Source organism: Kribbella catacumbae DSM 19601, assembly GCF_000372465.1.
Classification (GTDB): Bacteria; Actinomycetota; Actinomycetes; order Propionibacteriales; family Kribbellaceae; genus Kribbella; species Kribbella catacumbae.
The window spans coordinates 229,908-281,999 of the sequence record NZ_AQUZ01000006.1 but is presented as its reverse complement, the minus strand read 5'-3'; the positions used below and the strand labels follow the sequence as shown (position 1 = coordinate 281,999).

The following is a 52,092-nucleotide window of genomic DNA, read 5'->3' as shown; positions in this document are numbered from 1 at the left end:
TTGTCTCAACACCACCATGTGTGGTCAACAAGAGACCCTGCTGCTGAAAACATGTACGCGTCCACTATACGGTTCCCGAAATACGGTCAACCCCAGCCCGAACCCCCCCCAGGGGTTTCGGTGACTCGCACGGTGGTTGGTTGATATTTCTATAGAGTTACGGTGACCATAGCGTCGGGGAAACACCCAGTCTCCATTCCGAACCTGGAAGTTAAGCCCGACAGCGCCGATGGTACTGCGACCGGGAGGTCGTGGGAGAGTAGGACGTCGCCGGACATTCACACTGTTAAGGGCCACCCACACCGGGTGGCCCTTAATGTTTGTGCCTGTACTTTTGTCTGAGCGCGTCATCACCTCGTACGACCGATAGGAGTCACCGTGGCTACGCCACCTCGCAACCCCCGCTCTGGTCCGGGCGATCGCTCCGGCCGTGGTTCGTCCGGCGGATCGGGTCGTGCCGGCGGCGGACGTTCCGGTAACACTGGAGGTCCTCGCTCCGGCGGTTCGGACTCCGGTCCCCGCGGCGGCAGCTCCTCCGGCGGCCCTCGTGGCTCGTCCGGTGCTCCCCGTGGCGGCTCTACTGGTGGACCCCGTGGCGGTTCTACTGGTGGACCCCGGGGCGGTAGCTCGTCGGGTGGTCCCCGTGGCGGTTCTACGGGCGGTCCTCGCGGGGGTAGTTCCTCGGGTGGTTCACGTGGTGGCTCCGCGGGCGGTTCGTGGAGTGCTTCTGGCGACGGGCGTGGTGGGGCTCCGCGTACGGGTGGCTCTACTGGTGGTCCGCGCAGTGGTGGGACGGGCGGTCCGGGAAAGTCGAGTTTTTCGCGAGACGACCGTTCGGCTCCTCGTCGTGATGACCGGTCTGGTCCGCGTCGGGACGACAAGCCGGCTCCGAAGCGGAACACGCGATGGGACGACAAGGGCGAGCCTGGCCGCGATCCGTTCCGCGGCCAGCTGCCGAACCGTGGCGACGACCGTGGTTCACGCCGCGACGACCGCTCCGGCCTAGGTTCCGACGGCCGCTCCGCTCCTCGCGGTGGCGACCGCGGTGCCCCGCGCCGGGACGACCGTGGTGGTTACAACCGAGAGGACCGCAGTACCCCGCAGCGCGACGACCGCGGTGGGTACAGCCGTGACGAGCGCAGTGCGCCGCGTCGCGATGATCGGGGTGGCTACGACCGCAGTACCCCGCAGCGCGACGACCGCGGTGGGTACAGCCGCGATGAGCGCAGCGCGCCGCGTCGCGACGACCGTGGCGGGTACGGGCGCGATGAGCGCAGTGCTCCGCAGCGTGATGAGCGCAGCGCCCCGCGTCGCGACGACCGTGGTGGGTATGGGCGCGATGACCGTAGTGCTCCGCAGCGTGATGAGCGTGGTGGGTACAGCCGGGATGAGCGCAGTGCGCCGCGTCGCGATGACCGGGGTGGGTCCGACCGGAGTGCTCCGCGGCGGGATGATCGGCCTGCGCCTCGGCGGGAGGAGCGGTCTGGACCTCCTCGGGATGGGCGGCCTACCGGGTTCAAGGGTGGCGAGCGGACTGGGCCGCGTAGTGATGAGCGGACCGGGTCTGTGCCTCGGCGCGATGAGCGGACCGGGTACCAGGGTTCGGCTCCCCGGCGGGATGACCGGTCTGGGCCGCGTCGGGATGACCGGTCTGGGCCGCGGCGCGAGGAGCGCGGTGGCCGGCGGAACGAGCGTGAGCGTGGCGAGCGTGGTGGGCGTGGGACCGGGCGTCAGGACGAGGAGAGGGTCGGTCCGCGCAAGGATGACCCGGTCATTCCGCCCGGGATCACCGGTGCGGAGCTCGATCGTGGGGCGAAGGCCGAGCTTCGGTCGTTGCCGCGTACCCTCGCCGACCTGGTCGCGCAGCACCTGGTGGCGTCCGGGCAGCTCCTGGAAGACGACCCGGAGCTCGCCTACCTGCACGCCAAGACTGCGCGGCGGCTCGCGGCGCGACTGGGCGGAGTACGGGAGGCTGTGGCTGTCACGGCGTACCTGTCGGAGCACTATGACGAGGCCTTGACCGAGTTCCGCGCGGTACGGCGGATGACCGGGAACCATGAGGTGCTGCCGGCGATGGCCGACTGCGAGCGTGCGCTCGGCCGGCCGGAGAAGGCGCTGGCGCTGTCGCGGGAGAAGCAGGTCATCGGGCTTGAAGAGGGTTCGCAGATCGAGATGCTGATCGTGGCGGCCGGGGCCCGGCGGGACATGGGGCAGACGGCGGCGGCGATCCAGACGCTCGAGATACCGGAGCTGACCAAGCGGACTCGCGCGGAGTGGTTGCCGCGTCTGCGGTACGCGTACGCCGATGCGCTGGCTGAGGCGGGACGGACCGAGGAAGCACTGGTCTGGTTCCACCGCGCAGCCGGCGCCGACGCGGACGGTTCCACCGGAGCCGCTGAGCGCGCCGCCGAACTCGAGGGCCTCCAGTTCACCGACCTGGGCCACGACGAGAACGACGCCGAAATCATCCTCGAAGAGGCAACCGACGACCTCGAGATCACCGACGAGGCTGACGTCGACACCGAAGCCGACGATGAGGCCGACACTGACGACGATGAGGTTGACGCCGACGCCGACGAGGTCGACTCCGACGACGAGGCCGATGCTGGCGACGATGAAGCTGAGCACAGCGGAGCTGAGGATGCGGTCGACGTCGAGGACGAGGTCGAGTCGGCGGATGAATCGGCCGGCGACGCTGAGGACGACGACGCTGCTGAGGGTGACGAGCAGGTCGATGGGAAGCTGAAGGACTGAAGTAGCTGGAACGGCCCGGGTGGGTGGTGGAGGAATCCGCTGCCTGCCCGGGCCGTTTGCGTTGCCCGGGTGCGGTGCTGGGGGAGCGACGAGAAAGCGGCGTGACGCCGGGCGGTCAGCTGAGCATGCGGAAGAGGAGGCCTACACGCGGTTTGGGGCCGAAGGAGGTTGCTTTCTGGGGGAGTATGACGCCGCGGAGGGCTGAGCGGAGTACCTGGTCCATCCGGGGTGCTACGAGCTCTACTGCGGCCTGCTGAGGGCCTGCGAGGGCTACTGCGTCGGTAAGTGCGTGGTGAAAGGTGATCTCGTCTGCGGGCACTCCCCAAGCCGGCAGCAGCTCCTCGTGCAGTAGGGCGACTGTCGGCGTCACCTGACCCTCTGTGGACTGCAGTGTCACCCAGGAGGTGCCGTCAGTGATGGCGATGCGGTCCGGCACGCCTTCCACCCGTCCGGGGAGCACCTGCCAGCCGGGCGGCGTACGGGATGACACCACGTCGAGTGTGAGCCCGGGGACGACGCGGTGGATTGGGTCGAGGGTCAGCGGGTGCCGCTCGTTGTCGACCAGCATCGCCAGGCCGACTTCCGTGCCTTCGCGGTCGGGTTCACGCCGGTTGCGTTCCAGGTACGCCGCGTAGCGGTGGTGACCGTCGGCGATCAGCGCCTCGTGGGTGGCCAGTTCATCGGCGATCTTGGCGAGGGTCTCCGGGTCGTCGATCCGCCAGATCTGGTGATGGGCGCCGTTCTCGGTGTCGGCGACGAGCCAGGGTTCACCCGATCGGGCGTCATCCACCGCGTCGCTGGCCGCACCGCCACCGCCGTACGCGAGCAGGATCGGCTCCAGATCGGCGTCCGTCGCCTCCATCAGCTCGAACCGGTCGTCGACCCAGTGCGGCATCACATTCTCGTGCGGCAGCACCACCCGCCGGGCCGGATCGAGCGCGAGCGACCCGACCAGACCACACAGCACCGCGCCCTGGAACTGCTGCTCGTAGACGTAGAGAGCAGGGCTGCGGTCCTGGATCACCACCCCGTCACGCTGCCAGTCGGCCAGCCTGCGCGCGGGCTCGTCATACCGGCCGGGACCCAGGTCGGGATCGCGTGGAAGGATGAGCCTCACCATGTTGTGGAGATCAGAGTCAGTCAGCCGCCGGACGATGGCGGGTTCCAGTACGTCGTACGGCGGCGAGGTCACCGCACCGAGTGCGCTCACCTTGCCCGCGACGAACCGCCAGGCCCGCAGCGGGTCGAGCCGCAACGCGCTTGCGGACGTTTCTGACATGGGCGGCATCGTACGGGGGGAAGCATGACCAAGGCACAGGAATCGCCCGCCCCGCTGTCGGCGTGTGACGAACCGCTCGCCAGCCGGTACGACGTGGCGCTGCTCGACCTGGACGGGGTCGTGTACGTCGGCCCAGATCCCGTACCGGACGCGCCGGACAATCTGCGCAAGGCCGCCAAAGAGGGCATGCGGATCGGCTACATCACCAACAACGCGAGCCGTCCGGCCTCTGTGGTCGCCGAGCACCTGGCGTCGTTCGGGCTGGATGTGATCGGCGAGGACGTCGTCACCTCCGCGCAGGCCGCGGCCAAGCTGATCGCCAAGGAGTTCCCCAAGGGATCGCCGGTGCTCGTGGTCGGCGGTGAAGGGCTGATCGCGGCGCTGGAGGAGTACGAGCTGCGGCCGGTCCGGAGCAGCGACGCGCACCCGGTGGCCGTCGTACAGGGTTTCCACCCGGACGTGAACTGGGTGATGCTCGCGGACGGTGCTCATGCGATCAACGAAGGCGCCAAGTGGTACGCGACGAATCTCGACCTGACCATCCCGACGGCGGGTGGCAAGGCGCCCGGGAACGGCACGCTGGTACAGGCGATCCGGGCGGCCGTCGAGGTGGATCCGGTCGTGGCCGGCAAGCCCGAGCCGCCGCTGCTGGAGACGAGCATCGAGCGGCTGGAGGCCAAGCGGCCGTTGATGATCGGGGATCGGCTGGACTCCGACATCGCCGGCGCGCAGGCGGTCGGGATCGCGAGCCTGTGGGTCGCAACCGGCGTGCACGACGCCCATGACCTCGCGGCGGCGCCGAAGAACGAGCGGCCGACGTACATCGGCGCTGGGCTGGGCGCCCTGCGGGAGAAGCACCCGGGCGTGACGGTCGAGGGCGGCAAGCACAGGTGCGAGGGTTGGGCGGCGACGGTGGTTGACGGCGCTGTGGCGGTGACAGGCGAAGGCGAGCCGTACGACGGGTTGCGGGCGATCCTGTCGGCGACCTGGGCAGCGGTGGACGCTCCGGCCAAGCCGGTCGCGAAGACTGCGGCCAAGACCTCCCGCGGGCGGCGGCCGCTGCCGAAGCGTGCTCCGGAGCCGGGGTCGATCAGGATCGACGAGGCGCTGCACCGGGTGGGCTTGAGCAAATAGCCAGCTGGCGGAAGGCATGGGTGGGCTGGTATTGCGGGGGCAGCGCGATACCGTGGCTGGCAACGAAGCCCAGACCGGGACGCCGGTGCCGGGACAGAGTTAACACGGAGGCAGTCATGGTGATGGATGCATTGCGCGGCTACGTACAGCTGGCGAACGGCCTGACCGAGGTGACGAAGCAGCGTGCTCAGCAGGCCGCGAAGGCCCTGCTGCAGCAGACCGGCGCTGACGCGCTGACGTCCGGTGTGACCACCAAGGTGAGTGACCTCGCCGAGGAGATCGTTGCCACCAGCAAGAGCAACCGCCAGCTGCTGCAGGCGATCGTGGCGAACGAGGTCGAGGGCGCGGTGGCGCGGCTGGGGTTCGTGCGGTCCGAAGAGGTCGCGGCGCTGAGCCGGCGGGTCGATGGGCTCGAGCGCGAGCTGGCCGATGCGAATGATGCTCTGGTCGCTGCTACCTCGGCGGCACCTGCTGCCGCGGCGGTGAAGACTCCGCCGATCAAGAAGACTGCCGCGACCAAGACGGCCGCGACGAAGACTGCCGCGAAGAAGACGGCGGCCAAGAAGAGCGCGGCCAAGAAGACCGCTGTGAAGAAGACGGCGGCGAAGAAGACGGCCAAGAAGGCCCCGGCGAAGAAGGCGTGACGTGACCGATCACCCCGGCGAGCAGTTCCCCCCGGCGGTCGACCCCGACGTCGAGCCGGGCTTCGAGCCCCAGCCCGACGAGAAGTCTGAGCCCGACTACGACAGCGAGCCCGGGCCGGATTCGCAGTACGAGTCTGAGCAGCCGAGTGCCTGGGTCAACCCCACTCTGCAGGGGCGGCCGCACACGGATCCCTTGCTGGCGGGCTTCACCGTGTACGGCGACCCCACGCCGGAAGAGCCCGAGGACACGGAGCAGGCTTTCGAGGCTTCCCTGGAAGAGCCTCCGGCGGAAGAAGCCACACGGCATTCCTTCGTAGACGACGGCCTGGACGACTGGTCAGACGACACCGAAACCGAACCCACACCTGAGCCGCCCGCCGACGAGGCACCGTCGCCGGCGTCTGCTGCGGCTACCGATGAAGCGCCTGCTGCGCAGGCGCAGGCGGACGATGCGCCTCCGGCGCAGGCGGACGATGTGCCTCCGGCGCGGGCACAGGAGAGCGCGTTTCCTCGGCCGGCTGTGCCGACCCCTGGGCAGGCGTTCGCCAGGCCTGCGGCGCCGTCGTCTTCCCCGGCGTTCGCCAGGTCCGCGGCGCCCGCGCCCGGGCAGGCGTTTCCGCGGCCCGCTGCGCCCGCGGCCCCTACATCGCCAGCCCCTACACCCGCAGCTCCCGCGCCAGCGCACTCAGCGCCAGCGGCATCCGCGTCTGCCCCCTCCGCGTCTGCGGCCGTAGTACGGGCTGAGGATGGCGGAGAGGATGGGGTGCATCCGTTGGTGGAGGAGACGATGGAGCGGCTGGATGGGTTGCGGGAGCGGCCTGTGGGGGAGCATGCGGAGGTTTATGCGGATCTGCATGAGCGGCTGCAGAGTGCTTTGGTGGAGGCGGACGCCGACCATGGCGACCGGGGTTGAGTGACCGCGGGGGACCATGGCTAAAGGGGTGAAGCGGTCCCGGCTGGATGCTGAGCTGGTACGGCGTGGGCTGGCGCGATCGCGGGAGCAGGCCAGTGAGCTGGTGCTCGCGGGCAAGGTGAAGGTTTCCGGCACGGTCGCGACCAAACCGGCGACGGGCGTCGGTGCCGATGCGGCGATCCTGGTCGACACCTCGGAGACCGACGATCCGGGGTACGCGTCGCGGGGCGCGCACAAGCTGGTCGGCGCACTGGAGGCATTCACCGAAATCCAGGTGAAGGATCGCCGATGCCTGGACGCGGGGGCGTCCACCGGCGGATTCACCGACGTACTGCTCAGGAACGGCGCGGCAAGCGTGATCGCGGTCGACGTCGGCTACGGGCAGCTCGTCTGGGCGTTGCAGACCGACGAGCGCGTCACCGTGATGGATCGCACCAACGTCCGCACGCTGACCCTCGAGGCCATCGGCGGCGACCCGGTCGACCTGGTCGTCAGCGACCTCAGCTTCATCTCGCTCACGCTGGTGATGCCCGCCTTGCTCGCCGTGGTGAAGCCGGACGGCGACCTGGTGCTGATGGTGAAACCACAGTTCGAGGTCGGCAAGGAACGGCTGGGCAAAGGCGGTGTCGTCCGCGACCCGGTACTGCGCGCCGACGCCGTCCGTGGCGTGGCCCGGAAAGCGGCCGACCTGGGCTGGGGCGTGGCCGGAGTCGCGGCCAGTCCGCTGCCGGGTCCATCAGGAAATGTCGAATACTTCCTGTGGATACGCCGTACAGCGCCTCCGCTCGATGAGACGATGCTCCGGACCGCTATCGAGAGCGGCCCGCAATGACCCGTATGACTCGGAAGGCAGGTCCCCGTGGTTGAGCAGCCGGTGTCCGAACCGCGGCGCGTGCTGCTGGTGACGCATACCGGCCGCGAGCTGGCCGTCGAGGTGGCCCGTGAGGCCCACCGGCTGCTGGCCGACGCCGGCCTGGTGATCCGCCTGCTCACCGACGAGGCCGAGGCGATGAAACTCGACCCGGTCGAGATCGCCGACGACCCGGACAAGGCCGCGCTCGACGTCGAGCTGATCATCGTGCTCGGTGGCGACGGCTCGATCCTGCGCGGTGCCGAGCTGGCCCGCCCGCACGGTACGCCGGTCCTGGGCGTGAACCTCGGCCATGTCGGGTTCCTCGCCGAGGCCGAGCGCGACGACCTGCACCGGATCGTCGATGTGGTGGTCAAGCGCAGCTACACGGTCGAGGAGCGGATGACGCTCGCGGTCGACGTCTGGTACGACGACGAGCTGATCTTCGACACCTGGGCGCTGAACGAGGCCAGCGTGGAGAAGGCGGCCCGCGAGAAGATGCTCGAGGTGATGGTCGAGGTCGACGGCCGGCCGCTGTCGCGCTGGGGGTGTGACGGTGTCGTGGTCGCGACGCCGACCGGCAGTACGGCGTACTCGTTCTCCGCCGGTGGGCCGATCGTCTGGCCCGAGGTCGAGGCGATCCTGATGGTGCCGCTCAGCGCGCATGCGTTGTTCTCGCGGCCGATCGTGGTGGCGCCGACGTCGCAGTTGTCGATCGAGCTGATCGCCGCGTGGCACGGGCGCGGAGTGCTGTGGTGCGACGGCCGGCGGATGGTCGAAGTACCGCCTGGTGCCCGGATCCAGGTCCGGCGTGGCAAGACTCCGGTCCGGCTGGCGAGGGCGCACGAGGTGTCCTTCACCGACCGGCTGGTGGCGAAGTTCGACCTGCCGGTCCTCGGCTGGCGGGGCGCAGCAGCGCGCAAGCGAAGCGCACAAGAGGAGAAATAGTGCTCTCGGAGATCCGCATCACCGGACTGGGCGTGATCGAGGACGCCACGCTGGAGCTCGATCCGGGCTTCACCGCGGTCACCGGCGAGACCGGGGCCGGCAAGACGATGGTCGTGACCGGGGTGAACATGCTGCTTGGCGGCCGGGCCGACAGCGGCCTGGTCCGGCACGGGGTACGGCGTGCGCGGGTCGAGGGGCGCGCGAGCGCGGTACCGAGGTCGATCGTGCAGCAGGCCGAGGATCGTGGCGGCGAGCTGGATGACGACGAGTTGCTGATCGCGCGTGAACTGTCGTCCGAGGGGCGTTCGCGGGCCTTCCTGGGTGGCGCTTCGGTGCCGGTTTCGGTGCTGGCCGAGGTGTCCGGCGATCTGGTCGCGATCCACGGCCAGGCTGACCAATGGCGATTGCTGCAGCCGGCCAGGCAACGCGAGACGCTCGACACCTTTGCTGGGAAGCCGGTTCTCGTTCCGCTGGGCGAGTACTCGACGGCGTTCCGGCGGCATCGTGAGATCGAGGCCGAGCTGACCGAGCTGACCACGCGCGAGCGCGACCGCTTGGCCGAGGCGGATCTGCTGCGCTTCGGTCTGGAGGAGGTCGCCAAAGCCGAACCGCTGCCCGGCGAAGATGTCGAGCTCGCGGCCGAGGAGGAGCGACTCGCCTACGCAGACGGCCTCCGTACTGCGGCAACGACCGCCGGCGAAGCGCTCGCCTCGGAAGACCTGGACTCCACCCGGCCGGCCGACGTACTCGGTCTGCTCGCCCTCGCGAAGCAGGCGCTGGACGGGGAGCGCGAGCACGACGTGAAGCTGGCCGAGCTGGCCGACCGCGCGAGCGAACTCGGCTATCTCGCCGCGGACCTGGCCGGCGAGCTCTCGTCGTACGCCGCGGATGTGGATACGGATCCCGCGCGGCTCGCCGTGGTGAGTGATCGGCGTTCCCTGCTGACGAACCTGGTCCGCAAGCACGGCGCCGAGCAGGGCACGGTCGACGAGGTGCTGGAGTGGGCGAAGCGGGCCGCGGCGCGGCTGGCCGAGCTGGAGGGCAGCGATGAGCGCGTCGAGCAGCTCACCGCGGAGCTGACCGAGCTCCGGGCCCAGCTGAAGGATCTCGGCGACCAGGTCAGTACTGCGCGCCGCGAGGCGGCGGCCCGGCTGGGTGTGGCGGTGTCCGAGGAGCTGAGTGGGCTGGCGATGCCGCACGCGAAGTTGACCGTGGAGATCCACGAGACGGCGGCGGGACCTTTCGGAGCGGACGAGATCGAGTTCTGCTTCGCGGCGAACCCGGGCAGTCCGGCTCGGCCGCTGCAGAAGGCGGCCTCGGGTGGTGAGCTGTCGCGGGTGATGCTCGCGCTCGAGGTGATCCTGTCGGACACGCATCCGGTGCCGACGCTGGTCTTCGACGAGATCGACGCCGGTATCGGCGGGCGGGCCGCGGTCGAGGTCGGCAAGCGGCTGGCCCGGCTGGCGGAGAAGGCGCAGGTGATCGTGGTGACGCACCTGCCGCAGGTGGCCGCGTTCGCGGATCGTCACGCTGTGGTGTTGAAGAGCGACGACGGCTCGGTCACTACCAGTGGCCTGGTAGCGCTGGACGACGATGCCCGGCTGAAGGAACTCAGCCGGATGATGGCCGGCCTGGAGAACTCCGACGCCGCCCAGGCGCACGCCGAAGAGCTCCTTGCCCTGGCCGCGGAACGTCACAAGAAGCCGAAGAAGAAGTCTGGTTCAAAAGGATGATTTAACGCACTGTCACCGGGGTAGATAGGCATGGAGGGCTGCCCGGGCGGTGTAAAAGGCGGGCGGAGGGCTCTTGACATGGCAGGATGAGTAACGCGATGAAACTGCCCAGCCTGCGGAGAGCACGCCCACCTGAACTGCCCGGGATCGCCGGGGTGGTCCGGCTCGATCGCCGTACCAAGAATCTCACCAAACGTCTGAAGCCGGGCGAGATCGCGGTCATCGACCATGTCGATCTGGACCGGGTCAGCGCCGAGGCACTGGTCGACTGCCGGGTCGCCGCGGTCGTCAACGTGGCCGACTCGATCAGCGGCCGGTACCCGAACCTCGGCCCGGAGATCCTCGTCGAGGCGGGCATCCCGCTGGTCGACGGGATCGGCCGCGAGGTCTTCTCGATCCTGCACGAGGGCGAGCGGGTCCGGCTGCACGACGGCATCCTGTACCGCGGTGAGGAAGTCGTCGCGAAGGGTGTCTGCCAGGACAGCCAGTCCGTCGCCGAGCTGATGGACGACGCCCGCGCGGGCCTGTCGACCCAGCTCGAGGCGTTCACCGCGAACACCTTGGAGTACCTGCGCCGCGAGCGCGACCTGCTGCTCGACGGCGTCGGCGTACCGGCAGTGCACACGTCGATGGACGGCAAGCACGTCCTGATCGTGGTCCGCGGGTACGACTACCGCGAAGACCTGGTCGCCCTGCGGCCGTACATCCGGGAGTACCGGCCGGTCCTGATCGGCGTCGACGGCGGCGCGGACGCGCTGGTGGAGAACGGCTACGTGCCCGACCTGATCGTCGGCGACATGGACTCGGTCAAGGACGAGACGCTGAAGTGCGGCGCCGAGGTCGTCGTGCACGCCTACCGGGACGGCCGCGCGCCGGGATCGGAGCGGCTGGAGCGGCTCGGGGTGGACTCGATCGAGTTCCCGGCCACCGGCACCAGCGAGGACGTCGCGATGCTGCTGGCCGATTCCAAGGGTGCGTCGCTGATCGTCGCGGTCGGCACCCACAACTCGCTGGTGGAGTTCCTCGACAAGGGGCGCTCCGGGATGGCGAGCACCTTCATCACCCGACTGCGGGTCGGTGCGAAGCTGGTGGACGCCAAGGGCGTCGGCCGGCTCTACCGAAGCCGCGTGTCGACCATGCAGGTGGCCTCGTTGATCGTGGCCGGCCTGTTCGCGCTCGGGGTGGCGATGGTGGCCATCGGCGCCGACGACGTGCTCTGGTCGATCCTGCGGGCGCGCTGGAACGACTTTGTCTATTGGATCCGGGAGCTGTTCACGTGATCGACTTTCGCTACCACATCGTCTCCATCGTGGCGATCTTCTTCGCCCTCGGCGCCGGTGTGGTGCTGGGTGCCGGGCCGCTGAAGGGCACGGGCAGCGACCTGGTCCAGGCGCAGGCCAACAAAGACCGGGCAACGGTCGAGGACCAGCGCCAGCAGTTGCTGCAGGCCAAGGCGCTGGACAAGTACCGCGACGACTACGTCGCCAAGGTGACCGCGGGCCTGACCGACGGCAAGCTGGCGAACAAGCGGATCGCGCTGGTGACGATGCCGAACGCCACCGGCGACATGACGGATCTGATCCAGGAAGCGATCGAGCAGGCCGGCGGCCAGGTCACCACCCGGGTCTCGCTGGACAGCAAGCTGTTCGACCCGGGACAGCGTCAACTGGTCGAGCCGCTGGTCAACGACCTCGTCACCAGCGACATCCAGTTCCCGGCCGAGAGCAACACCTACCAGCGTGCCGGGATGATCCTGGCCCGGGGCATCGCGGCCAAGGAAGAGGCCAAGCCGGTCGACTCGGAGTCGACCAAGATCATCAACGGGCTGGCCAGCGCGAAGCTGGTCTCGCTGAAGACGCCCAAGGACCGGGCCAGCCTGATCGTCGTAGTCGCCGCCAAGCCGCCGACGCCAGTGCCGGACAACTCGTCGTACAACGATGCGGTGGACTTCAGCGAGGGTCTTGATGAGGCCAGCGCTGGTGTGGTGGTCGCTGGGATGCCCGCGTCGGCGGAGAACGGCGGGCTTTTGAAGTCGCTGCGCGGCGATGCCGACGCGACCAAGGCGCTGTCCTCGGTCGACGTCGCCGACATTCCGAGCGGCCGGGCGACGGTCGTGTTCGCGCTGGTCGAGCAGGCAAGTGGCAAGGCGGGCCAGTACGGCGGGGTCGATGCGAAGAACGGCGTCGCGCCGTCGGCTGACATGGTGAAGGGCAACAACTGAGATGGGTCTGTTGGGTGCGGTGATCGCCGCTGCCGCTACGGCCGGGCTCGAGCGCGCGGCCGCGAAGCTGCCGAAGGAGAGCCGCGCGCCGCTCGAGCGGACCAACCACCGGGGCGAGACGGTCACGTTGCTGGAAGGTCCGGTCGCCGTGCTCGGTGCGCTGGCAGGGGTTGCGGCGAGTCGTTCGGATGGTCGGGTCAAGGCCGCTGCGTTGCTTGCGGGGTCGGTGTCGGGTGCTGTCGGTGCGTATGACGATCTTGCCGGGGCGACCGAAACCAAAGGATTTCGGGGTCATCTGACTGCACTGCGCCGTGGTGAGGTGACGAGTGGGGCCGTGAAGATTCTCGGCGTTGGAGCTGCTGGTCTGGCTGCCGCAACTTTGCTGCCTCGGCGGTCGAAGGGGTTGGGTGCGGCTGTCGAGATCGTTGCCGATGGCGCCTTGATTGCTGGTACTGCGAATCTTGCTAATTTGCTGGATCTTCGCCCGGGGCGCGCGCTGAAGGGCATCACTGCGGTTAGCGGGCCGGTTGCGGTGGTCGCTGGAGGTCCTGCGGCGGCTGTGGTCGGTGCTGCCGCGGCTGCTGCGCCGTCTGACTTGGGTGAGCGCTCGATGCTGGGTGACTGCGGAGCCAACGGTCTCGGCGCGATCACCGGTACTGCGCTGGCTTCGGCCCTGCCGCGACCGTTGAAGGTGCTAGCTCTTGGCGCTGTTGTCGCGCTCAACCTGGCGAGCGAGAAGGTCAGCTTCACCAAAGTGATCGCGAACACCCCGGTACTGGACAAGCTCGACCAGTGGGGCCGACGACCCCGGTGAGGGGCCGTTGCATATCGCGGGTGACGCCGTGAGTACGGGCGGGCGTATCGCTCGGGCAGCGTTGCTCGTTGCAGGTGTGACGGTGCTTGCGCGGGTGGTTGGGTTTGGGCGGTGGCTGGTCTTTTCCAAGACGGTTGGTGCTGGGTGTCTTGCCGACGCGTATGCGACCGCGAATCAACTGCCGAACGTCGTGTTCGAGATCGTCGTCGGCGGTGCGCTCGCTGGTGCGGTGATCCCGGTTCTGGCGGGGCCGGTTGCTCGTGGCGATCGGGCCGCGCAAGGTCGGATCATCGGCGCCTTGCTGACTTGGTCGTTGGTACTGCTGACGCCGTTCGCCTTGCTGGCTTGGGTTTTCGCCTCGCAATACACCTCAGCGATACTGGATGCAGGACCAGAGTGCGCCGGCTCCGGCAGCACGGCGACCCGGATGCTGTTGATCTTCGTGCCCCAGGTCTTCGGCTACGCGATCGCTGTGGTCGCCACGGCCGTCCTGCAGTCCCACAAGCGCTTCGCTGCAGGTGCAGTAGCTCCGCTGATCTCCAGCCTCGTGGTGGTAGCGACCTACTTCCTCTTCGCCGCTGCGGCTCCCACCGCTGACCAGGCATCGCAGGGAGCCGCCGACTTGCTTGCCTGGGGCACCACTGCAGGTGTGCTGGCATTAGCGCTCACTGTGCTCGTCCCGATGCTGCTGCTACGCCTGCCGATCAGGCCGACGCTGCGACTCGATCCAGGTGTCGGTCCGGTTCTACGCAAGCTCGCGCTGGCCGGCCTCGCCGTACTGGTTGCCCAGCAGTTGGCCTTTGTCGTGACGACTTACCTGGCGAACCACAGAGGTGCTGCAGGGAGTATCGCGGTCTACACGTGGGCCAATGCGGTCTACCTGCTGCCATACGCAGTACTGGCTGTCCCGATCACTACTGCAGTCTTTCCTCGGCTGGCGGCTGCATTTGAGTCCGGCGAGTCAACTGCCTTCGACTTGTACGCCGCTACCTCAACGCGAGCCGTCATGCTCGCCGGGGGAGCCGGTGCCGCGTTGCTAGTCGGTACTGCGGTCCCGGTCGCCCGGATCTTCGCCTACAACGACGGGCGCGTGCAGGAGGCGCAGGCCTCGTCGCTGGGCGCAGGGCTCGTCGCCTTCGCTCCAGCGATCATCGGCTTTGCCGTGTTGATGCATCTAGGCCGAGTTCTCTACGCGCGGCATGCCGGTCGGCAGGTTGCACTAGTGACGGGTGGCGCCTGGCTGGCCGTCGCTGTGGTCGGCGTACTGCTGACGCTGCGGTGGGACGGGGTAGACGCGGTTGGGGCTCTGGCGGCCGCAATGTCGGTCGGCATGCTGGCAGGTGCAGTGGTCCTCCTCGTAGTGCTCCGCAAGGTCGCCGGCGGCGGTGCCGTCACCGGCTTGCCACGTGCGACCGTCGCTGCTTTGGTGGGAGCTGTGCTGGCGGGGGCAGCCGGCTGGGTAGTGGCGTTGTCTGCCGCGGATGGTGGCTGGGGGAGTGCCCTGCTGTTCTCGATACTGTCCGGCCTGGCCGTCGTGATCGTGTACGCCGTGGTCGCTGTCGCCCTGGACCGTCCGGACGCCCGAGCGCTGTTGCGCCGTGGCGTGCCAACCGTTGTTGAGGAGACGTCATGAGGATCGGCTTGCTGCTGGCGGAGTCCCGGGGCGGAATCGGGCAGCACGTCGCTTCACTGGTGCCGCGCTACATCGAGGCCGGCCATGAGGTCGTCCTCTGCGGTCCTCCCGGTACTACGGACCACTTCGACTTCGGCGAGGCCACTGTGGTCGCGCAGACCGTTGGGCTGCGCGGGTGCGACGTGATCCACGCCCACGGCTACCGGGCCGGTACTGCGGCTCTGCGCGACCGGGCACGGCTCCGGCCGCTCGTGGTGACGTGGCACAACGCAGTACTGACTACTGGGCCGCGTGGGCTCGTCATGCGGCTTGGGCAGCGACTGGTTGCTCGTGGAGCCGACCTGACCCTAGGGGCGTCTAGCGACCTCGTAGAGCTCGCCAAGTCCCTGGGCGCCCGGAAGGCCGAGTTGGCGCCCGTAGCTGCTCCCGCTCTGCCAGAGACCCGTACGCCGGCCGCCGTGGTCCGGGAGTCGTTGGGGCTGGGGGACGAGCCGCTGGTCCTCTCGGTGGGCAGGTTGGCGCCACAGAAGGACTACCCGACGCTACTGTCCGTGGCGGCTGCGGTTGCGGCTAAGCAGCCGGAGGCGGTGTTTGCCGTCGTGGGGGACGGGCCGCTCAGGGACAACCTGCAGGCGCGGATCGACGCCGAGGGCCTCCCGGTGCGGCTGCTGGGGCACCGGAGCGACGTCGCCGACCTGCTTGGCGCGGCTGACGTGTTCCTGCTGACCTCGCACTGGGAGGCGCGGGCGCTAGTGCTGCAGGAGGCGGTCCAGGCCGGAGTGCCGGTCGTGGCGACGGCGGTTGGCGGCGTACCGGAGTTGGTGGGCGACAGCGCAGTACTGGCTGCTCCGGGGGATGCGGAGGGGCTGGCGGCCGGAGTACGGGAAGTTTTTTCTGATCCCGCGAAGGCGGCCGCTATGCGGACAGCAGGCTTGGAATTGGCCGCAGGATGGCCGGATGAAGACGAAGTCGCAAAGAATCTGCTCGACATCTACGCGGGTCTCGTCGCGACCACTGGTTGACAAGAGGTAGGCTAAAAGCCCGTGGACAGAGCTTCGTTCGGGCAGCAGACCAAGCACGTATTCGTCACCGGTGGCGTGGCATCCAGTCTCGGCAAGGGGCTGACAGCGTCAAGCCTCGGCAGTCTGCTGACGGCACGGGGCATCCGGGTCACCATGCAGAAGCTGGATCCGTATCTCAATGTGGATCCCGGCACCATGAACCCGTTCCAGCACGGCGAGGTGTTCGTCACCAACGACGGCGCCGAGACCGACCTGGACATCGGGCACTACGAGCGGTTCCTCGACCGGGATCTCTCCCAGGTCGCCAACGTCACCACCGGCCAGGTCTACTCGTCGGTGATCGCGAAGGAACGCCGCGGCGAGTACCTGGGCGACACCGTCCAGGTGATCCCGCACATCACCAACGAGATCAAGGACCGGATGCTGGCGATGGCCGGCCCGGACGTGGACGTCGTCCTGCACGAGATCGGCGGCACGGTCGGCGACATCGAGTCGCTGCCGTTCCTCGAGGCCGCGCGCCAGGTCCGGCACGACGTCGGCCGCGACAACGTGTTCTTCCTGCACATCTCGCTGGTGCCCTACATGGGTCCCAGCGGTGAGCTGAAGACCAAGCCGACCCAGCACTCGGTCGCGGCGTTGCGCTCGATCGGTATCCAGCCCGACGCGATCGTGTGCCGCGCGGACCGGCCAATCCCGGACGGCGTGAAGCGCAAGATCTCGCTGATGTGCGACGTCGACGTCGAGGCCGTGGTGGCCGCGCCGGACGCGCCGAGCATCTACGACATCCCCAAGGTGCTGCACAGCGAAGGGCTGGACGCGTTCGTCGTACGGCGGCTGAACCTGCCGTTCCGCGATGTCGACTGGACCCGCTGGGACGAGCTGCTGCGGGTCGTGCACCAGCCGGCCGACCAGGTCACGGTCGCGTTGGTCGGCAAGTACATCGACCTGCCGGACGCGTACCTCTCGGTCGCCGAGGCGCTGCGGGCCGGCGGTTTCGACAACGACGCCAAGGTCAACCTGCGCTGGATCGCCTCCGACGGGTGCGCCACTCCCGAGGCGGCCGCGCGGCTGCTCGGGGACGTGGACGCGGTCTGCATCCCGGGCGGCTTCGGCGTCCGCGGGATCGAGGGCAAGATCGGCGCGATCCGGTATGCCCGCGAGACTGGCATCCCGATCCTCGGGCTGTGCCTCGGCCTGCAGTGCATGGTGATCGAGGTCGCCCGCGACCTGGCCGGCCTGGTCGACGCGAACTCCAGCGAGTTCGACGCGGACGCGGAGCAGCCGGTCGTCGCGACGATGGAGGAGCAGAAGCACATCGTCGACGGCACCGGCGATCTGGGCGGCACGATGCGGCTCGGCCTCTACCCGGCGAACCTGGCCGAGGGCTCGATCGTCCGCAGCCTGTACGACGCGCCGTCGGTGCAGGAGCGCCACCGGCACCGGTACGAGGTCAACAACGCCTACCGCGACAAGCTGGAGGCGGCCGGCCTGGTGTTCAGCGGCACGTCGCCGGACAACGAACTGGTCGAGTTCATCGAGCTGGACCGCTCGCTGCACCCGTACTTCGTCGCCACCCAGGCGCACCCGGAGCTCCGCTCGCGGCCGACCAAGCCGCATCCGCTGTTCGCTGGGTTGATCGCTGCTGCGTTGGTGCGGCAGCGGGAGTCGCGGCTGCCGGTTGAGGACGTCGCCAAGCCGGCTGGTTCTGGTGCTGCTGCAGTTGCTGGCAAGTCTGGTGGCTCTGCTTCTGCTGGTGCCGGTGCTGCCGGTGGTGGTGCTGCAAAGCCTGGTGCTGCCAAGGCGAAGGGGGCTGAGTCCAAGGGCGCTGGCTCCAACGCTGCTGGCGCTGCTGGCGCCGCTGGAACTGCTGGGGCTGAGACTGCGAAGGCGCGATGACCGACCACCCGGTACTCCGCTTCGGCGCCGGGCTGGCAGACTCGCGCGAGGCCTGGGAGATCTCCTCGTCGGAGGTCGTCCACTCGACCGGCCGGGTGATCTCCGTACGGCGTGACCACGTGGTCCCGCCGAATGGTGGCGAGTCCTTCGTGCGGGACGTGGTGGTGCACCCCGGCGCTGTCGGGGTGGTGGCGCTGGACCCGGACAACCGGATGCTGCTGGTCCGGCAGTACCGGCATCCGGTCGGCTACCGCCTGCTAGAGCCGCCTGCTGGGCTGCTTGACGTCGCGGGTGAGGAGTACCGGCTCGGGGCTGAGCGTGAGCTTTGGGAAGAGGCTGCCACCAAAGCTGCCGACTGGCGGGTGCTGGTGGACGCCTTCACGTCGCCGGGTCTCACCAACGAGGCGGTGCGCATCTTCCTGGCGCGGGACCTGTCCGAGGCGACCGAGACCTACAACCGCCTCCACGAGGAAGCCGACATGGAGACCGTCTGGGCTCCGCTGGTCGACGTCGTGGGCGCAGTACTGGCCGGAGACCTCCACAACCCGATCTTGGTGATGGGCGCGCTAGCCGCCTGGTCAGCCCTCAACGGCCCAGGCTTCGACAACCTCCGCCCGGCCGACTCCCCTTGGCCGGCCAAGGACTAAGGGCAGCCACATCCAACTTGGGCGCAGCATCGGCTATATCGTCGACCGAGCCCACCAGTGGTGGGCTTGAACACCTTCTGGTGTCCTTGAACAGGGTGCACCTTGTTCAAGGTCACCGTTGGGGGTCGGAGCCCACCACCGGTGGGTTCGGCTGGCGGCAGAGAGGCCGACGGCGACGACCCCCCTTGGGGCACGATGCCGGGAGGGGGTCGCCACCTACAGCGCCTCGACCCGCGCGGTCGTTGCGCCGAATTCTGCGAGCACCAGGGCACTCCGGACGCCCGCGCATACCCGTCTTCGGTCAGCAACCGCTTCCCTCGGCGTGTCGGCCGTCAGGGCGAGGCCGTGCGTGCGCAGCGGTCCGCGCCTTCGCCACGGCGGCTGCGCGTCGTGCACCCGAGCTGATTCCATGTGTCCCGACCGACAGGACATAGTGCCTGTTTTGCGGTCGATCGCCGGCTCTCTGAGCGTGGCGCCCGGCCGAACGACCGACTATGTCCTGTCGGTCGGGACAGTAATTGGGGTCAGGCGGGTGTTGGGGTGCGGAAGGAGCGGCGGTAGGTGTCGGGTGGGACGCCTACTACTCGCTTGAACTGGCGGCGGAGGGTTGTTGCTGTGCCCATGCCGGTTGCGGTGGCTACTGTCTCGATGCTGTCGCCGGTGGACTCGAGTAGCTCTTGGGCGCGGCGTACGCGCTGGACTAGCAGCCACTGGAGTGGGGTCTGCCCTGTCACTGCGCGGAACTGGCGGCCGAGGTTGCGGGCGCTCATGCTGGCCTGCCTGGCCAGATCGGTGACTGTCAGCGGCTGGTCTAGGCGTTCTTGGGCCCAGCTGAGCAGGCCGGCCAGTAGGTGATCGCCGGACACATGCAGCGGTGTGGCGACGAACTGCGCCTGGCCGCCGGGCCGGTGGGGTGGCATGACGAGGCGGCGGGCGACTGTGTTGGCGATGGTCGCGCCGTGGTCGAGGTGGATCAGGTGGATGCAGAGATCGACGGCCGCCGCCTTCCCTGCCGCGGTGAGCACACTGCCGTTGTCCGTGTAGAGCACGTCCGGGTCGACGAGCGCCTCGGGGTGGCGGGTACTGAGCGCCGCCGTGTGAGCCCAGTGCGTTGTAGCGCGTCGCCCGTCGAGCAGGCCTGCGGCGCCAAGCGCGAAGGCACCGGTGCACAGCGACGCGATCCGGGCACCCGCGTCGTGGGCCGCGCGGATGGCTTCGACGAGCTCCACCGGCGGCGGTACGTCGACGTCTGCGCAGGCCGGTACGAGCACGGTGTCGGCGGTGACCAGGCGCTCCAACCCGTGCTTGGGCTCAAGCGTGAAAGGGCCGATCTGCGTGGGTCCGGGTCCGCAGAGCAGTACGTCGTACCAGTCGTCCTCGGCGACTCCGTTCGGCGGCGTGCTGAAGATCTCGTACGCCACTGCCAGCTCGAAGTGCAACAGGTGACCGGCAGTCGCCAGTGCGACGGTGTGCATGTCCGAAAGTGTACGCATGACGTCGTTCCGGACTCTCACGGAAAGCATTCGTTGTCGGCGAAACTAAGTGCATGGAAACAGCGAAAGCAGTGGTGGTCTACGGAGCGACCGGGCATACGGGACGCTTCATCGTCGCGGAACTGATCGAGCGCGGCTTCGTCCCGATCCTCTCCGGGCGTGACGCCTTTCGGCTCGAAGTACTGGCCAAGGAGTGGGACGGCGTGGAGGTGCGGCCGGCCACGGTCGACGATCCGGCGTCCCTGGACCGAGCCCTCGAAGGCGCCGCGGCGGTCATCAACGGTGCCGGGCCCTTCGCCGTAACGGCCGGGCCTGTCGTCGAGGCCGCCATGCGTGCGGGGATCCCGTACGTCGATGTCGCGGCGGAGCTCGAGGCGAATGCCACCATGTTCGCCGACTACGCAGAGGCCGCTCGGACGGCGGGCGTTGCCGTAGTACCGGCGATGGCTTTCTACGGCGGGCTGGGCGACCTGCTCGTGACAGCGGCCATGGGCGACTGGACCAGCGCTGACGAGGCGCACATCGCGTACGGGCTGACTAGCTGGCACCCCACGCCAGGCACCCGTACTGCGGGCCGCGTGTCCCACGAGCGTCGCGCCGGCCGCCGGGTGCGGTTCAGGGACGGCGAGCTGCAGTACCACGACGACAAGCCGGTGCAGCAGGACTGGGACTTCCCGGAGCCGCTGGGCCGACGGGCAGTGATCGCGGAGTTCACCATGGCCGACGTCATCACCGTCCCCAGCCACCTGCCGGTACCCGAGGTCCGCACCTACATGACCGTCGAAGCCGCCAAGGACCTGGCCAGCGAGGACACCCCTGAGCCGGTGGCAGTCGACAACCAGGGCCGCTCAGACCAGACCTTCGCAGTGGACGTCGTAGTCCGCGCCGGAGACGTAGAGCGTCGCATCACAGCCCACGGTCAGGACATCTACGCCATCACCGCACCCCTGGTAGTAGAGGCAGTCGCCCGAATCCTGACCGGCCGTACGCACGCCACCGGCGTCGCCTCAGCCGGCAAGATCTTCGACGCCGAGGACTTCCTCCGCTCCTTGTCCCCAGCGCTGACGATCACTTCCTAAAGCCGAAGTGGCCGCGGGGGATCCCGCGGCCATCCGGACTGACTAGCTAGTGCCCCAGGGAGCGGGCGATGAGGATGTCGGTCTTGCGGTTGGGGGCGCCGTCTACTGGGGCCGGGTCTTCGGGGGTGGGCTTGACGCCGGCTGCGGCGATCTTGTCGAGGGCCTTGAGGCCTAGGCGGTCCACAGAGCCGAAGACGGTGTAGTTCGGGCGGAGGCGGGAGTCGGCGAAGACCAGGAAGAACTGGCTGCCGTTGGTGTTCGGGCCGGCGTTCGCCATCGCCAGGATGCCGCGGGCGTAGACCTTGCGGGTACCGGTGGTGTCGCCCGGCCAGTTGGGCAGGTCGGTGGGGAGCTCGTCCTTGTACGAGTAGCCGGGGCCGCGCTCACCAGTACCGCTCGGGTCGCCGCACTGGAGCACCTTGAGGGTGGGGTAGAGCGTCAGCCGGTGGCAGGTGGTGAAGTCGTAGAAGCGGCTCTTGGCCAGGTGCAGGAAGCTCTGCACCGTGCAGGGCGCCTTCGCGCGGTCCAGGGACAGCAGCATCGGGCCCTGGTTGGTCGCCAGGACGACCCTGACGACGCCCTTGTCCGGAGTAGGCGTCGGGTCCGGCGGCAGCGACACCGGCCTGGGCGACGGGTCGTCGGGCGTCGCGGTGTAACCGCACGGGCCGCTAGTCGTCACCGTATTGGTGGCCGGGTCGGCGGCGGGCTGGGCGAGCGCCGTACCGGTGGTGGACAGCAGACCTGTGACGGTCAGCGCCGCGCAGGCGATGACGCTTCTGGCTTTCATAGATGGTTCTCCTCAGGGCGTTCGGGATCAGCCGGTGGCCAGCGTGAAGATCCGCAGGTCGCGGTTCTTCGGCAGCGTCACGCTAACCGGTGTCTTGCCGGTCGGGAAGGTGAACGGCGCGGTGGCGAAGATGTGGGTGGCGACGTTGTCCCTGCCGCCGCCTGCTTCGTTCCGGTACGGCGTACTGGCGACGACCAGGTTGCCGAAGTGGACGGTGTCGCCGCCGCCCCCGAGAGTCCAGTCGCTGAAGGAGAGGTCCACGAGCTGGGTGGAGCCGTCGGGGTAGTTCAGCGTCGCCTTGGACTCCTGGTTGCCGTTGACGGCACTGCCGACGAAGGACAGCTTCGTCGCACCGGCGGGAAGACCAAGGTTGAGCAGTTGGCCGTCTGTCGGCACGTTGTCGGGATCACCAGCCGGTACTGCGGGCCACGTGAACGTCAGGCCCTCCTTGGTGACAGTGCCGCCTGGGGTGAGTCCCGCTGCAGCCAGAGCCTGTCGGGAGTAGCTGACGCCACCACCGTCGTAGTCGGCTTCGTTGTGATCGCCGGTGTCATCCGATGCCGCTACACCTTCGCGGAGTACGGAGAAGGAGTTCGGCTCGCCCACAACGACGGTGAAACCCAGCCGGGGCAAGGCTGTGCCGTCCGCGGCTTGTAGCGCCACAGTGACCGAGTAGCGGCCGTCCGGAGTACCAGGGGCTGCTGTGATGGTCACTGGTGCAATGCCTACTCCACTGGCTGGGTCCACGGTGAATGTGCCACTTGTTGGTGACGCGGTGAGGCCAGCTGGCGTTGTCACGGAGTACTGGACGGTGGTCGCGTTCCCGCTGAGCCTGTGGGCCTTGATGGCGACAGGGGAGCTAGTGGTGCCAGGAGCGACTACTACCCGACTGGTGTCGGTAGAGGTCTGGAACGGCAGCTCACCTGTCCGCCACGACGGCGGTGCATCGGCAGGGGCGGCTCCCCAGGCAGTGTTGGCTGCAGTGCCGAGCTCGTAGTCGAGAGTGCCGCCGTGCTTGACGAAGGACTCGGGCAGCCACGGCTTGGTCGACGTACGGCCGTCCACCTTCAAGCTCTGGATGTACTGCGCCGGCGCGGCGGGCGCATTGATCTGGATCGTGCGGCCGCGGTCGCGGTGGATGACAGCGCGCGGGAACAGCGGTGCGGCCACTTGGAGGTCCGCCCGGCTCGGCACCTCGGGGTAGAGGCCGAGAGCTGTCCAGACGTACCAGGACGACATGGCGCCCAGGTCGTCGTTGCCGGGGATGCCGCCGGTGGTGGTGTTCCACAGCTGAGTCGTTGCCTGGCGCAACGTTTCCTGCGCCTTGTAGGGCTGACCTGTGTAGTTGTAGATCCAGGGCGTATTGATGGACGGCTCGTTGTCCATCTCGGCGTGCAGGGCGCCCGCTCCGGTCAGCGCCCAGTTGCCGTCCTGGTCCTTGAAGAACCCGTCCAGCCTGCTGCTCGCCTTGGCGACCCCGCCCATCGCGTCGAAGAGCCCGGCGCGGTTGTGCGGGATCATCCACGTGTACTGCGCGCTGCTGCCCTCCGCGAACCCGTCACCCGTCGACGGCTCGAACCCCGGCCAGGCGCCGTTCTCGTCACGGTTCTGGATGTAGCCGCCGTTCTCCGGGTTGAACACGTTCTGCCAGTACTGCGACCGCTTGAGGAACTTGTCGTACGTCTTCTTGTCGTTGGTCTTCAACGCCAGCTGGGCGATGGCGAAGTCCGCAGTGGTGTCCTCGAGTGTCTCGACGGCTCCACCCCAGGCATTCGACTTGGTCGGGATGTAGTGCAGTGCCAGGTACTTGTCGAGGGACGGGCGCTGGCCGATCGACATGACAGGCTTGCCCGCGGAGCTGAGGTCCTTGGCCGTCGGTACCGTCGCCGCCTTCACCAGTGACTTCAAGGCGTCGCGGGCATCGAAGTTGGTGCCGCCGAACGCGTAGATCCCAGCAAGCGCCGGTGCGGACGGATCGCCGGTCATGACCGCAGTACTGCCGGAGGCGTGGGTCCAGCGGTCCCAGATGCCGCCGTTCTGGTCAGCGTGGTTGAGCAACGACTGCGCGATGTCCCCGGCCTTGCGAGGCTCCAGTAACGCCAGTAGCTGTACCTGCGACCGGTACACGTCCCAGCCGGAGAAGGTCGCGTGCTGCGCCTCCTGCGTCCCCCGCACGCGGTGTCGCTTCTGGTCGAAGCCCCAGTACTCGCCGTTGACGTCGCTGAAGACATTCGGGTGCAGCAACGCGTGGTACAGGGCTGTGTAGAAGGTGGTGCGCGACTCCGGCGACCCGCCGGTGACCTCGATCCTGTCGAGCTGCTTGCGCCAGGCCTGCTTGGCAGCGGCCGCCGTGTTCTCCAGTGACGTGCCGCGCGGGTTCTCGGCATTCAGGTTGGCCTGGGCGTTCTCCTTGCTCACGTAGGAGATGCCGATGCGCATGGTGACGTTCTTGGCGTCGAAGCCGACGTACCCGCCGGATCCCTTGTTGGGCGGCATCCAGCCGTCAGTGCCGTACGTCGTACCGCCCTGGGTGCTGGTGCTGCCAGGGGTGACGGTGGTGTCCTTCCACGTCCCCGTACGCGCGAACGGCTGGTCGAACTCGGCTACGAAGTGCAGCGTGTAGTAGCTGCGCTGGCCGACGGAGGCCAGGTAGCCGCAGAAGTTGCCGCTGGTCACGGAGCCGCTGATGGTCCGCGTGACCGGGTCGATGGCCACCTGGGCGTCGCTGCTGCCCACCTCGGAGTTGGAGGTGCGGAAGAGCAGGGAGGCCGGCTTGTCCGCCGGGAAGGCGAATCGAGCCGAGCCGGTCCTCGGAGTGGCCGCGAGCTCGGTAGTCACGCCAGAGTCGAGTCCCACCTTGTAGTAGCCCGGCCTGGCGATCTCGTTGGCGTGGGAGAAGGTACTGGCGTAGGTGGCGTCCTTGGCATCTGCCTGTGGAGAGGTGGTGACCTCACCGGCGTACGGGAAGATGGGGATGTCGCCGGAGCCGCCGGCACAGCCAGTGCCCGACATGTGGGTCAGGCTGAAGCCGCGGATCCTCGTAGCGGAGTACAGGTAGCCGCCAGGCGCTGCTGTGCGGTAGGCGTTGCCTCTGCTCGTCTCCGGGCTGAAGGAGAACATCCCGAAGGGTGTCACCGCGCCGGGGAAGACGTTGCCCAGGTTGGACGTCCCGATGAGCGGGTCGACGTGCTCTGTCGGGTCCGGCGAACTAGTGGTGATCCGCGACGTCCCGATCGCTTCAGTGGCGCGCAGACCGGGTGTCGCCGTAGTCGGCTGGGCCTTCCCACTAAGACTCGGTGGCGCCGGACTGGGCCCGGCGAGTGCTGAGGTTGTCAGCGACACGGCTACGATCAAAGACCCAGCCAGTACTACGGCCGCGCGGCGGCGCAGGGCGGACTTCTTCAAGGGGTTCCCACCTTCGACGTCGAAGATCACGGGCGGCGTGACATCGTTGTCAGCAATAAATAGCCGACCCCGCCGAGCACCGTCAAGAGATCGCGCACGTTCCGCAACTCTTCGACCCCGGAGCGCTACCCATCCGCTGATTGCAGGAACGTGCAAGATCGCTTCCGCTGCCGACCGGAAGTGGAGAGGATTCATCCCGCTGGCCACGCCTGACCCAGATCAGCTCCGATGACCACCCGAAGGGACCCGCCGTGAAACCGCTCCCGGCTCTTGCTTCCGTCCTTCTGCTTGCTGCAACTTCCATCGGCCTCGCGCCAGGTCTCGCCGGCGCCGCCGCGGACCCCAACTGCTCGGGCTACGGCCTGGACCACGTGGTGTCCGCCAACTACATCAGAAATCGGACCAACGGCACCGAGGTGGGCTCGGTGCAACTCTGCTATCGGACGGAGAACTTCGACACCCATTACTGGACCGCAGTCACCCTCTACTACACGGTTGGCACCGGGGAGAAGGCGGATGGCTTCCTGCGGATGTTCAAGGACAAACTGGGGAACACTGAGGAGCCTGGGCCGGCGAGATGTGGAGACGTGGCCGGTGGCGGTACGGGCTACATCACCAGTGCCCGGAGGACCTGTGCGTCGGGACCCAGGCGACTGTTGGCCGATTACTACTATCGCGCAGACGCATACGTCTACAACACGAACGGCATCATCGTTGCCGCCGGTGCCACGGCCATCAAGTAGCCCGCACCGCTCAGAGGTCGTAGGCCGGCTCGTGGTGGGGCTGGTAGAGGCCGAGGTTGCCGCCGCCGGGCAGGCGGATCGTGGTGAGGATGCCCCAGCCCTGCTCTTGCGGTGGGTCGGGGAACTCGACGCCGCGTGACTCCAGGTCGGCGACGGTCTGCGCGAGGTCGTCGCACATCAGGAACAGTTCGTGCTGCGCGCGCTCAGCCGGCGGCTGCGGGTTCGACTCGCGGTCGCCGACCGGCGTTGGGGCCGGGGCCGGGTGGACGGCGACCTCGGCCGGCGGGAGCTTGAAGATCAGCCAGCCGTGCCCGGCGTCGACGTGCGGATAGCCGAGCACGTCGCGCAGGAAAGCGCGGTCGGCCTCGGCGTCCTGGCTGTAGATGATGACGTGCGCTCCGTTGATCATTCGTCGACTGTAACGGTGGAGTGGTTGGTCGGCGATAAAACCGGGTACACTGTACCCAGTTTGATTCTCGAGAGGGGCTGGATGCTAGACAAAAAGTGGTTGGTAGCAGGCGCGACGGCGGCCGGGCTGGTGCTGGGATTGGTGCCCGGGACGGCTGTGGCTTCTGGACCGCGGTGCAAGACGGTCGAGATTCCGGTGGCGATGAGTGCGGGCAAGCCGCGAGACGCGAAGATCGCGGGCACGTTGTGCCGGCCGCTCGGGCGGGATCGCGGCGTGCTGCAGGTGCTGATCCCCGGTGGCGGCTACGACCGGAACTACTGGAGCTGGCGAGGCGACCCGCGCGGTCCGTCATACGTCGAGGCGATGAATCGCGCCGGCTATGCGACCTTCGCGCTCGATCGCATCGGGACCGGGAAGAGTTCGGCGCCGCCGAGCAGCGCCTTCGCGCCCGACAGCCAGACGTACACGATTCACCAGGGCCTGCGGGCGCTGGGTCACCAGCGGATCGTGCTGGTCGGCAACTCGCTCGGCTCGACGATCGCCCGGATGATCGCCGTGCACTACCCGGCCGACGTGGACGGCCTGATCCTCACCGGCGAGTCGAGCACGCCCAACTGGGCGGCTTTCGAGCAGCTCGGCGCCGACTACATCACGGCCGGCCAGCATCCGTTGCTGGCCAGTCGCAACCTCGACGACGGCTACGGCGTACTGCGGCCCGGCGTACGGCGTAGCTGGTTCTACTGGGGGCCGACAGCGGCTAGTCACGTCGTGGCTCGCGATGAGGCGAACCCCGAGCCCGATGTCTTCCCCAGCGATCCCGAGTTCGGCTCGGTGCTCCTCAACCGCAAGATCAAGGTCCCGGTCCTGGTCGTAGTCGGCCAACACGACCGCCTGATCTGCGGCCCAGGCGCCTCCGACTGCTCCAGCTCAACCGCCCTACTAGCCGGCGAACGCCCGTACTACGCCCCGACGGCCGACCTGCAGGCCCTAGCCGTCCCCAACACCGGCCACGTCCTCAACCTCCACCAAACCGCGCCAACCTTCTACCCCCACCTAGCCCACTGGACCAATAGCCACATCCGCCGCTGAGCCCGCCGCCCTCCTGTCGTTCCTAACTGAGCGTATCCGCTGGCGTCCTCGGCAGGCTTCCGTTATCCACAGGGCACCGATCCACGTGGGGACCGTGGGCCGAGTAGTTCTTGTCCGCGGCGACGGCAGGGTGTCCGAGATCGCCGCAGCCGGCGCGGCTCGGCTCGCAGGGGACGCGCGGCGGCGCGGGCTGTGTGGGGTTGCCCGCGTCGCTGAGGGGTTCGCTACTCGGTGAGGGCTTCGCCCACTGGTCTACCAGGGGGCGAAGCCCCGCAGACGGGGCTAAGCCCACCGATTGTTCGCGCAGCAGGTGGCATCGGGTCAGGCTGGGATCGGATGCGGTCAGCTGCCCGATGGCCGGGTCGCGAGGCGCTCTCTTGGGCGGTCCAGGTCGGGCAGGGGTCGCCGGGTCGGTGCGCGGGCCGTACTGGACCTCGACCTGCTCGCCGCCGGGCTCACCTCCGCGCGGAGGCTCGGGGAGCACCGGCTCGGGGAGCACTGGCTCGGCCAGCGGGACCACTTGTAGCTCGCCCTCGAAGGGGAAGAACGGTCCACCCAGCAGGGGATCGGCCGGCATGCGTTCGCCGTACGGGAGTCTGTGGTGGTAGTCGGGCGGTCGGCGTCGGTCATGTCGCGAAGGCTACGGTTCAGGGCATGGCGATCGACGGAGTGCCGGAGCTGGCTGAAGTGTTGGGGTTGGAGCGGCATCCGGAGGGTGGTTGGTACCGGGAGACCTGGCGGTCGGAGGTGTTCTTCCAGCCTGACGGGTACGACGGGGAGCGGGCCAGCGCGACGGCGATCTACTTCCTGCTTGCGCCGGGGGAGGAGTCGCGCTGGCATCGGGTGCGGTCGGCCGAGATCTGGCTGTGGCACTCGGGTGGGCCGTTGACGCTCGACCTCGGCGGCACCGGCGACGACCCGGCCGAGCCCGAACCCATCACGCTCGGGCCGGATGTGAAAGCAGGCCAGCACCCGCAGGCCGTAGTACCGGCGGGTGCTTGGCAGGCTGCGCGTCCAGCGGGAGATCAGCCGGTGCTGGTCTCCTGCATCGTCTCGCCCGGTTTCGACTTCGCGGACTTCACCCTGCGCTAGATCGACCGCGCTAGATCAACACCGTGGCAAGCGCCTCGTAGCCGGGCAGGAGGTCAGGTCCCTCCTTGCCGAGCTGCTGTACGACGACCTGGTCGGCGCCGGCTTCCAGGTGGGCATTCAACCCCTCGGCGATCTCGACCGCCGACCCGTGCAGCACCAGCGCGTCGACCAGCTCGTCACTGCCACCGTTCGCCAGGTCCTCGTCGCTGAACCCGATGCGCTTCAGGTTGCTCGTGTAGTTGCTGAGCCCCAGGTATACCGCGATGTAGTCGCGCCCGACCGCCCGTGCGATCTCGGGATCGGTCTCGAGCACCACCTTCTGCTCCGGCACGAGCAGTACGCCGGCGCCGAGCGTCTCGCGCGCCTGCCGGGTGTGCTCGGGAGTGGTCAGGTACGGCAACGCGCCCGCCGTCCGCTTCGCCGACAGCTTCAGTACTCGCGGGCCGAGCGCCGCCAGCATCCGGCGATCCGCTGGGACCTTGCCGTCGTCCAGGGCGTCCAGATACTCGACGATTGTCTCGTACGGCGTCTTGTAGTCGCCTGACTGCTCCCGGTGGCCGACTCCGACGCCGAGCATGAACCGCCCCGAATGCTCGAACTCGAGCCGGTGGTAGGACTCCGCGACCACCTGCGCGTCGGCCTTCCACATGTTGACGATGCTGGTGCCGACCACCGCGGTACTGGTCGAGGCGAGCAGCACCTCGACGTCGCGCAGTTCTTCGCCGGGGGAGCTGCCCAGCCAGAGCGTGCCGTAGCCCGCCTGCTCGACCCCCGCGGCCAGCTCGGGTCCCCATTTGTCGGCCTGATGCCAGACCCCGAACCGTCCCAGTTCGACCGCCACGTCGTGCTCCTCTCGTCGAATACTCCAACTACGGCAACAGCGGGCGGAGTCACCATCATTCCAGCCTGAACCGCCGCACCTGGCAACGATGACAGGTGCAAGCATCCCCGACGCCGGGCCAGCACTCAATGTTCTCTGCGCGGGCAAGCAGTCGATCGGCGGCTGGAGTGCGCAAATTCACGCGGCCTGGTACGACAGCCGGCGTCCGTGATGTTCAGCGTGCGGTCATCGCGTTGGGCGGACCGCCGCCACTCACAAACCTCACCTGATCGCACCCGGCCAGGCGTGCACAGGCGTGCGCCCCGGTGAAAGAGGGAGGTTTGTGAGTGGCGGAGGTCCGGGCCTGCCGCCCAACATCATGAACTCCGGCGGTAGCACTAGAAATGGATCGCGATCTCCGGGATGCGGCGTCGCAGATCGGCGGAGCGGGTCAGGCTGTTCTGCGGTTCGCCGACCTTGAGGAGGTTGAGCATGCCGGGATCGCCCGCGTCCTGACCGGCCTTGATCACACGGGCCGACCGGAGTGCCAGCAGCGGAGCGCCTTCGAGGATCTGCAGTGGCGTCACCCCGCCGCCGTACGCGTCGGCCATCAACCTCACCCGCCGGGCCTGGTACTGCGGGTCGCCGGGCAGCGCGAGTGGCGCGGTGTTCCAAGCGGCGAACGCGATGTCGTCCAGGGGCGTCCCCGGGCCGGCCATGTCCCAGTCGATCACGCCGCTGAAGCCGTCGTCGGTGCCGATCCAGTTGTAGTAGCCGAAGTCGTGCATGCAGATGATCTCGTCCGGTGCGAGCACCCCCTGGCTGGCCCGCCAGACCAGGTGACCGGCGGGACGGTACTCGGCGACGACCTGGTGAAAACTGCGCAACCAGCGCATCGCGTCAATGAGCACCTCATCGGGTACCTGAGGGCCGTACGCAGCACCGGAAAGGTAGTCGAGAACCTCACGACCCTGCTCGTCGAAACCGTGCACTCGCGGTACGCCGGGCAGGCCCGCGTCGGCGAGGTGGGCTAGGACTGCGTGCACCGCCGGCGTCCAGGGCCCGGTCGCCCGCCGGACGGTGTCGCCGACCCGGACCGCACCACCGACATTGCCACCCGGCAAAGCAATCTCGTTCATCGGTCAACCTTTCTACGACGAAAAGTTCCACGGGTTTGTGAGGACCTGCAGGTGGGCGGGATTCGGTGCCCGAACGGGCGAAAGAAAAGATTGCGTGAAGAGTGGTGAAAAGATTGCGTCAAGAATGCGCCGAGCGCGCCGGGCCTGCCTGCGCGGAGCCAACCTCACGGGGCGCCACGGCGTCTGACAGACAGTGTAACCGGACCGCAGGGCAGCCGCCCCGCGCGTCGGGGGAGGACAAGACCAACCCGTCGGCTGGTATGAACCCGGCGGGCTTACACTCGGCAGCGACCTGGCGTTCCCAACCCCTCGAAACGCCCGGGCCGCGGACCACAACGACGTGAGCCGCCGGCGACCCGGAAAGCGATACCCCGAGTCGTCACCTGGATACGGAAGAAGGGCAAGTTGTGAAGGTCGGAGTTCCGAAGGAAGTCAAGAACCACGAGTACCGGGTAGCGATCACCCCGGCCGGTGTGCACGAATTGGTGCGTAATGGTCACGAGGTTCTGATCGAGCAAGGGGCCGGTGCCGGTTCGCTGCTCCCCGATGAAGAGTTCGTCGCGGCGGGCGCCCGCATTCTCCCCACCGCCGACGAGGTTTGGGCCGAGGCCGAGCTGGTGCTGAAGGTCAAGGAGCCGGTGGAGGAGGAGTACCACCGGATGCGCAGAGACCAGGTGCTGTTCACCTACCTGCACCTGGCCGCGAGCCGCGACTGTACGGCGGCGCTGCTCGACTCCGGTATCACCGCCATCGCCTACGAGACGGTTCAGCTGCCGGACGGTTCGCTGCCGCTGCTGGCCCCGATGAGTGAGGTCGCGGGCCGGCTGGCGCCGCAGGCCGGCTCCTACCACCTGATGGCCAACGGCGGCGGCCGCGGCGTGCTGATGGGCGGCGTCTCCGGTGTGCACTCGGCCCGGGTGGTCGTGATCGGCGCCGGCGTCGCCGGGATGAACGCGGCGGCGATCGCGCTCGGCATGCAGGCCGAGGTGCAGTTGTTCGACAGCAACATCGCCCGGCTGCGGGATGCCGACCGGACCTACCAGGGACACCTGCGTACGGTCGCGTCGAACGCCTTCGAGATCGAGCGTGCGGTGCTCGAGGCCGATCTGGTGATCGGCGCGGTGCTGGTCACCGGGGCGAAGGCGCCGAAGCTGATCAGCAACGAACTGGTGTCGCGGATGAGGCCGGGCAGCGTGCTCGTCGACATCGCGATCGACCAGGGCGGCTGCTTCGAGGACTCGCGGCCGACCACCCACGCCGACCCGGTCTACCGGGTGCACAACTCACTGTTCTACTGCGTCGCGAACATGCCGGGCGCCGTACCGAACACCTCGACGTACGCGCTCACCAACGTGACCCTGCCGTACGCCGTCGAGCTGGCGAACCTGGGCTGGCGGGAGGCGATGAAGCAGGACCACCCTCTCGCGCTCGGCCTCAACACCCACGACGGGCACGTCACCTACGGGCCGGTTGCGGACGCGCACGACCTGGCCCAGCTGAAGCTCGACGAGGTGCTGGTCTGAGCCGCGACATCACGCGGGCGGTCAGCTCCTACCTCGACCACCTGACGGTCGAGCGCGGGCTGGCCGCCAACACCTTGGCGTCGTACCGTCGCGACCTGCGCCGGTACGACGCCTACCTGGCGAGCGCTGGCATCGACAACCTCGCCAGGATCTCGGAGGCGGTTGTCGGCGACTTCCTGATGCGCTTGCGTGAGGGGGACGCCGACCACCAGCCGCTGACCGCCTCTAGTGCTGGGCGGACTGTGGTGGCGGTCCGTGGGTTCCACAAGTTCCTCCTGCGCGAAGGGCTGACCTCTGTCGACCCAGCGGCTGCAGTGAAGCCACCTGCTCCGCCGCAGCGGTTGCCGAAGGCTCTGTCGGTGGATGAGGTGACACGGATCCTCGCTGCCGCAGCAGGGGCGGAGGCGGAGCCCGCAGTACTGGCGACTCGGGATGCTGCGCTGCTGGAGTTCCTCTACGGGACGGGTGCGCGCATCTCGGAGGCTGTCGGGCTGGACGTGGATGAGGTCGACTTGGAGACCGGCACGGTTCTCCTACGCGGCAAGGGCAGCAAGGAACGCGTTGTACCGGTCGGCTCCTACGCCCGCGACGCGCTGTCGGCGTACCAGGTCCGTGGCCGGCCGGACCTCGTACAGCGCGGCCGAGGGACTCCTGCACTGTTCCTCAACGCCCGCGGCGGCCGCCTCTCCCGACAGAGCGCCTGGACCGTACTACGTCGCGCAGCGGAGCGGGCGGGTATCGCCAAGGACATCTCGCCACACACCTTGCGCCACTCGTTCGCCACGCACCTACTGGACGGTGGCGCCGACGTCCGCGTAGTGCAGGAGCTCCTCGGCCACGCCTCAGTCACCACCACCCAGGTCTACACACTGGTGACAGTCGACAAGCTCCGCGAGGTCTACGCGACCTCCCACCCCCGAGCGCTGTCTTCCTCCTGACTGAACGGAACTGGATGTACTTCGAGGATCGCGGGCAAGGTGAGGCCGTTCTGCTGCTGCACGGGTGGGGTGGCAGCATCACGGACCTCGACCGTCTTCGTCAGGCGCTGGGCGAGGGGTTTCGGGTTGTGGCTGCCGACTTGCCTGGCTGTGGGCGGTCGGAGCCGCGGACGTACACGGCCGACTTCTACAACGAGGACGCCGCTGCGTTCCTCGGACTGCTTGATCGGCTTGGGATCGGCGCTGCTCATCTGGTCGGCTTCAGCGACGGCGGCGAGGTCGCGCTGCTGATGGCTGCTCTCGCCCCTGGCCGTGCGCTGTCGGTAGTGGCGTGGGGAGCCGCCGGGCAGATTGTGGAGCCGGCAGAGGGGTTCGGACCGCTGGAGCGTTTGCTGGACGAGCCAAGTGAGCAGCTCTTGCCATTGGCGGCGTATTTGGCCGAGGCGTACGGCCCGGAGCGGGCGCGAGCGATGGCGGCTGGCTGGGGTGGTGCTCTGCGAGACCTAGTCGCCGCTGGTGGCGACATCAGCTTGTCGCGGGCCGCTGCGATCACTTGTCCCGTACTGCTGGTTGTCGGCTCGGATGATCCGTACTGCCCGGCCGCTGCGGTTCAGGAGCTGGCCGAGGCGATCCCGCGGAGCCGGTTCCTGGAACTGGAGAACGTCGGGCATGACGTTCACCTGGCCGCGCCCTCGGTGCTTACCGGCGTTGTGCTCGACTGGCTCGACGGGCACTGACCGCGAGGAGGACCCGGCGGACGCAGTACGGGAGCAGTGTGCGATCATTTCGTCACGGTCGGTCACTCTGGCGAGGTGATCGGGCGTGTCCGGAAGGCCGAGCGACCCCTGTGCGGAGTGGCTGGTTGAGAGTGCTTGAATGCACGCTTACAGTCGCTGGGATCGCCCGTATCGGTTGAAAGGTTTGACGAGTCATGAACGAGTCGACATTCCCGGGCACCCAGCACCTGTCGTCGTCGACGGAACCGATGTCGCCGACTCCTGACCCGGCGCCCGCCACGCCCTCCGTGACACCAGCACAGCCGCCGGCCGTCACACCTGAACCGACAGCAGCACCAGCACCTACTCAAGCCGTGACACCAGCGGCGACCCCGGTTCCGCCCCGGACCGTCACCCCACCCAGTAACTATGCGGAGATGCCCCGGCCGACGGCCAAGCTCACCGCGGAGGACATGCACCCTGTGAATGAGCCGAACGGGGCGAAGGGCAAGATCGGGCCGACCGGACGGCCACTGCCTGACCTGCCGGACGTACTGCCGCCGACCAGGCGCGGTCCCGCGCAGGTGATCGCGATGTGCAACCAGAAGGGTGGCGTCGGCAAGACCACGACGACCATCAACCTGGGCGCCGCGATCGCCGAGACCGGGCGCAAGGTGCTACTGATCGACTTCGACCCGCAGGGTTCGGCCTCGATCGGTCTCGGCGTGCAGCCGCACGACCTGGAGATCTCCGTCTACAACCTGCTGATGCAGCGCGACATCACCCCGGACGAGGTGATCAGGCCGACCAGGGTGGAGAACCTCGACCTGCTGCCGGCCAACATCGACCTGTCCGCGGCCGAGGTGCAGCTGGTCCAGGAGGTCGCCCGCGAGTACACGCTGTCTCGCGTACTGGAACCGATCATCCCGCTGTACGACGTGATCCTGATCGACTGCGCGCCGTCGCTGGGCCTGCTCACCGTGAACGCGCTGACCGCGTCGAACGGCATCGTCGTACCGCTGGAGTGCGAGTTCTTCGCGCTCCGCGGGCTGGCCATGCTGACCGACACGATCGGCAAGGTGCAGGACCGGCTGAACCCGAAGCTGGAGATCGTCGGCATCCTCGGCACCATGTTCGACGGGCGCACCACGCACGCCCGGGAGGTACTCGACCGGGTCGTCCAGGCCTTCGACGAGCGGGTCTTCCACACCGTCATCCGGCGTACCGTCAAGTTCCCCGAGACCACGGTCGTCGGCGAACCGATCACGACGTACGCGCCGTCCTCATCTGCGGCTACCCAGTACCGCGACCTTGCCAAGGAGGTGCTCGCGCGTTGTCCCGCCGGGTGAGCCTGCCAGGTGCCAGCGAGCTGTTCGGGGGTGCGGCACCGAAGCAGACCAGACCCGAGAAGCGCACCACCACTGACGGATCGTCGATCGACGACCGCCCCGGTTCGGCCGCACGGGCCCGTACGGCCGTGGTCGAGGACCGCAAGTCCAGTGGACGGATCCGGCACGACACGAAGATCACCGTGTACGTGACGGAGGAAGAGCTGCTCGGACTCGAACAGACTCGGCTCGCTCTGCGCGCCGAGCACGGCCTGATGGCCGATCGCGGCCGGATCGTCCGGGAGGCGATCGACGTCCTGCTGGCCGACTTCGTCGACCACGGACCGGACTCCGTACTGGTGCAGCGCCTCCGGGCCTCGGAGTGAGCCGGCGATGAGTGACGCCCTGGCTCCCGAGGCCTCCTCCGCGAATCCCGCGGCGGAGACCTCGGAGCCACCGATCGACCTGCCGGGGGTGCCTGACCCGGAGTCGCCGGTGGTGGCCGAGAGCAAGGGCTTCAACGTTCACCTGGTCAACTTCGAGGGTCCGTTCGACCTGCTGCTGCAGCTGATCAGCAAGCACAAGCTGGACATCACCGAGATCGCGTTGTCGCAGGTCACCGACGAGTTCATCGCGCACATCAAGGCGCTGGGTTCGGACTGGGACCTGGACCAGACGTCGGAGTTCCTGCTGATCGCGGCGACGCTGCTGGACCTCAAGGCGGCCCGGTTGCTGCCGCAGGGTGACGTCGAGGACACCGAGGATCTGGCGCTGCTGGAGGCGCGGGATCTGCTGTTCGCGCGGTTGCTGCAGTACCGCGCGTTCAAGCAGATCGCGGCGTTGATGCAGTTGCGGATGGCCGAGGAGGCCAAACGCTTCCCGCGGGCGGTGGGGATGGAGTCGCGGTTCGCGGATCTGCTGCCCGAGGTGTTGCTCGGGGTTGATCCGGCGGGGTTGGCGGCCTTGGCTGCCCGGGCGCTGGCGCCGAAGGCGATCGTCATACCGGAGGGTGTTTCGCTGGCGCATCTGCATGCGCCGGCTGTGACGGTGCGCGAGCAGGCCGCGGTGATCATCGATCGGTTGCGGCGGCAGCGGAGTACGACTTTCCGTGCGTTGGTGGCGGACTCGCCGGACACGGTGACGACGGTGTGCCGGTTCCTGGCGTTGCTGGAGTTGTTCCGGGAGGCGGCGGTCACGTTCGACCAGGTGACGCCGCTGGGGGAGCTGACCATCCGGTGGACCGGCACCGACGAGGGTGAGATCGCGGTAGGCGACGAGTTCGACGAAGTACCGACGCCAGCGGCCGAGGACGGGGAGGCACCAGTCGTCCCCGACGAAGCCGACTTCCTAGAACCCGGCGAAGAACTAACCGCCCCCAACGACACCCCCGACCCCGACGCCCCGGCCTCCGAGCCCGACACGGAACTGACCGAGCCCGACGCGGAACTGACCGAGCCCGACGCATCGGCCTCAGAGCCTGCCGCCTCCACCTCGGAGCCCGAAGCCTCCGCACCCGAGGCCCACGCCTCCGAGCCGCACGCCTCCGAGCCCGAAGCCTCGGCCTCCGCTCCCGGGTCCGGTGCCTCCGCCTCCGAGCCCGGCGCGCCCGAGCCCGACGCCCCCGAGCCCGATGAGCCCGAACCCGGGCCGGACCAGCACGAGACGGTGGACCAGTGACCGACAACCAACCCCCAACCGACCCCACCACCGACGGGCCCACCCCCTCCACCGAGAGTCCCCCCACTGCCCCACCAGAGGGCGAACCCCACAACGAGGGGTCAACCCCACACCCAACCGGCACCGACGTCGACATCCCAGCCGAACCCACACCCACGGCGGACGCCGCGCCCGCTACAGACGCCGGGCCCGCCGCAGAGGACGTACCCGGCGAGGACGCGGCCGGCGAGGCAGCTCCGACCGCGGATGCGCCGGCTGAGGCGGCTGGACCCGCTGTTGATGGGGTTAGCCCCTTGGATGAGGGTTCGCCTGCTGTTCTGCCAGGGGGCGAACCCCGCGATGAGGGGTCAACCCCGCAGTCGGCGACCGCCGCTGACGACGTACCGGCTGACTTGCCCGCGGAGGACTTGCCCGCGGAGGACGCGCCCGGCGAGGACGCGGTGGCCGCGGATGCTCCGGTTGAGGCGGCTGGACCCGGTGTTGATGGGGTTAGCCCCTTGGACGAGGGTTCACCTGCTGTTCTGCCAGGGGGCGAACCCCGCGAAGAGGGGTCAACCCCGCAGTCGGCGACCGCCGCTGACGACGTACCGGCTGAGGACTTGCCCGCGGAGGACGCGCCCGGCGAGGACGCGGTGGCCGCGGATGCTCCGGTTGAGGCGGCTGGACCCGCTGTTGACGGGGTTAGCCCCTTGGATGAGGGTTCACCTGCTGTTCTGCCAGGGGGCGAACCCCGCCAAGAGGGGTCAACCCCGCAGTCGGCAAGGGGTGCTGACGACGTACCGGGTGAGGGTGCGGCCGCCGTCGAGGTACCGGGTGAGGGTGCGCCCGCCGTCGAGGTACCGGGTGAGGGTGCGGCGTCCGGTGATGAGGCATCCGGTGACGTGGCTGTGGGGGAGGTGGAGGAGCAGGAGGAGTTGCCTGAGGTTCTTATTGATGACGTCACTATGCGGCGGGCGCTTGAGGCGATTCTGATGGTTTCTGATGAGCCGTTGCCTGCGCTGGCGTTGGCGCGGACGGTTGGGCGGGCGATCGCGGATGTGACGGCGGCGCTGAACGGGCTGGCGGGGGAGTACACCGAGCAGGGGCGTGGGTTTGATCTGCGTGAGGTCGGCGGTGGTTGGCGTTACTACACGCGGGAGGACGCGGCGCAGTACGTCGAACGCTTCGTTCTCGACGGTCAGCAGTCGCGTCTGACTCAGGCGGCGCTGGAGACGCTCGCGGTGGTCGCCTACAAGCAGCCGGTCAGCCGCGCTCGCGTCTCCGCCATCCGTGGTGTGAACGTCGACGGCGTCATGCGGACACTGATCAGCCGAGGTCTGGTAGAGGAAGCTGGCGCCGACACTGAGTCGCAGTCAACCCTGTACCGCACCACGTCGTTCTTCCTCGAGCGCATGGGCATGCAGTCCCTCGACGACCTCCCCGAGCTGGCCCCTTACCTCCCCGAAATGGACGACATGGAGGAAGAACTGGCCGCCCAGGCAGCAGCCGCCGAGCCCACCCCCTCCACCGAAGACACCGAACCCCAGGTAAACGACCTAGCCCCACCCACACCCCCCACCGAGGCCGACACAGACCCTGAAGACACCGAAGGCGACACCGCAGACGTGGCAGCCGCAGCGGATGCGGGTGGCGACGCTGACCTGCTGGGCGCTGACGACGCAGCTGGTGAGGGTGACGCAGAGGCCGCGGACGAGGTCGGGGCGACTGACACCGCGGAAGCCGAGGGCGGCGAGAGCGATGCCGTCGATGGCGACGACGGCGAAGGTGACAGTGTGGGGCACTTCGGCGAGTACGGCGTACCGGTCGTGGATGCTGGCTTGGACGAATCCGCAGAAGCGGACGGCGGGGATCGGGATGTGCGGGTTGAAGGTGGATCTGGTGGTTGAGGACGAGAGCGGGATCCGGCTGCAGAAGGCGTTGGCTCAGGCCGGCGTGGCCAGTCGGCGGGCGGCTGAGGAGTTGATTGGGCAGGGGCGGGTCGAGGTCGACGGGCAGGTGGTGACCGAGTTCGGTACCCGGGTCGATCCGGCTGTCTCGGTGATCCGGGTCGATGGCGAGCGGATTCCGCCGGTGACCGCGCACGTCTACATCGTGCTCAACAAGCCTCGTGGCGTAGTGACGACGATGGCCGACCCACAAGGCCGGCCCTGTATCGCCGACTACGTGCACGATCGTCCCGAGCGGTTGTTCCACATCGGGCGGCTCGACACCGACACCGAAGGGCTGTTGCTACTCACCAACCACGGTGAGTTCGCGCACCGCCTCGCGCACCCCTCGTACGAGGTTTCCAAGACCTACGTCGCCGAGGTCGACGGCAACGTGAAGCCAGCGGTACTGCGCCGCCTGCTCGACGGCGTCAACCTCGAGGACGGCCAGGCGCAAGCCGACACGGTCCGCGAGATCTCCAGCATCAAGGGCCGCACCCTCGTCCAGATCACCCTGCACGAGGGCCGCAACCGGATCGTCCGCCGCATGTTCGACGCCATCGGCCACCCGGTCAAACGCCTCACCCGTACTGCGATCGGCCCGGTCCGCCGCGGCAACCTGCACACCGGTGAACTCCGCGAGCTCGACAGCAAGGAACTAGGCCAACTCCTCGACCTCGTCGACCTCTGATTTCACGGGACTTGCCGGACCGCCATCACACACCAACATCCCCCACAGCTCGACAGCTGAGCGTGCGGCCGCCCCGAACCGGCCGCTGACGGGGACTTGGCATGTGATGGCGGTCCGGGTTCACTCGCCGAACAGATGGCCGGCCTCCGGGGTGTCGAGGAAGACGCGAAAGTAGGAGGACTCGGCGAGGCTGGCTGGGACCTTGCCGAGGCCCTTGATGACCGTGGTTGCGCCGGTGGCGTGGCTGACGGCGTACAGGTAGCCGGTCTTGGTGTCCTTGTCGATGCCGAGCAGCAGCGTGCTCTGCGAGCCGCACTTCTCCGCGATGAGCGTCTCGAAGCCCTGCCAGGTGGAGGTGCGCACCTTCTTCACTACCGGTGCCCCGGACCCAGTGGGGATCCGGACTGTGTACAGCGCACCGCCGTAGGTGTTGGCCAGGAAGGTGTCGTAGCTGCGGGTCTGGCTGATCAGTGCCATGGTCTTGACGGCGGCGAAGCCCTGGTAGGTCGTGTAGTAGCGCCAGCCGCCCTTGGTGACCGTCCAGCGAGCGATCACCTCGCTGGCCACCGTATAGGTGTTCGTCCGGCTGAAGCCCGAGAGCGAGTACGTACTGCGCTCGAAGAACCGGTGGTACTGGCTCCAGCCGCCACCGACCAGGGTCTGCGTCACCGTACCGGGCACGGGCTCGGTGCCGCTGCCGTCAGTCGTGTACCCCGAGTAGTACATCCGCGGCCCGATGGCGACCAGGCCCTGTCGCTGCTCACCTGCCGGTACGACGGCCTCGTAGCCGACCGAGCTGGGCAGGCGGGCGGTGCCGTCGGGGTAGAGGTCCTTCGGGCCGACCACGGCGCTGTCGACCGTGGGAGGCGTGGTGGCGGTGATCCGCTGGATGCTGTGGTCGCCGCCGGCCGTCACAGCGCCGAGGCGCAGGCTGCAGACAGCCGCCGGTGTCGCGGTGCCGGTGGCATGGGCCGGTGCCGCGACCAGTGAGGCCGCCAGCAACGCGCCAGACAGCAGTCCGGTCGTGGACCGGACCGCATTCCGCTTTCCCGTCATCTCATCCCTCTCGTCGTTCGCTCAGGACTAACACCTTGCTCGATGCACCGCGGTCGCTGATTGTTGCCACGCAACGAAGCGATGACGGCGCGCCTGAGACTCGGCCCGATTGTCGGAGCGGGGTCGTAGGGTGGGGTCTGTGAACCGGCGAATCTTCGGTCTGGAGAACGAGTACGGAGTCACCTGCACTTTTCGCGGTCAGCGCCGACTGACCCCCGATGAGGTGGCCCGGTACTTGTTTCGGCGCGTCGTGTCCTGGGGGCGGAGCAGCAACGTCTTCCTCCGCAACGGGGCGCGGCTCTACCTCGACGTGGGCTCCCACCCGGAGTACGCGACCGGTGAGTGCGATTCGGTCACCGACCTGATCGCACACGACAAAGCGGGCGAGCGGATCCTCGAAGGGCTGCTCGTCGACGCGCAGAAGCGGCTGCACGACGAGGGCATCTTCGGCGACGTCTACCTGTTCAAGAACAACACCGACTCGGCCGGCAACAGCTACGGCTGCCACGAGAACTACCTGGTCAGCCGGCACGGCGACTTCGCCAAGCTGGCCGACGTACTGATCCCGTTCCTGGTCACCCGGCAGCTGATCTGCGGCGCCGGCAAGGTGCTGCAGACGCCCCGCGGCGCTGTGTACTCCGTGTCGCAGCGCGCCGAGCACATCTGGGAAGGCGTCTCCAGCGCGACCACCCGGTCCCGGCCGATCATCAACACCCGCGACGAGCCGCACGCGGACGCCGAGCGGTTCCGCCGGCTGCACGTGATCGTCGGCGACTCGAACATGTCCGAGACCACGATGCTGCTGAAGGTCGCCAGCACCGACCTGGTACTGCGGATGATCGAGGCCGGCATCGTGATGCGCGACCTCACCCTGGACAACCCGATCCGGGCGATCCGCGAGATCAGCCACGACATGACCGGGCGCCGCGAGGTCCGGCTGGCCAACGGCCGCGAAGCGAGCGCCCTGGACATTCAGGGTGAGTACCTGACCAAGGCTCGCGACTTCGTCGACCGCCGCGAGCTCGGTACTCCGGCCGTGGAGCGCGCGCTCAACCTGTGGGAGCGGTGCCTGAAGGCGATCGAGTCCGGCGACCTGTCCGGGATCGAGCGCGAGATCGACTGGGTGATCAAGTACCGGCTGATCGAGCGCTACCGCCAGCAGAACAACCTCGGCCTGGCCAGCCCGCGGGTCGCTCAGCTCGACCTGGCCTACCACGACATCCACCGCCCGCGCGGGCTGTACTACCTGCTCGAGCGCAAGGGCGCCGTCACTCGGGTGGTCGACGACCTACGGGTGTTCGAGGCAAAGTCGGTGCCGCCGCAGACGACGCGGGCGCGGCTGCGGGGCGAGTTCATCAAGCGGGCGCAGGAGCGGCGGCGCGACTTCACCGTCGACTGGGTGCACCTGAAGCTGAACGACCAGGCCCAGCGCACCGTGCTGTGCAAGGACCCGTTCAAGTCCCACGACGAGCGAGTGGAAAAGCTGATCGCGAGTATGTGAGCCGGCCACGCGTTCGCCGTACTGCGAACGCGTGGTTTGCCGCGAGCCCACTGGGCGGGCGGCTGCGACGCTGCGTGACGTGACCGAACGGTGACTGAGGTGGACCGCGTCGCCTTTGGCCGCGCAGGCTAGGGTGGGCGCGTTCATCTGGCCGTATATCCAGGCGGGCCCGCCGAAGGCAGGGCCGAGCCGTGAGATTTCGAGGTGCTCGTTCGTGCGCAAGCTGTTGAGTCTGGTCGCGGTGCTGGCGCTGGGGTCGTCCCTGGCCGCCTGCGGCTCCGATGATTCCAAAGCCGGGGGCGACTTCGGCAAGACCGGGATCAAGGTGACCGAGGAGTTCGGCAAGAAGCCGACCGTCACCCACCGCGAAGGCGAGCCGGACAAGGCTCTGGTGACCGAGGTCCTGAAGGAGGGCGACGGTCCCGAGGTGAAGAAGGGCGACTATCTCACCGCCAACTACCTCGGCCAGATCTGGCGCGACGGCAAGGTGTTCGACAACTCCTACGACCGCGGCGCGCCGTCCTCGTTCCCGATCGGCATCGGCGGCGTCATCGCCGGCTGGGACGAGGCGCTGGTCGGCAAGAAGGTCGGCAGCCGCGTCGTCATGTCGATCCCGGCGGACAAGGGCTACGGACCGGCCGGCGGGAACCAGCAGGCGGGCATCACCAAGGAAGACACGCTGATCTTCGTCGTCGACCTGTTCGGCGCCGGCTCCAACACCACCAAGCTGGAGGCCGACCCGGTCGCGGCACCCGCGACCAAGTTCAAGGTGACCGGGGAGCTGAGCGCCGAGCCGAAGGTGACCGTGCCGGCCGGCACGAAGCCGCCGGCCAAGCCGGGCAAGCCCGTCGTCATCGCTACCGGCAAGGGTAAGCCGATCGAGAAGGGCAGCCAGCTGGTCGGCCGCTACGTCGTCTATGACTACGCCGGCAAGAAGCAGGCCAGCACCTGGGACCCGCAGCCGGCCTCGCAGCAGGCTCCGGCCCAGCCCGGCTCCCCGACCGACAAGCTTCAGGTCGGCCCGGGCCCGACCGGCCAGGCCGGCGCGCTGGACGGCTTCGCCGGAATCCCGGTCGGTAGCCGTGTCCTGGTCGAGCTGCCGCCGGCCAAGGACGAGAAGGGCAAGGTGACCAACGCGTTCGCGGTCATCGACGTCCTCAACGCCTTCCCGGCCGGAAAGCCGCAGGGCCAGTAAGCTCAGCACCGAAAGCAAGGCCGTTGCCCAGGGCAACGGCCTTGCTTTTTGTCCGGCCGGTCAGTGCGACCGCCGGGCGCGGAACCAGCGGTTGGCGTCCGGCTGGTACATCAGCACCACACCGGTGACGACCGCCATCACGTGCACACTGCGGATCACCGCGAAGGCGAAGAAGCCCGGGCTCAGCTCGATCGCGCCGAAGTCCGCGCCGTCGAGCAGCCACTGGATCGGCCCGATCACGAGCGTCGCCATCCCGACGACGCCGAGCAGCCCGGCGAGCAGGTGCCGCGACCAGTTGCGGCCGAGCCGGAAGTACTTGTCGATCACGACGAACAGCCCGCCGTACACGATGGCGCGGAAGCCGACCTGCGCGACGATCGCCGCCGGCGGCATCGACCCGTCGCTGATCGCGTCGATCACGCCGAGGACCGACTCGGCCACTCCGGCGCCGACCGCGAGCAACCACGCGGCGATCGCTGCCCGGATCGCCACCGGCGGCTCGCTGCCGACGACATCGTGGATGGTGAGGGTGCGCTCCGTGGTTGCCATGCTTCCACTGTCGCCGCCCGGCCTCGCCGAATCAGGAGTACTGAGACCCCGAACCGGGTGGTGGTACGTCCACCAGCCCAGCGATCAGCCGCGCTCCTGTCCGGTCGTACGGCGGGTCGCCGGGACGGCAGCGCGCGCTGCCACCTGAGCGATCTCGGGCTGTACGGCCGGCGCATCGGTCGTGAGCACGGTCTGGTGGCGTTCGACGTGGGCGTAGAAGTCCTGCTGGGACGCGACGTAGGCCATCACGTCGATGTCCTGCGGAAGCTTCACCGGTGCATCGAAGACACGGGTGTGGGCCGCGACCAGGAGAGCCCGGATGCTCGCGTCGCCGCCGCGCTGGAACTCCGGGCCCTGGTAGATGAAGTACTCCGCCTCGACGAAGGCCTGGCGGGCTGCTGGGTCCTCCAGCAGGTCGGTTCGGCCGCTGGCGCGCTGAGCCTCGAGCTCGGCGAGGCTGGTGAAGGCGGCTTGCTGCAGGGCCTTGCGGTCGGCCTCGGTGCCCGTCTGCGTGCAGTAGAAGTCCTTGACATTCTCGGGAAGGTTGCGGGCGGCCGCCGCCGCGCGGCCGCGCTGGATCTGGTTGCCGTTGACGGTGGTGCCGTCGGGCAGCCGAACCTTGTTCTGCAGTACCTCCGCATCCGGCGCCTCGGCGTCGAACCGTGCTGCGGCGATGTCGGAAAGCCGGGCGGCGAGGCGGCTGGCCGGTGTCTCGGTTCCGCCGAACAGCGTCCCTTGGCTGTTCATCCTCAGGTCGCCATCCCGATGGGTGCCCTTGCCGAAGGGGTCGGTGACGAATCCACGGCCGATGGAGGCCCGGTAGCTCTCTGGGGTCGCGCCCGGTCGTTGGCCGCTGGATCGCTCAGACAGGTCGTACCGCCACTGCGCCAGTTCGCGGTAGGTCTGCTCGAAGGCATTCACCCGTTCGGCCTGCGAGGTCGCCGCTTCCAGCAGCCCGTTCAGCCGGTCCAGTGCCTGGTTGGTGCCGCCGGCGTGGAGCTGCGCGAACCCGGCCTGCTGGTCCCGGACCGCCGGATTGCTCGACACCTGGATGAAATGCGGGGTGGGGAAGCTCGCCGCCGTGATCCTCACCGATTGCTCTTTCCGAAGGGCACATCCACCAGCCCGGCCGCATGACGGCCGGCCGCGGCGGCAGCCTCGAAGTACGCGCGATCCGCGTCGAGATCCCGCCCCATGGTCGACAGCTTGACCGGCGCGGCCCCCAGTGCGTCGTACAGGCCGTCAGTGGACACCCGTACGACGCGGTGCCGGCCCTTGAGCGGCTCAGCGGCGTCCCGGACGGCGTCACCGAAGTCGCCGGCCAGATCCGGTACTACGACGTCTGCCGGCTGCAGCGCGACTCGCCCGTACGCCGTGAGGCTGTGGTGCGAGATGCCCCGGTGTCGTGGTCGCGGGTCGGCCTCTGAGATCCGGAGCGACGCCACAGCCTGTCCGCCAAGCGTGCCGACCGCGTTGACGGCTTCACCCGACTGGACGCCGGAGAAGCCCCAGCGGGTACCAGTACCGAGGTTGCCCGGCCCCTGCGTCAGTACTACGAGTTCGGCCGCCAGTACGTGCACTGCCGTTAGCAACCCGGTGTGGACCGTCACGGCCTCACGGTCGCCGCCGTACGCCTGTCCGACGGTCACTGTCCCGCCAAGCCAGCCGGCGTCGCGCAGCGCCGAGACAGTACGCGAGAACGCCAGCGGTAGCGCTCCGCCGTCCGTCATCACGTAGATGACCCGAGTACCTGGCCGAGCCTCGTACACCCCAGCCAGTACTGCGGGCAGCGCGGAATGCAGGTCAGCCACGACGACCGGCGTACCGAATAGGTCGTCGGCGTCACGCAGTACTGCGTGGTCTGGCGAGTCCTGCTCGTCGGCACCGAGCACCATGGACTGCAGGGGTGTGTAGCGGGCCTTGACCAAGTGCCCGCTCTCCGGCGGGTCCTCCGGAAGCCTGTCGGGGATGGCGACGACCAGTGCGTAGCCGCCTGTGCCCAGACCCCGGTCTAGCGCGCCCACATTGAGCAGCACCCGGTCACCCACCACAGGCGAGCCCACAAGGTCGGGGTAGGCCAGGGACCGCACAGCGCGATCCCCGACAGCTACCACCAGCTCCTGAGCGCCAGCCCAGCTCCGCCCGAGCTCACTCACTATTCCTTCACGCCACCGCATCACACGGCGACTGTAACCAAGCTTCAGGAGCCGCAGTCGAACACCTGCAGATCCTGGTGATCGGCGGAGATCTTTTTCATGGAAGCTGAGCAATTAGAACACCTGTTCGGCGCGGAGGACGGCACTGGCACCGATCACCCCGTAAGGTGGTCGGGTGTCGGCGCGGAAGAGTGAGCGACTGCTCAATTTGGTGATCTGCCTGCTGGTCGCGCGCACGTACGTGACCAAGGAGCGGATCCGCGAGGTGGTCGAGGGGTACGCCGGGCAGACCGACGACGCCTTCGAGAAGATGTTCGAGCGCGACAAGGACGAGTTGCGCGACCTCGGCATCCCGATCGAGATGGGCACCATCGACAAGTTCTTCTCCGACGACGTCGGCTACCGGATCCGGCGCGACGTGTTCGAGTTGCCCGAGGTGCACCTGGAGCCGGACGAGGCCGCAGTACTGGGCGTGGCCGCGCGGGTGTGGCAGCACGCCAGCCTGGCCGAGGCGACCACATCGGCCGTGCTCAAGCTGAAGGCCGCCGGGATCCAGACCGACCAGTCCGCGCTGAGCGCGATCGAGCCGCACGTCGGTGCCTCCGAGCCGGCCTTCGACCCGCTCTGGTCTGCCGTCGTCAGTCGCACCGTGGTCCGGTTCGAGCACCGGCGGACCGGGTTCGCCGAGGCGACCATGCGCACTCTCGAGCCGTGGGGGATCGTCTCCTGGCACGGCCGCTGGTACGTCGTGGGCCGTGACCGCGACCGTGAGGCGACCCGGATGTTCCGGCTGTCCCGGATCGGCGGCAACGTGCGCACGATCGGTCAGTCGAACGCGTTCACCGTGCCCGAGGGCACCGACATCCGCTCCCTGGTCAGCGAGCTCGCGCCACCGCGGCCGACGTCCGAGGCGAAGGTCCGGGCCCGGTCGGGTTCGTGCGTGAGCCTGCGCCGCCGGGCGAACGCGATCGAGCCGTACGAGGAGGGCTGGGATCTGCTGCACGTCCCGTACGCCGATTCCGAGGTGCTCGCCGAGGAGATCGCGTCGTACGGGCCGGATGCGGTGGTTGAAGGCCCGGGCGACGTACTGGACGGCGTACTGCGGCGTTTGCGGACGATCGCCGGGGTGAGACCGTGAGAGAGCGGAGCGACCGAACCAACAAACACAGCGAGTCTTTGCTCATGCATGGCCGAGCGGAGCGAGGTCATCCATGAGCAATGCGCGTGATCAGGTGCAGCGGTTGCTTGCGTTGGTGCCCTACCTGCGTGAGAACGATGGCGCGCGGGTCGACGATGTCGCCGCCGAGTTCGGTGTGCGGCCGAAGCAGATCATCGCGGACCTGAAGGTGCTCTGGTTCTGCGGTCTGCCGGGTGCGCAGATGGGCGATCTGATCGAGATCGACATCGACGCGGCCGAAGGCGAAGGGGTGATCCACCTCAACAACGCGGACTACCTCGCCCGACCGCTGCGGCTCGCGGCCGACGAGGCGCTCGCGCTGCTGACCGCCCTGCGGACGCTCGGGGAGGTGACGGCCGGCAACGACCGCGACGCCGTCGACCGGGCGATCGCGAAGCTGGAGAAGGCCGCGGGGGAGGGTGCCGCTGCTGTCGAAGGCGCCGCCGCGCACGTACACGTCGAGCCGGCCGCGCCGGAGATCGCCGACACGGTCAACCGGGCGCTGGCCGGGAAACGACGGCTGCACCTGACGTACGACGTACCGTCTCGCGACGAGACGACCGAGCGGGACGTCGATCCGATGCGGTTGGTGGTCTCTGAGGGGCGCAGCTATCTGGAGGCGTGGTGCCGGCTGGCGGAGGACGTCCGGCTCTTCCGCCTGGATCGGATCGCCGCCGCGAAGCTTCTTGACCTGCCCAGCGAGCCGCCACCCGAGGCGACGCCGCGAGACCTGTCCAATGGCATGTTCCAGCCGTCGGAGTTCGACCTGCTGGCCACCGTGAAGCTGGAGCCGCCGGCGCGTTGGGTCGCCGAGTACTACCCGATGGAGTCGGTCGAGGAAGGCCCCGGCAACTCCTTGGTCGTCAAACTCCGCGTCGCCGACACCGCCTGGCTACAACGCCTGATCCTCCGCCTAGGTGGCACCGCCACCGTCCTGGACCCCCAAAACCTAGGCGAACAAATAGCCGCCACAGCCCGCGACGCCCTCGCCGCCTACGACGACCAACTCACCTAAGCCAGTACGCCGCAGCGCTGCACCCGGCCGGCCGTACGCCGCCCCCGCTGCGTTCATTCGCCCCCTTTGCACCCCTTTCCTGACTTCGGCTCGTCGGCGAGGGGTGAAAACGGGGCGAATGAACACAATAGGTGGGTCAGGCTTTGGAGAGTTGTTGTTCCATGGGGGAGGCGCGGCGGCCGCGGGGGGTGATGCGGACTCCGGCCAGCCACTTGGTCCAGCGGTCGGCCTCGGTCTCGATCGCGGCGGCGGTTTCGGTGCCCACATCGTCGAGCAACTGATAGCGGACATCGCCCGACTCCGGCTGCCCCCAGCCGCCGACGACCCGCCCGTCGGCCCAGATCGACGGGCCGATGTTGCCGGTGGTGTCGAACAACCGGCCCTTGTGCTCGCCCAGATACCAGTCGCGGTCCTTCCAGCCCATCGGCGTCGGGTCCAGCGCGGGCAGGAACGCCACCCACGGCTCAGGCTCGACCTCCGGCGCCTCGTCGCCAGGCAGCACGTAACCGACCACTCCGTCCAGGTCGACCTGGACGGCTTCGACAGCGGCCAGAGCCTTCCGCGTCTGACCGAGCGTCCAGCCGCTCCACCACTGCAGGTCCGCCGACGTCCCCGGCCCGAACGACTCCAGCCAGGCCCGCGCAAGAGTCGCTCTCGCCTCCTCGGCCGGCGGTTTGTGGCCGAAGCCGTCGGGCAGCCAGTTCTCCACCGGCGACCACTGATGCTGGGCGCTCAACCAGGTCCCGAGCGGTCTGCCCCGGACGATCCGGCCCTCCGCCGAGAGCTGGAATAGGACGCGACTCGTCACGTACGGCTGGGCGGCGTACGACTTGCCAGGAGCCATCGCCAGCCGGCTGCGCAGCCGTGGCTCGTCGGCCGACAACTCCTGAGCCGTCGCCGACCCGCGCAGGGCCAGCGCGGTCGCGGTCGACTCCTCGACCGCCCGCAACCAATGGCCGCACTCCTCGACATCACCCGCGATGCCCGCTTCGGCCAGGTGCTTGACCAGGAGTTTCCGCTGCTTGAGCGCGATGTCGTCGGTACACGCCGCCTGGATCACCGGCGCGAAGGACGTCGGTACGACGAACACCGTTCGACGCATGCCGAGCATCCGGATCAGCGTGCGCTCGTCGTACAGGGCACGCTCCGTCCCCGCGACCTCACTGCCAGGCACCCGCGCCGCGATGGACAGGTGAACGGTCGCTGGATCGGTCGCGTGCAGCACGACCATCGAGCGCGCCGCCTCGACCGGATCCGCCGCCTCCGCCCCGCGCACCAGCCGATGCCGTCGCCCAAGTCTGGCCCGCCGTTCCCCGACCGATATCCGTTCCATCCGCGCCCCCTGAGGTCTGGTAGTCCCCTGTTTCTACCATCACGTTCCGACACCGTTGTCCACAACGACGGGCTGCGCTTCGGGGTCGAGACCAGGGACCGGATAGGCTCAGGGATATGTATTGGTTCCTGCTCTTCCTCGGTGTGGTGGCGGTGTGGCTTCTGGTCCTCGCCCTGCTCGCCCGGAGGGTGTGGGGCCAGGCCAAGGCACTGACTCGTGAGTTGGTCGCCGCCCAGTCCAAGCTCGAGGATGCGCAGTCGGAGGCCGGGTCCGGACGGACCGGCGAGGATGCGCGGGTCCGGGCGTAGTATCGGCGCTCACGGTTGAGCCACGAGTAGAAGTCGGTAAAGGGAGTTCGTCATGGTCACGCAACTCGGTATGCCTCAGGGCGCGGAGTGGCTCGTCATCCTCGCGATCGTCGTGCTGCTCTTCGGGTCGGCCAAGCTGCCGGCTTTGGTGAAGCAGCTGGGCAAGTCGAAGAAGATCTGGGAAGAAGAGGTCGGCCCGGGCCGCAAGAAGGACGGCGAGCTGACCGAGGGCACCCAGGCACCGACCCAGCAGGTCAACCCGCAGGTCCAGGCGCCCAGCCAGCAGTCGGTCCAGCAGCCGAACCAGGTGAACGGCCAGGCGCCGGGCGACGGCCAGCCGCCGACGCACACGGCTAACTGAGCCGCACGCACCACCTGTGACGATGGTGAGGTTCGGACGGAAGAAGGAAAGCCGTCCGAAGGATGAAGAGGGTCGGATGACCCTCCGCGAGCACATCGCGGAACTGCGCAACCGCCTGGTCATCGCGGTGCTCGCGATCGTGCTGCTGTCGATCGTCGGCTACATCTTCTACGACTACGCGCTGAACTTCCTCAAGCGGCCGTTCGACGCGGGTGTCGCCGATCTGCTCGCCAGCAAGAACGGCGGCAAGAAGCCCGAGCTCACCTTCAACTCGGTGACCTCGCCGTTCACCTTCCAGATCAAGATCTCGCTGGTGTTCGGCCTGATCCTGGCCTCCCCGGTCTGGCTGTACCAGCTGTGGGCGTTCATCGCGCCCGGCTTGCACCGCACCGAGAAGCGCTGGGCGATGCTGTTCGCGGGGATCGCGACCCCGCTGTTCTGCGCCGGCCTGGCGGTCGCCTACTGGACCCTCCCCAAGGGCATCGAGATCCTGATCGGCTTCACCCCGAGCTTCGCCCAGAACCTGATCACCCTGCCGGAGTACCTGGACTTCGTCCTGCGCACGATGCTGGTGTTCGGGATCGCGTTCCTGCTGCCGTTGGTGGTCGTGCTGCTGAACATCCTGGGGATCGTCCCGGCCGCGGCACTGTCGAAGTTCCGGCCGTACATCATCTTGGCGATCTTCGTCTTCGGCGCGGTGGCGACACCGTCCGGTGACCCGTTCTCGCTGATGTTCCTGGCGATCCCGATGTGCGCGCTGTTCTTCGCCGCCGAGATCATCGCCCGGCTGAACGACCGGCGGAAGGCCCGCAAGGCCCGAGAATTGCTGGCCGACTGATGGGCCGCAAGATCGCGCTGGTGGTCAACCCCACCAGCGGCAGAGGGCTCGGCGCCCGGGTCGCGCCCGTGGTCCGCGCCGAGCTGGAGTCCGGCGGGCTGACCGTCGACGAGTACACGACCACCTGCGCCGAGGACGTCGGCCGGATCTCCGCCGAGGTGATCGCTTCCGGCGCGGACGCCGTCGCGCTCGTCGGCGGTGACGGCACGATCCACCTCGGCGCCCAGGTGCTGGCCAAGTCCGGTATGCCGTTCGGGGTGATCCCGGCCGGTACCGGCAACGACTTCGCCCGCGGCGTCGGCGTACCGCTGAAGGATCCGAAGGCTGCGGCCGCGCTGATCGTCAAGGGTGAGACCAGGTCGGTCGACCTGGCGACGGCCAAGGACGAGTTCATCACCACTGTCGTGGCCGGCGGCTTCGACTCGTTGGTGAACAAGCGCGCCAACGCGATGACCTGGCCGAAGGGCAACGCGCGCTACACCATCGCGACGCTCGCCGAGCTGCGCACGTTCAAGCCGATCTCGTATGTCCTTACCGTCGACGGCGAGGTGATCGAGACCGACGGGATGCTGGTCGCCGTCGGCACCGGGCCGACGTACGGCGGGGGTCTGCAGATCTGCGCCGGCGCCGTGATCGACGACGGGCTGCTCGACGTGACGATCATCAAGCCGGTGTCGCGGCTGACGCTGCTGCAGATGTTCCCGAAGCTGTCCAAGGGGACGCATCTCGGTCATCCGGCGGTGCAAACACTGCGCGGCCGCTCGGTTCGGCTCGAGTCGCCCGGCGTCACGGCGTACGGCGACGGTGAGATCCTCGGGCCGCTGCCGATCGACATCGGCATCGCGCCAGGGGCCTTGACCGTCTTCTGCTGAGTCGTCGTCACTGAATGAAATGCAGCGATCTCTGTTGGTCATCGAGTCTATCTGATAGTAAAGCTTCCTAACAGATGAACCCTCGACGCCCCTCGGAGGAGAGATCGTGCTCAACCGCCCCCATAGGTCCCCCAGGAGCACCAGCCGGCGACTGACCGGCATCTTGGTCGGCCTCGCCGTCGCCGCCGCCCCGGCGACCGCCTATGCCTCGCCGTTCCAGCCGCGCGAGGACGGTACGCAGTACCGCGGCACTGTCCTGGCGCCGGCCGCGACCGGGCTCGACGACCCGGCCAAGAAGGAAATCGCGATGAAGATCGTGTCCAGCGCGGAGAACTCCTCGCTGGACTGGAAGGCGCAGTACAAGTACATCGAGGACATCGACGACGGTC

Annotated in this window: 47 protein-coding genes and 1 rRNA gene (1 of these 48 cut by a window edge); 36 read left to right on the top strand and 12 right to left on the bottom strand. The window is 68.3% G+C overall.

Annotated elements, in window-relative coordinates:
- The first annotated feature begins 158 nt into the window (after positions 1-158).
- Both rrf and A3ES_RS0109480 read left to right on the top strand, forming a co-directional pair.
- Positions 159-276: ribosomal RNA gene (gene rrf, locus A3ES_RS0109490) — 5S ribosomal RNA — on the top strand.
- 1,557 nt (positions 277-1,833) lie between these two features.
- Entirely contained in the window at positions 1,834-2,754 is a 921-nt protein-coding gene (locus A3ES_RS0109480; protein WP_020386563.1) for a tetratricopeptide repeat protein, read from the top strand.
- 115 nt (positions 2,755-2,869) lie between these two features.
- Here the strand turns inward: A3ES_RS0109480 and A3ES_RS0109475 are convergent, their stop codons facing one another.
- Positions 2,870-4,033, bottom strand: a complete 1,164-nt coding sequence (locus A3ES_RS0109475) for a DUF1015 domain-containing protein (protein ID WP_020386562.1) — start codon at positions 4,031-4,033, stop codon at positions 2,870-2,872.
- Between the two features lie 24 nt (positions 4,034-4,057).
- Here A3ES_RS0109475 and A3ES_RS0109470 point away from each other — a divergent pair, with 24 nt between their 5' ends.
- The 13 genes from A3ES_RS0109470 (at position 4,058) to A3ES_RS0109410 (ending at position 18,488) form a co-directional block, all read left to right on the top strand.
- Positions 4,058-5,167 carry an HAD-IIA family hydrolase gene (locus tag A3ES_RS0109470; RefSeq protein WP_020386561.1) on the top strand — a complete coding sequence of 370 codons (1,110 nt, stop codon included), beginning with the start codon at positions 4,058-4,060 and terminating at the stop codon, positions 5,165-5,167.
- Positions 5,168-5,283: 116 nt separating this feature from the next.
- Entirely contained in the window at positions 5,284-5,811 is a 528-nt protein-coding gene (locus A3ES_RS0109465; RefSeq protein ID WP_020386560.1) for a phasin family protein, read from the top strand.
- Between the two features lies 1 nt (position 5,812).
- Positions 5,813-6,724, top strand: coding sequence for a hypothetical protein (locus tag A3ES_RS0109460; RefSeq protein ID WP_020386559.1), 912 nt, complete (start codon positions 5,813-5,815; stop codon positions 6,722-6,724).
- Positions 6,725-6,740: 16 nt separating this feature from the next.
- Entirely contained in the window at positions 6,741-7,556 is an 816-nt protein-coding gene (locus tag A3ES_RS0109455; protein WP_040454280.1) for a TlyA family RNA methyltransferase, read from the top strand.
- 27 nt (positions 7,557-7,583) lie between these two features.
- Positions 7,584-8,522 (top strand): NAD kinase, encoded by a 939-nt coding sequence (locus A3ES_RS0109450; RefSeq protein ID WP_020386557.1) that lies wholly within the window; start codon positions 7,584-7,586, stop codon positions 8,520-8,522.
- Positions 8,522-10,255 carry a DNA repair protein RecN gene (gene recN, locus A3ES_RS0109445; RefSeq protein WP_020386556.1) on the top strand — a complete coding sequence of 578 codons (1,734 nt, stop codon included), beginning with the start codon at positions 8,522-8,524 and terminating at the stop codon, positions 10,253-10,255. The genes A3ES_RS0109450 and recN overlap by 1 nt, the downstream gene beginning before the upstream one ends.
- Before the next feature lie 98 nt (positions 10,256-10,353).
- A complete protein-coding gene (gene steA, locus A3ES_RS0109440) occupies positions 10,354-11,535 on the top strand; it encodes a putative cytokinetic ring protein SteA (RefSeq protein ID WP_020386555.1) in 1,182 nt (393 codons plus the stop codon).
- Entirely contained in the window at positions 11,532-12,476 is a 945-nt protein-coding gene (locus A3ES_RS0109435) for a copper transporter (RefSeq protein WP_020386554.1), read from the top strand. The genes steA and A3ES_RS0109435 overlap by 4 nt, the downstream gene beginning before the upstream one ends.
- A gap of 1 nt (position 12,477) precedes the next feature.
- Entirely contained in the window at positions 12,478-13,290 is an 813-nt protein-coding gene (locus tag A3ES_RS0109430) for a hypothetical protein (RefSeq protein ID WP_020386553.1), read from the top strand.
- A 76-nt stretch (positions 13,291-13,366) separates the two neighbouring features.
- Positions 13,367-14,923 carry a murein biosynthesis integral membrane protein MurJ gene (gene murJ / locus A3ES_RS0109425; protein WP_237744896.1) on the top strand — a complete coding sequence of 519 codons (1,557 nt, stop codon included), beginning with the start codon at positions 13,367-13,369 and terminating at the stop codon, positions 14,921-14,923.
- Complete coding sequence (locus A3ES_RS0109420) at positions 14,920-15,945, top strand: glycosyltransferase family 4 protein (protein WP_020386551.1); 1,026 nt, start codon at positions 14,920-14,922, stop codon at positions 15,943-15,945. The genes murJ and A3ES_RS0109420 overlap by 4 nt, the downstream gene beginning before the upstream one ends.
- Positions 15,946-15,966: 21 nt before the next feature.
- The gene (locus tag A3ES_RS0109415) at positions 15,967-17,841 is read left to right on the top strand and encodes a CTP synthase (RefSeq protein WP_020386550.1); all 1,875 of its coding nucleotides are present in this window, start codon (positions 15,967-15,969) and stop codon (positions 17,839-17,841) included.
- Positions 17,838-18,488: an NUDIX domain-containing protein gene (locus tag A3ES_RS0109410; protein WP_020386549.1), complete on the top strand. Its 651-nt coding sequence runs from the start codon at positions 17,838-17,840 to the stop codon at positions 18,486-18,488. The genes A3ES_RS0109415 and A3ES_RS0109410 overlap by 4 nt, the downstream gene beginning before the upstream one ends.
- Positions 18,489-19,012: 524 nt before the next feature.
- Here A3ES_RS0109410 and A3ES_RS0109405 read toward each other — a convergent pair.
- A complete protein-coding gene (locus tag A3ES_RS0109405) occupies positions 19,013-19,963 on the bottom strand; it encodes a helix-turn-helix domain-containing protein (protein ID WP_020386548.1) in 951 nt (316 codons plus the stop codon).
- A gap of 71 nt (positions 19,964-20,034) precedes the next feature.
- On the opposite strand from A3ES_RS0109405, the gene A3ES_RS0109400 reads away from it, so the two are divergent.
- On the top strand, positions 20,035-21,060 hold the full coding sequence (locus A3ES_RS0109400; protein ID WP_026162710.1) for a saccharopine dehydrogenase family protein: 1,026 nt from the start codon (positions 20,035-20,037) through the stop codon (positions 21,058-21,060).
- Between the two features lie 46 nt (positions 21,061-21,106).
- Here the strand turns inward: A3ES_RS0109400 and A3ES_RS0109395 are convergent, their stop codons facing one another.
- Together A3ES_RS0109395 and A3ES_RS0109390 are read right to left on the bottom strand one after the other, a co-directional pair.
- Positions 21,107-21,847: a peptidylprolyl isomerase gene (locus A3ES_RS0109395; RefSeq protein WP_020386546.1), complete on the bottom strand. Its 741-nt coding sequence runs from the start codon at positions 21,845-21,847 to the stop codon at positions 21,107-21,109.
- 27 nt (positions 21,848-21,874) lie between these two features.
- Positions 21,875-25,252, bottom strand: coding sequence for a GH92 family glycosyl hydrolase (locus A3ES_RS0109390; RefSeq protein WP_237744895.1), 3,378 nt, complete (start codon positions 25,250-25,252; stop codon positions 21,875-21,877).
- A gap of 251 nt (positions 25,253-25,503) precedes the next feature.
- Between A3ES_RS0109390 and A3ES_RS0109385 the strand changes: the two genes are divergently transcribed.
- Positions 25,504-25,995: a hypothetical protein gene (locus A3ES_RS0109385; protein ID WP_020386544.1), complete on the top strand. Its 492-nt coding sequence runs from the start codon at positions 25,504-25,506 to the stop codon at positions 25,993-25,995.
- 10 nt (positions 25,996-26,005) lie between these two features.
- Here A3ES_RS0109385 and A3ES_RS0109380 read toward each other — a convergent pair whose 3' ends face one another.
- A complete protein-coding gene (locus A3ES_RS0109380) occupies positions 26,006-26,404 on the bottom strand; it encodes a VOC family protein (RefSeq protein ID WP_020386543.1) in 399 nt (132 codons plus the stop codon).
- An 81-nt stretch (positions 26,405-26,485) separates the two neighbouring features.
- Here A3ES_RS0109380 and A3ES_RS46720 point away from each other — a divergent pair, with 81 nt between their 5' ends.
- A complete protein-coding gene (locus tag A3ES_RS46720) occupies positions 26,486-27,493 on the top strand; it encodes an alpha/beta hydrolase (protein ID WP_020386542.1) in 1,008 nt (335 codons plus the stop codon).
- 654 nt (positions 27,494-28,147) lie between these two features.
- Positions 28,148-28,585, top strand: a complete 438-nt coding sequence (locus A3ES_RS0109365; RefSeq protein WP_020386540.1) for a cupin domain-containing protein — start codon at positions 28,148-28,150, stop codon at positions 28,583-28,585.
- Positions 28,586-28,595: 10 nt separating this feature from the next.
- Here the strand turns inward: A3ES_RS0109365 and A3ES_RS0109360 are convergent, their stop codons facing one another.
- Both A3ES_RS0109360 and A3ES_RS0109355 read right to left on the bottom strand, forming a co-directional pair.
- On the bottom strand, positions 28,596-29,426 hold the full coding sequence (locus A3ES_RS0109360; RefSeq protein WP_020386539.1) for an LLM class F420-dependent oxidoreductase: 831 nt from the start codon (positions 29,424-29,426) through the stop codon (positions 28,596-28,598).
- Positions 29,427-29,803: 377 nt separating this feature from the next.
- The gene (locus A3ES_RS0109355) at positions 29,804-30,544 is read right to left on the bottom strand and encodes a phosphotransferase (protein WP_020386538.1); all 741 of its coding nucleotides are present in this window, start codon (positions 30,542-30,544) and stop codon (positions 29,804-29,806) included.
- A gap of 407 nt (positions 30,545-30,951) precedes the next feature.
- On the opposite strand from A3ES_RS0109355, the gene ald reads away from it, so the two are divergent.
- The 8 genes from ald (at position 30,952) to A3ES_RS0109315 (ending at position 39,342) form a co-directional block, all read left to right on the top strand.
- Positions 30,952-32,067 carry an alanine dehydrogenase gene (gene ald / locus A3ES_RS0109350; RefSeq protein WP_020386537.1) on the top strand — a complete coding sequence of 372 codons (1,116 nt, stop codon included), beginning with the start codon at positions 30,952-30,954 and terminating at the stop codon, positions 32,065-32,067.
- Positions 32,064-33,005 carry a site-specific tyrosine recombinase XerD gene (gene xerD / locus A3ES_RS0109345; RefSeq protein ID WP_026162709.1) on the top strand — a complete coding sequence of 314 codons (942 nt, stop codon included), beginning with the start codon at positions 32,064-32,066 and terminating at the stop codon, positions 33,003-33,005. The genes ald and xerD overlap by 4 nt, the downstream gene beginning before the upstream one ends.
- A gap of 14 nt (positions 33,006-33,019) precedes the next feature.
- The gene (locus A3ES_RS0109340; protein WP_020386535.1) at positions 33,020-33,742 is read left to right on the top strand and encodes an alpha/beta fold hydrolase; all 723 of its coding nucleotides are present in this window, start codon (positions 33,020-33,022) and stop codon (positions 33,740-33,742) included.
- Between the two features lie 452 nt (positions 33,743-34,194).
- Positions 34,195-35,070, top strand: coding sequence for a ParA family protein (locus A3ES_RS0109335; protein ID WP_051084672.1), 876 nt, complete (start codon positions 34,195-34,197; stop codon positions 35,068-35,070).
- Positions 35,055-35,435, top strand: coding sequence for a hypothetical protein (locus A3ES_RS0109330; RefSeq protein ID WP_040454274.1), 381 nt, complete (start codon positions 35,055-35,057; stop codon positions 35,433-35,435). Before A3ES_RS0109335 ends, A3ES_RS0109330 begins: the two co-directional genes overlap by 16 nt.
- A gap of 7 nt (positions 35,436-35,442) precedes the next feature.
- Positions 35,443-36,726, top strand: a complete 1,284-nt coding sequence (locus tag A3ES_RS46715) for a segregation/condensation protein A (protein ID WP_020386532.1) — start codon at positions 35,443-35,445, stop codon at positions 36,724-36,726.
- A complete protein-coding gene (gene scpB / locus A3ES_RS55975; RefSeq protein WP_237744894.1) occupies positions 36,723-38,612 on the top strand; it encodes an SMC-Scp complex subunit ScpB in 1,890 nt (629 codons plus the stop codon). The genes A3ES_RS46715 and scpB overlap by 4 nt, the downstream gene beginning before the upstream one ends.
- Positions 38,581-39,342 (top strand): pseudouridine synthase, encoded by a 762-nt coding sequence (locus tag A3ES_RS0109315; protein WP_040454272.1) that lies wholly within the window; start codon positions 38,581-38,583, stop codon positions 39,340-39,342. The genes scpB and A3ES_RS0109315 overlap by 32 nt, the downstream gene beginning before the upstream one ends.
- A gap of 120 nt (positions 39,343-39,462) precedes the next feature.
- Here A3ES_RS0109315 and A3ES_RS0109310 read toward each other — a convergent pair whose 3' ends face one another.
- Positions 39,463-40,398 carry a hypothetical protein gene (locus tag A3ES_RS0109310; protein WP_020386529.1) on the bottom strand — a complete coding sequence of 312 codons (936 nt, stop codon included), beginning with the start codon at positions 40,396-40,398 and terminating at the stop codon, positions 39,463-39,465.
- A gap of 139 nt (positions 40,399-40,537) precedes the next feature.
- Between A3ES_RS0109310 and pafA the strand changes: the two genes are divergently transcribed.
- Complete coding sequence (gene pafA / locus A3ES_RS0109305; protein WP_020386528.1) at positions 40,538-41,899, top strand: Pup--protein ligase; 1,362 nt, start codon at positions 40,538-40,540, stop codon at positions 41,897-41,899.
- Between the two features lie 214 nt (positions 41,900-42,113).
- Positions 42,114-43,094: an FKBP-type peptidyl-prolyl cis-trans isomerase gene (locus tag A3ES_RS0109300; RefSeq protein WP_020386527.1), complete on the top strand. Its 981-nt coding sequence runs from the start codon at positions 42,114-42,116 to the stop codon at positions 43,092-43,094.
- A gap of 60 nt (positions 43,095-43,154) precedes the next feature.
- On the opposite strand, the gene A3ES_RS0109295 is transcribed toward A3ES_RS0109300, so the two are convergent.
- The 3 genes from A3ES_RS0109295 to A3ES_RS0109285 all read right to left on the bottom strand — a co-directional run bounded on the left by A3ES_RS0109295 (position 43,155) and on the right by A3ES_RS0109285 (position 45,733).
- Positions 43,155-43,643 (bottom strand): hypothetical protein, encoded by a 489-nt coding sequence (locus A3ES_RS0109295; RefSeq protein WP_020386526.1) that lies wholly within the window; start codon positions 43,641-43,643, stop codon positions 43,155-43,157.
- Between the two features lie 84 nt (positions 43,644-43,727).
- Complete coding sequence (locus A3ES_RS0109290; RefSeq protein ID WP_020386525.1) at positions 43,728-44,735, bottom strand: hypothetical protein; 1,008 nt, start codon at positions 44,733-44,735, stop codon at positions 43,728-43,730.
- On the bottom strand, positions 44,732-45,733 hold the full coding sequence (locus tag A3ES_RS0109285; protein WP_237744892.1) for a DUF3866 family protein: 1,002 nt from the start codon (positions 45,731-45,733) through the stop codon (positions 44,732-44,734). Before A3ES_RS0109285 ends, A3ES_RS0109290 begins: the two co-directional genes overlap by 4 nt.
- 241 nt (positions 45,734-45,974) lie before the next feature.
- Between A3ES_RS0109285 and A3ES_RS0109280 the strand changes: the two genes are divergently transcribed.
- Positions 45,975-46,937, top strand: a complete 963-nt coding sequence (locus A3ES_RS0109280; protein WP_020386523.1) for a helix-turn-helix transcriptional regulator — start codon at positions 45,975-45,977, stop codon at positions 46,935-46,937.
- Positions 46,938-47,010: 73 nt separating this feature from the next.
- Entirely contained in the window at positions 47,011-47,991 is a 981-nt protein-coding gene (locus A3ES_RS0109275) for a helix-turn-helix transcriptional regulator (protein WP_020386522.1), read from the top strand.
- 136 nt (positions 47,992-48,127) lie between these two features.
- On the opposite strand, the gene A3ES_RS0109270 is transcribed toward A3ES_RS0109275, so the two are convergent.
- Positions 48,128-49,324, bottom strand: a complete 1,197-nt coding sequence (locus A3ES_RS0109270; RefSeq protein ID WP_026162706.1) for a winged helix DNA-binding domain-containing protein — start codon at positions 49,322-49,324, stop codon at positions 48,128-48,130.
- Between the two features lie 116 nt (positions 49,325-49,440).
- Here A3ES_RS0109270 and A3ES_RS0109265 point away from each other — a divergent pair, with 116 nt between their 5' ends.
- The 5 genes from A3ES_RS0109265 to A3ES_RS0109245 form a co-directional block, all read left to right on the top strand.
- Positions 49,441-49,632: a hypothetical protein gene (locus tag A3ES_RS0109265; protein ID WP_020386520.1), complete on the top strand. Its 192-nt coding sequence runs from the start codon at positions 49,441-49,443 to the stop codon at positions 49,630-49,632.
- Positions 49,633-49,684: 52 nt separating this feature from the next.
- Positions 49,685-49,993, top strand: coding sequence for a twin-arginine translocase TatA/TatE family subunit (locus tag A3ES_RS0109260; protein WP_020386519.1), 309 nt, complete (start codon positions 49,685-49,687; stop codon positions 49,991-49,993).
- 76 nt (positions 49,994-50,069) lie between these two features.
- A complete protein-coding gene (gene tatC / locus A3ES_RS0109255; RefSeq protein WP_020386518.1) occupies positions 50,070-50,831 on the top strand; it encodes a twin-arginine translocase subunit TatC in 762 nt (253 codons plus the stop codon).
- Positions 50,831-51,703, top strand: coding sequence for a diacylglycerol/lipid kinase family protein (locus A3ES_RS0109250; protein WP_020386517.1), 873 nt, complete (start codon positions 50,831-50,833; stop codon positions 51,701-51,703). The genes tatC and A3ES_RS0109250 overlap by 1 nt, the downstream gene beginning before the upstream one ends.
- 106 nt (positions 51,704-51,809) lie before the next feature.
- Positions 51,810-52,092, top strand: partial view of a chitosanase gene (locus A3ES_RS0109245; protein ID WP_272944606.1) — the 5' end (the start) only. It continues 590 nt past the right edge of the window; only the first 283 of its 873 coding nucleotides appear in the window; it begins with the start codon at positions 51,810-51,812; its stop codon lies beyond the right edge, outside the window.

Coding starts and splice junctions, on each gene's coding strand:
- A3ES_RS0109475 (WP_020386562.1), bottom strand. CDS start 4,033: ATGTCAGAAACGTCCGCAAGCGCGTTGCGGCTCGACCCGCTGCGGGCC.
- A3ES_RS0109470 (WP_020386561.1), top strand. CDS start 4,058: ATGACCAAGGCACAGGAATCGCCCGCCCCGCTGTCGGCGTGTGACGAA.
- A3ES_RS0109465 (WP_020386560.1), top strand. CDS start 5,284: ATGGTGATGGATGCATTGCGCGGCTACGTACAGCTGGCGAACGGCCTG.
- A3ES_RS0109455 (WP_040454280.1), top strand. CDS start 6,741: ATGGCTAAAGGGGTGAAGCGGTCCCGGCTGGATGCTGAGCTGGTACGG.
- steA (WP_020386555.1), top strand. CDS start 10,354: ATGAAACTGCCCAGCCTGCGGAGAGCACGCCCACCTGAACTGCCCGGG.
- A3ES_RS0109430 (WP_020386553.1), top strand. CDS start 12,478: ATGGGTCTGTTGGGTGCGGTGATCGCCGCTGCCGCTACGGCCGGGCTC.
- A3ES_RS0109420 (WP_020386551.1), top strand. CDS start 14,920: ATGAGGATCGGCTTGCTGCTGGCGGAGTCCCGGGGCGGAATCGGGCAG.
- A3ES_RS0109410 (WP_020386549.1), top strand. CDS start 17,838: ATGACCGACCACCCGGTACTCCGCTTCGGCGCCGGGCTGGCAGACTCG.
- A3ES_RS0109405 (WP_020386548.1), bottom strand. CDS start 19,963: ATGCACACCGTCGCACTGGCGACTGCCGGTCACCTGTTGCACTTCGAG.
- A3ES_RS0109400 (WP_026162710.1), top strand. CDS start 20,035: ATGGAAACAGCGAAAGCAGTGGTGGTCTACGGAGCGACCGGGCATACG.
- A3ES_RS0109395 (WP_020386546.1), bottom strand. CDS start 21,847: ATGAAAGCCAGAAGCGTCATCGCCTGCGCGGCGCTGACCGTCACAGGT.
- A3ES_RS0109380 (WP_020386543.1), bottom strand. CDS start 26,404: ATGATCAACGGAGCGCACGTCATCATCTACAGCCAGGACGCCGAGGCC.
- A3ES_RS46720 (WP_020386542.1), top strand. CDS start 26,486: ATGCTAGACAAAAAGTGGTTGGTAGCAGGCGCGACGGCGGCCGGGCTG.
- A3ES_RS0109365 (WP_020386540.1), top strand. CDS start 28,148: ATGGCGATCGACGGAGTGCCGGAGCTGGCTGAAGTGTTGGGGTTGGAG.
- A3ES_RS0109355 (WP_020386538.1), bottom strand. CDS start 30,544: ATGAACGAGATTGCTTTGCCGGGTGGCAATGTCGGTGGTGCGGTCCGG.
- A3ES_RS0109340 (WP_020386535.1), top strand. CDS start 33,020: ATGTACTTCGAGGATCGCGGGCAAGGTGAGGCCGTTCTGCTGCTGCAC.
- A3ES_RS0109335 (WP_051084672.1), top strand. CDS start 34,195: ATGCACCCTGTGAATGAGCCGAACGGGGCGAAGGGCAAGATCGGGCCG.
- A3ES_RS46715 (WP_020386532.1), top strand. CDS start 35,443: ATGAGTGACGCCCTGGCTCCCGAGGCCTCCTCCGCGAATCCCGCGGCG.
- A3ES_RS0109315 (WP_040454272.1), top strand. CDS start 38,581: ATGTGCGGGTTGAAGGTGGATCTGGTGGTTGAGGACGAGAGCGGGATC.
- A3ES_RS0109310 (WP_020386529.1), bottom strand. CDS start 40,398: ATGACGGGAAAGCGGAATGCGGTCCGGTCCACGACCGGACTGCTGTCT.
- A3ES_RS0109295 (WP_020386526.1), bottom strand. CDS start 43,643: ATGGCAACCACGGAGCGCACCCTCACCATCCACGATGTCGTCGGCAGC.
- A3ES_RS0109275 (WP_020386522.1), top strand. CDS start 47,011: ATGAGCAATGCGCGTGATCAGGTGCAGCGGTTGCTTGCGTTGGTGCCC.
- A3ES_RS0109270 (WP_026162706.1), bottom strand. CDS start 49,324: ATGGAACGGATATCGGTCGGGGAACGGCGGGCCAGACTTGGGCGACGG.
- A3ES_RS0109265 (WP_020386520.1), top strand. CDS start 49,441: ATGTATTGGTTCCTGCTCTTCCTCGGTGTGGTGGCGGTGTGGCTTCTG.
- A3ES_RS0109260 (WP_020386519.1), top strand. CDS start 49,685: ATGGTCACGCAACTCGGTATGCCTCAGGGCGCGGAGTGGCTCGTCATC.
- tatC (WP_020386518.1), top strand. CDS start 50,070: ATGACCCTCCGCGAGCACATCGCGGAACTGCGCAACCGCCTGGTCATC.
- A3ES_RS0109250 (WP_020386517.1), top strand. CDS start 50,831: ATGGGCCGCAAGATCGCGCTGGTGGTCAACCCCACCAGCGGCAGAGGG.